The organism is Algimonas porphyrae (assembly GCF_041429795.1).
In the GTDB taxonomy this organism is placed as follows: domain Bacteria; phylum Pseudomonadota; class Alphaproteobacteria; order Caulobacterales; family Maricaulaceae; genus Litorimonas; species Litorimonas porphyrae.
Genome location: NZ_CP163424.1, coordinates 2,249,346 through 2,306,090, shown reverse-complemented (window position 1 = coordinate 2,306,090; position 56,745 = coordinate 2,249,346). Strand labels below are relative to the sequence as shown.

At 59.9% G+C, this 56,745-nt stretch carries 56 protein-coding genes and 2 tRNA genes (2 of these 58 running past the window's edge); 30 read left to right on the top strand and 28 right to left on the bottom strand.

From position 1 onward, the window contains the following. The 5 genes in view from AB6B39_RS11240 to purC are tightly spaced (at most 10 nt apart) and all read right to left on the bottom strand, a layout consistent with a single transcriptional unit that may run on beyond the window. On the bottom strand, positions 1–82 hold the beginning of the coding sequence (locus AB6B39_RS11240) for a BolA family protein (protein WP_284370333.1). It extends 149 nt beyond the left edge of the window; 82 of the gene's 231 nt are visible here — the first part of the coding sequence; its start codon is at positions 80–82; the stop codon falls past the left edge of the window. A gap of 10 nt (positions 83–92) precedes the next feature. Next, positions 93–2,336, bottom strand: a complete 2,244-nt coding sequence (gene purL, locus AB6B39_RS11235) for a phosphoribosylformylglycinamidine synthase subunit PurL (RefSeq protein ID WP_284370335.1) — start codon at positions 2,334–2,336, stop codon at positions 93–95. Next, positions 2,336–2,998: a phosphoribosylformylglycinamidine synthase subunit PurQ gene (gene purQ / locus AB6B39_RS11230; protein WP_371398580.1), complete on the bottom strand. Its 663-nt coding sequence runs from the start codon at positions 2,996–2,998 to the stop codon at positions 2,336–2,338. Before purQ ends, purL begins: the two co-directional genes overlap by 1 nt. Position 2,999: 1 nt before the next feature. Then, entirely contained in the window at positions 3,000–3,242 is a 243-nt protein-coding gene (gene purS / locus AB6B39_RS11225; protein ID WP_284370339.1) for a phosphoribosylformylglycinamidine synthase subunit PurS, read from the bottom strand. Positions 3,243–3,252: 10 nt separating this feature from the next. Continuing rightward, positions 3,253–4,029: a phosphoribosylaminoimidazolesuccinocarboxamide synthase gene (gene purC, locus AB6B39_RS11220; protein WP_371398765.1), complete on the bottom strand. Its 777-nt coding sequence runs from the start codon at positions 4,027–4,029 to the stop codon at positions 3,253–3,255. A 200-nt stretch (positions 4,030–4,229) separates the two neighbouring features. Here purC and AB6B39_RS11215 point away from each other — a divergent pair, with 200 nt between their 5' ends. From AB6B39_RS11215 to AB6B39_RS11180, 8 genes are all read left to right on the top strand, one after another. Then, entirely contained in the window at positions 4,230–4,556 is a 327-nt protein-coding gene (locus tag AB6B39_RS11215; protein ID WP_348520157.1) for a DUF1476 domain-containing protein, read from the top strand. A gap of 63 nt (positions 4,557–4,619) precedes the next feature. After that, entirely contained in the window at positions 4,620–5,123 is a 504-nt protein-coding gene (coaD, locus tag AB6B39_RS11210) for a pantetheine-phosphate adenylyltransferase (protein ID WP_284370345.1), read from the top strand. After that, a complete protein-coding gene (locus tag AB6B39_RS11205; protein ID WP_284370347.1) occupies positions 5,120–6,016 on the top strand; it encodes a peptidylprolyl isomerase in 897 nt (298 codons plus the stop codon). The genes coaD and AB6B39_RS11205 overlap by 4 nt, the downstream gene beginning before the upstream one ends. Positions 6,017–6,065: 49 nt before the next feature. Further along, on the top strand, positions 6,066–6,530 hold the full coding sequence (locus tag AB6B39_RS11200; protein WP_284370349.1) for a peptidylprolyl isomerase: 465 nt from the start codon (positions 6,066–6,068) through the stop codon (positions 6,528–6,530). A gap of 11 nt (positions 6,531–6,541) precedes the next feature. Next, on the top strand, positions 6,542–7,591 hold the full coding sequence (gene queA, locus AB6B39_RS11195) for a tRNA preQ1(34) S-adenosylmethionine ribosyltransferase-isomerase QueA (RefSeq protein WP_284370963.1): 1,050 nt from the start codon (positions 6,542–6,544) through the stop codon (positions 7,589–7,591). Continuing rightward, positions 7,591–8,703: a tRNA guanosine(34) transglycosylase Tgt gene (gene tgt / locus AB6B39_RS11190; protein WP_284370351.1), complete on the top strand. Its 1,113-nt coding sequence runs from the start codon at positions 7,591–7,593 to the stop codon at positions 8,701–8,703. Before queA ends, tgt begins: the two co-directional genes overlap by 1 nt. Positions 8,704–8,810: 107 nt before the next feature. After that, positions 8,811–8,886: transfer RNA gene (locus AB6B39_RS11185), tRNA-Lys, on the top strand. Positions 8,887–9,130: 244 nt separating this feature from the next. Continuing rightward, positions 9,131–10,522, top strand: a complete 1,392-nt coding sequence (locus tag AB6B39_RS11180; RefSeq protein WP_284370353.1) for an OmpA family protein — start codon at positions 9,131–9,133, stop codon at positions 10,520–10,522. Between the two features lie 394 nt (positions 10,523–10,916). Here the strand turns inward: AB6B39_RS11180 and phhA are convergent, their stop codons facing one another. Continuing rightward, complete coding sequence (gene phhA, locus AB6B39_RS11175; RefSeq protein ID WP_284370356.1) at positions 10,917–11,816, bottom strand: phenylalanine 4-monooxygenase; 900 nt, start codon at positions 11,814–11,816, stop codon at positions 10,917–10,919. Positions 11,817–12,082: 266 nt separating this feature from the next. Between phhA and AB6B39_RS11170 the strand changes: the two genes are divergently transcribed. From AB6B39_RS11170 to AB6B39_RS11160, 3 genes are all read left to right on the top strand, one after another. Further along, positions 12,083–13,027 carry a M48 family metallopeptidase gene (locus AB6B39_RS11170; protein ID WP_284370358.1) on the top strand — a complete coding sequence of 315 codons (945 nt, stop codon included), beginning with the start codon at positions 12,083–12,085 and terminating at the stop codon, positions 13,025–13,027. Positions 13,028–13,116: 89 nt separating this feature from the next. Further along, positions 13,117–13,193, top strand: a tRNA-His gene (locus AB6B39_RS11165). 130 nt (positions 13,194–13,323) lie between these two features. Continuing rightward, the gene (locus AB6B39_RS11160; RefSeq protein WP_284370360.1) at positions 13,324–14,430 is read left to right on the top strand and encodes a DUF2336 domain-containing protein; all 1,107 of its coding nucleotides are present in this window, start codon (positions 13,324–13,326) and stop codon (positions 14,428–14,430) included. Between the two features lie 33 nt (positions 14,431–14,463). On the opposite strand, the gene AB6B39_RS11155 is transcribed toward AB6B39_RS11160, so the two are convergent. Next, positions 14,464–15,228, bottom strand: a complete 765-nt coding sequence (locus AB6B39_RS11155) for an NAD kinase (RefSeq protein WP_284370362.1) — start codon at positions 15,226–15,228, stop codon at positions 14,464–14,466. A gap of 105 nt (positions 15,229–15,333) precedes the next feature. Between AB6B39_RS11155 and AB6B39_RS11150 the strand changes: the two genes are divergently transcribed. Beyond that, the gene (locus AB6B39_RS11150; RefSeq protein ID WP_284370364.1) at positions 15,334–16,125 is read left to right on the top strand and encodes a hypothetical protein; all 792 of its coding nucleotides are present in this window, start codon (positions 15,334–15,336) and stop codon (positions 16,123–16,125) included. A gap of 4 nt (positions 16,126–16,129) precedes the next feature. Here AB6B39_RS11150 and AB6B39_RS11145 read toward each other — a convergent pair whose 3' ends face one another. Beyond that, a complete protein-coding gene (locus AB6B39_RS11145) occupies positions 16,130–16,555 on the bottom strand; it encodes a c-type cytochrome (RefSeq protein ID WP_371398579.1) in 426 nt (141 codons plus the stop codon). Between the two features lie 182 nt (positions 16,556–16,737). Between AB6B39_RS11145 and AB6B39_RS11140 the strand changes: the two genes are divergently transcribed. The 8 genes from AB6B39_RS11140 to ahr all read left to right on the top strand — a co-directional run bounded on the left by AB6B39_RS11140 (position 16,738) and on the right by ahr (position 24,806). Beyond that, positions 16,738–18,465 carry an acyl-CoA dehydrogenase gene (locus AB6B39_RS11140; protein ID WP_284370368.1) on the top strand — a complete coding sequence of 576 codons (1,728 nt, stop codon included), beginning with the start codon at positions 16,738–16,740 and terminating at the stop codon, positions 18,463–18,465. Next, positions 18,465–19,316, top strand: coding sequence for a 3-methyl-2-oxobutanoate hydroxymethyltransferase (gene panB, locus AB6B39_RS11135; protein ID WP_284370370.1), 852 nt, complete (start codon positions 18,465–18,467; stop codon positions 19,314–19,316). The genes AB6B39_RS11140 and panB overlap by 1 nt, the downstream gene beginning before the upstream one ends. A 136-nt stretch (positions 19,317–19,452) precedes the next feature. Continuing rightward, on the top strand, positions 19,453–20,157 hold the full coding sequence (locus tag AB6B39_RS11130) for a tetratricopeptide repeat protein (protein ID WP_284370372.1): 705 nt from the start codon (positions 19,453–19,455) through the stop codon (positions 20,155–20,157). After that, positions 20,141–21,586, top strand: coding sequence for a PQQ-binding-like beta-propeller repeat protein (locus AB6B39_RS11125; protein ID WP_284370374.1), 1,446 nt, complete (start codon positions 20,141–20,143; stop codon positions 21,584–21,586). Before AB6B39_RS11130 ends, AB6B39_RS11125 begins: the two co-directional genes overlap by 17 nt. Next, positions 21,583–23,034 (top strand): ribosome biogenesis GTPase Der, encoded by a 1,452-nt coding sequence (gene der / locus AB6B39_RS11120; protein WP_284370376.1) that lies wholly within the window; start codon positions 21,583–21,585, stop codon positions 23,032–23,034. Before AB6B39_RS11125 ends, der begins: the two co-directional genes overlap by 4 nt. Before the next feature lie 88 nt (positions 23,035–23,122). Next, positions 23,123–23,551 (top strand): hypothetical protein, encoded by a 429-nt coding sequence (locus tag AB6B39_RS11115; protein WP_284370378.1) that lies wholly within the window; start codon positions 23,123–23,125, stop codon positions 23,549–23,551. Then, positions 23,551–23,775, top strand: coding sequence for a helix-turn-helix transcriptional regulator (locus AB6B39_RS11110; protein ID WP_284370380.1), 225 nt, complete (start codon positions 23,551–23,553; stop codon positions 23,773–23,775). Before AB6B39_RS11115 ends, AB6B39_RS11110 begins: the two co-directional genes overlap by 1 nt. Positions 23,776–23,798: 23 nt before the next feature. Then, the gene (ahr, locus tag AB6B39_RS11105) at positions 23,799–24,806 is read left to right on the top strand and encodes an NADPH-dependent aldehyde reductase Ahr (RefSeq protein ID WP_371398578.1); all 1,008 of its coding nucleotides are present in this window, start codon (positions 23,799–23,801) and stop codon (positions 24,804–24,806) included. On the opposite strand, the gene AB6B39_RS11100 is transcribed toward ahr, so the two are convergent. The 5 genes from AB6B39_RS11100 to AB6B39_RS11080 form a co-directional block, all read right to left on the bottom strand. Next, complete coding sequence (locus tag AB6B39_RS11100) at positions 24,803–25,534, bottom strand: SDR family NAD(P)-dependent oxidoreductase (RefSeq protein ID WP_284370384.1); 732 nt, start codon at positions 25,532–25,534, stop codon at positions 24,803–24,805. The two genes, ahr and AB6B39_RS11100, sit on opposite strands and share 4 nt — an antisense overlap. 9 nt (positions 25,535–25,543) lie before the next feature. Next, positions 25,544–27,022: an amidophosphoribosyltransferase gene (purF, locus tag AB6B39_RS11095; RefSeq protein WP_371398577.1), complete on the bottom strand. Its 1,479-nt coding sequence runs from the start codon at positions 27,020–27,022 to the stop codon at positions 25,544–25,546. 105 nt (positions 27,023–27,127) lie between these two features. Then, entirely contained in the window at positions 27,128–27,733 is a 606-nt protein-coding gene (locus tag AB6B39_RS11090; RefSeq protein ID WP_371398576.1) for a CvpA family protein, read from the bottom strand. 12 nt (positions 27,734–27,745) lie between these two features. After that, on the bottom strand, positions 27,746–29,152 hold the full coding sequence (gene radA / locus AB6B39_RS11085; RefSeq protein ID WP_284370390.1) for a DNA repair protein RadA: 1,407 nt from the start codon (positions 29,150–29,152) through the stop codon (positions 27,746–27,748). Positions 29,153–29,831: 679 nt separating this feature from the next. Continuing rightward, on the bottom strand, positions 29,832–31,688 hold the full coding sequence (locus AB6B39_RS11080) for an ABC transporter transmembrane domain-containing protein (RefSeq protein ID WP_284370392.1): 1,857 nt from the start codon (positions 31,686–31,688) through the stop codon (positions 29,832–29,834). On the opposite strand from AB6B39_RS11080, the gene recQ reads away from it, so the two are divergent. Further along, complete coding sequence (gene recQ / locus AB6B39_RS11075) at positions 31,687–33,573, top strand: DNA helicase RecQ (protein ID WP_284370394.1); 1,887 nt, start codon at positions 31,687–31,689, stop codon at positions 33,571–33,573. The genes AB6B39_RS11080 and recQ overlap by 2 nt on opposite strands. Positions 33,574–33,589: 16 nt before the next feature. Here the strand turns inward: recQ and AB6B39_RS11070 are convergent, their stop codons facing one another. Further along, positions 33,590–34,009 (bottom strand): hypothetical protein, encoded by a 420-nt coding sequence (locus AB6B39_RS11070; RefSeq protein ID WP_284370396.1) that lies wholly within the window; start codon positions 34,007–34,009, stop codon positions 33,590–33,592. Between the two features lie 70 nt (positions 34,010–34,079). Between AB6B39_RS11070 and queC the strand changes: the two genes are divergently transcribed. Together queC and queE are read left to right on the top strand one after the other, a co-directional pair. After that, a complete protein-coding gene (gene queC, locus AB6B39_RS11065) occupies positions 34,080–34,784 on the top strand; it encodes a 7-cyano-7-deazaguanine synthase QueC (RefSeq protein ID WP_284370398.1) in 705 nt (234 codons plus the stop codon). Next, complete coding sequence (gene queE, locus AB6B39_RS11060) at positions 34,781–35,410, top strand: 7-carboxy-7-deazaguanine synthase (RefSeq protein WP_284370400.1); 630 nt, start codon at positions 34,781–34,783, stop codon at positions 35,408–35,410. Before queC ends, queE begins: the two co-directional genes overlap by 4 nt. 42 nt (positions 35,411–35,452) lie before the next feature. Here the strand turns inward: queE and AB6B39_RS11055 are convergent, their stop codons facing one another. From AB6B39_RS11055 to AB6B39_RS11030, 6 genes are all read right to left on the bottom strand, one after another. Then, positions 35,453–36,070 carry a hypothetical protein gene (locus AB6B39_RS11055; RefSeq protein ID WP_284370402.1) on the bottom strand — a complete coding sequence of 206 codons (618 nt, stop codon included), beginning with the start codon at positions 36,068–36,070 and terminating at the stop codon, positions 35,453–35,455. 71 nt (positions 36,071–36,141) lie between these two features. Then, positions 36,142–36,546 (bottom strand): hypothetical protein, encoded by a 405-nt coding sequence (locus AB6B39_RS11050; protein ID WP_284370404.1) that lies wholly within the window; start codon positions 36,544–36,546, stop codon positions 36,142–36,144. A 57-nt stretch (positions 36,547–36,603) separates the two neighbouring features. Then, positions 36,604–38,700 carry a hypothetical protein gene (locus AB6B39_RS11045; RefSeq protein ID WP_371398575.1) on the bottom strand — a complete coding sequence of 699 codons (2,097 nt, stop codon included), beginning with the start codon at positions 38,698–38,700 and terminating at the stop codon, positions 36,604–36,606. Position 38,701: 1 nt separating this feature from the next. Then, complete coding sequence (locus tag AB6B39_RS11040) at positions 38,702–41,428, bottom strand: DUF4159 domain-containing protein (RefSeq protein ID WP_284370405.1); 2,727 nt, start codon at positions 41,426–41,428, stop codon at positions 38,702–38,704. After that, complete coding sequence (locus tag AB6B39_RS11035; RefSeq protein WP_284370407.1) at positions 41,428–42,306, bottom strand: DUF58 domain-containing protein; 879 nt, start codon at positions 42,304–42,306, stop codon at positions 41,428–41,430. The genes AB6B39_RS11040 and AB6B39_RS11035 overlap by 1 nt, the downstream gene beginning before the upstream one ends. Positions 42,307–42,315: 9 nt before the next feature. After that, a complete protein-coding gene (locus AB6B39_RS11030; protein WP_284370409.1) occupies positions 42,316–43,320 on the bottom strand; it encodes an AAA family ATPase in 1,005 nt (334 codons plus the stop codon). Between the two features lie 180 nt (positions 43,321–43,500). Here AB6B39_RS11030 and AB6B39_RS11025 point away from each other — a divergent pair, with 180 nt between their 5' ends. From AB6B39_RS11025 to AB6B39_RS11005, 5 genes are read left to right on the top strand one after another with little or no spacing between them, the layout of a single operon-like run. Further along, on the top strand, positions 43,501–44,037 hold the full coding sequence (locus AB6B39_RS11025) for a DUF1285 domain-containing protein (protein ID WP_371398764.1): 537 nt from the start codon (positions 43,501–43,503) through the stop codon (positions 44,035–44,037). Beyond that, positions 44,038–44,646: an NUDIX hydrolase gene (locus tag AB6B39_RS11020; protein ID WP_284370413.1), complete on the top strand. Its 609-nt coding sequence runs from the start codon at positions 44,038–44,040 to the stop codon at positions 44,644–44,646. It begins immediately after the preceding gene. A gap of 48 nt (positions 44,647–44,694) precedes the next feature. Then, positions 44,695–45,924, top strand: coding sequence for a CCA tRNA nucleotidyltransferase (locus AB6B39_RS11015; RefSeq protein WP_284370415.1), 1,230 nt, complete (start codon positions 44,695–44,697; stop codon positions 45,922–45,924). 16 nt (positions 45,925–45,940) lie between these two features. Continuing rightward, positions 45,941–46,585 carry a glutathione S-transferase gene (locus AB6B39_RS11010; protein ID WP_284370417.1) on the top strand — a complete coding sequence of 215 codons (645 nt, stop codon included), beginning with the start codon at positions 45,941–45,943 and terminating at the stop codon, positions 46,583–46,585. Continuing rightward, positions 46,578–47,129: an adenine phosphoribosyltransferase gene (locus tag AB6B39_RS11005; RefSeq protein WP_284370419.1), complete on the top strand. Its 552-nt coding sequence runs from the start codon at positions 46,578–46,580 to the stop codon at positions 47,127–47,129. Before AB6B39_RS11010 ends, AB6B39_RS11005 begins: the two co-directional genes overlap by 8 nt. A 50-nt stretch (positions 47,130–47,179) precedes the next feature. Here AB6B39_RS11005 and ychF read toward each other — a convergent pair whose 3' ends face one another. The 8 genes from ychF to lgt form a co-directional block, all read right to left on the bottom strand. After that, positions 47,180–48,277 carry a redox-regulated ATPase YchF gene (ychF, locus tag AB6B39_RS11000; protein WP_284370421.1) on the bottom strand — a complete coding sequence of 366 codons (1,098 nt, stop codon included), beginning with the start codon at positions 48,275–48,277 and terminating at the stop codon, positions 47,180–47,182. 134 nt (positions 48,278–48,411) lie between these two features. After that, positions 48,412–48,996, bottom strand: a complete 585-nt coding sequence (gene pth / locus AB6B39_RS10995) for an aminoacyl-tRNA hydrolase (protein ID WP_284370423.1) — start codon at positions 48,994–48,996, stop codon at positions 48,412–48,414. A gap of 38 nt (positions 48,997–49,034) precedes the next feature. Then, positions 49,035–49,694, bottom strand: coding sequence for a 50S ribosomal protein L25/general stress protein Ctc (locus AB6B39_RS10990; RefSeq protein WP_284370425.1), 660 nt, complete (start codon positions 49,692–49,694; stop codon positions 49,035–49,037). Positions 49,695–49,845: 151 nt separating this feature from the next. After that, entirely contained in the window at positions 49,846–51,984 is a 2,139-nt protein-coding gene (locus tag AB6B39_RS10985) for an alpha/beta fold hydrolase (protein ID WP_284370427.1), read from the bottom strand. A gap of 95 nt (positions 51,985–52,079) precedes the next feature. Continuing rightward, a complete protein-coding gene (locus AB6B39_RS10980; protein WP_284370429.1) occupies positions 52,080–53,021 on the bottom strand; it encodes a ribose-phosphate pyrophosphokinase in 942 nt (313 codons plus the stop codon). Positions 53,022–53,090: 69 nt separating this feature from the next. Further along, positions 53,091–53,807: a peptidoglycan editing factor PgeF gene (gene pgeF, locus AB6B39_RS10975; protein WP_371398574.1), complete on the bottom strand. Its 717-nt coding sequence runs from the start codon at positions 53,805–53,807 to the stop codon at positions 53,091–53,093. A gap of 32 nt (positions 53,808–53,839) precedes the next feature. Next, a complete protein-coding gene (locus tag AB6B39_RS10970) occupies positions 53,840–54,943 on the bottom strand; it encodes a class I SAM-dependent methyltransferase (RefSeq protein WP_284370433.1) in 1,104 nt (367 codons plus the stop codon). Then, positions 54,936–55,910: a prolipoprotein diacylglyceryl transferase gene (gene lgt / locus AB6B39_RS10965; protein ID WP_284370436.1), complete on the bottom strand. Its 975-nt coding sequence runs from the start codon at positions 55,908–55,910 to the stop codon at positions 54,936–54,938. Before lgt ends, AB6B39_RS10970 begins: the two co-directional genes overlap by 8 nt. A 37-nt stretch (positions 55,911–55,947) precedes the next feature. Here lgt and AB6B39_RS10960 point away from each other — a divergent pair, with 37 nt between their 5' ends. Together AB6B39_RS10960 and AB6B39_RS10955 are read left to right on the top strand one after the other, a co-directional pair. Then, positions 55,948–56,271 (top strand): accessory factor UbiK family protein, encoded by a 324-nt coding sequence (locus AB6B39_RS10960; protein WP_284370438.1) that lies wholly within the window; start codon positions 55,948–55,950, stop codon positions 56,269–56,271. A gap of 18 nt (positions 56,272–56,289) precedes the next feature. After that, positions 56,290–56,745, top strand: the 5' portion of a protein-coding gene (locus AB6B39_RS10955) for a DUF6491 family protein (protein WP_284370440.1). The gene runs 27 nt beyond the window's last position; the window shows 456 of its 483 coding nt (coding positions 1–456); it begins with the start codon at positions 56,290–56,292; the stop codon falls past the right edge of the window.

Genomic DNA, 56,745 nt, shown 5'->3' with positions numbered 1-56,745 from the left:
CCGCCAGATCGATCAGCTCGATTTGTGCATCGGGCAGAGCCTTGCGAAGCAGCGTCAGGATTGCGTCATGTTCCATCGCCATCGGCGTCTTCCTAAACGGTTTCGGTTGCGCCGCTCATCAGCGCGGGCATCCAGTCCGCCCAGTGCTGACGCAGCCCGTCGAGACTGACGTCGAAGCCTTCCTGAGCCGTGATCCGGTCGCCGCCGACCGTACCGACCACCATCGCGGTGAGGCCGAGGTCCTTCGCCGTCGAGAGGATCGGATTGACCGAGTTTTCGTCTGTCGCGATCAGGTATCGGCCCTGATCCTCACCATAATACCAGGCATGGGAGGCCAGATCGGACGGGTTGGTCAGCTGCACGCCGTGACCACTGGCAAAGGCCATTTCGCAGGCCGCAGCGGCGAGGCCGCCATCGGACAGATCATGCACAGCCGTGACCCGGCGGTTTCGGATCAGGCGGCGAATATAGTCGCCATTGCGCTTTTCCATGGCCAGATCGACGGGCGGCGGCGCACCGTCTTCGCGTTGTTCCATCGCCCTCAGATAGATCGAGCAGCCAAGCCAGCCTTCAGTCGCGCCAATCAGCATCAGCGTCTCGCCCGGACGCATACCCTTCAGTGTTTTGACATGGGCCAGATCGGAAATCAGGCCTACACCGCCCACCGCCGGTGTGGGCGGAATGGCGACGCCGTTCGTCTCATTATAAAGGCTGACATTGCCGGACACGACAGGATAGTCGAAAGCGCGGCAGGCTTCGTTCATGCCGTCAATACAGCCGACAAACTGACCCATAATGTCGGGCCGTTCCGGGTTGCCGAAATTCAGACAATCGGTGATCGCAATGGGGTCGGCGCCGACGCAGGTCAGGTTGCGCCATGTCTCGGCGACGACCTGGCGACCGCCTTCGACGGGGTCGGCATAGCAATAGCGCGGCGTGCAATCCGTGGTGATGGCGACCGCCTTGTTGGTCGGGCCGTCGGAGCCATGAATGCGAATGATCGCCGCATCACCGCCGGACTGGCTGCTATCGACTGTGTCGGCCATGACGTGGCGGTCATATTGCTCCCATATCCAGCGTTTTGACGTCATGTCGGGATCCGTCATGACCTTCAGCAGGGCTTCGTTCTGATCCTGCGGGGCCGCGACATCGTGCGCCTGCAGAATGTCGCGTTTTTCCGTGGGCGTGTGCGGGCGATCATAATTCGGCGCATCGTCGGCCAGCGGGGCGATCGGAATGTCGCAAACGACCTCCTTGCCGTGGTTGAGCACGAGCCGACCCGTATCAGTCGTCCGACCAATTTCGGCCACGTCGAGACCCCATTTTTCGAACACGTCGAAGGCGAGCTGTTCCTTGCCGGGCTGGATAACCATCAGCATCCGTTCCTGGGACTCCGACAACATCATTTCGTAGGCTGTCATGCCTTCTTCTCGCTGCGGGACATCGTCCAGATCGAGCTCGATGCCAACGCCGCCTTTGTCGGCCATCTCGATGGAAGAGGAGGTCAGGCCCGCCGCACCCATATCCTGAATGGCGATGATAGCGTCGGTCGCCATCAGCTCGAGACAGGCTTCTATCAGCAGCTTCTCTGTGAACGGATCGCCGACCTGAACTGTGGGGCGTTTTTCTTCGCTGTCATCGTCGAATTCGGCGGAGGCCATGGTGGCGCCGTGAATGCCATCGCGGCCCGTCTTGGAGCCGACATAGAAGATCGGATTGCCGACGCCTCTGGCCGCCGAATAGAAGACATTATCCGTCCGGGCGAGGCCGACGCACATGGCGTTGACGAGGATGTTGCCATTATAGCCCGGATGGAAATTTGTCTCGCCGCCAACTGTCGGCACGCCGACGCAATTGCCGTAACCGCCAATCCCTGCGACCACGCCCGAGACGAGGCTTTTCGTTTTCGGGTGATCCGGAGCGCCGAAGCGCAGCGCATTCATCAAAGCGATGGGCCGCGCGCCCATGGTGAAGACGTCGCGCATGATCCCGCCCACGCCCGTCGCCGCGCCCTGATAAGGCTCGATATAGGAAGGGTGGTTGTGGCTCTCCATCTTGAAGATGATGGCGTCGCCGTCATCGATGTCGATTACGCCCGCATTCTCGCCCGGCCCCTGAATGACGCGGTCGCTCGTCGTCAGAAACTTCCCAAGATGGCGGCGCGACGATTTGTAGGAACAATGCTCGGACCACATGACCGAAAAGATACCCAATTCGGTCAGGTTCGGCTCTCGCTCGAGACGGTCGAGAATGACCTCATACTCGCTCTCCGACAAGCCGTGTTCCTTGACGATGTCAGCGGTAATCGTATGCGGTCCGGTAAAAAGGTCGGCCATTACAGCGATCCGAGAATGGATTGGAAGAAGAGCTTGCCATCCGTGCCGCCATGCAGTGAGTTGATGGCGCGTTCGGGGTGTGGCATCATGCCGAGCACATTGCCGGCCTTGTTGACGACCCCGGCAATATCGTTGCGTGAGCCGTTCGGGTTGTCGCTATAGCGAAAGACGACTTGCCCATTATCCTCGATACGCTTGAGTGTTTCGTCATCGGCGAAATAATTGCCGTCATGATGGGCCACGGGAATGTCGATTTCGTTCTTGGCATCGTAAAGCCGCGTGAACCGCGTCTCGGCATTGGCCAGACGCAGGCGACTGACCCGGCAGACGAATTTCTGGTTCATATTGCGCATCAGCGCGCCGGGCAGCATCCCGGCTTCGGTCAGGATCTGAAAGCCGTTACAGATGCCCGCGACGGCCAGACCGCCATCGGCCTTACGTTTGAGATCGCGCATGATCGGTGAATTGGCGGCGATCGCGCCGGAGCGGAGATAGTCGCCATAGGAGAAGCCGCCAGGAACGACGACGAAGCGCACATCGTCCGGTATGGATGTGTCCTTGTGCCAGATCATGCGAGGCGCCTTGCCGGTGGCCGCTTTCAGCGCCATCGCGGCATCGCGGTCGCAATTCGACGCGGGAAAGACAATGACAGCCGTCGTCATGCTAGTCGTCCAGCTCGATGCGGTAGCTCTCGATCACCGTATTGGCGAGCAGCGTCTCGCACATCTCCTTGACGCGCGCCTCGGCGGCTTCGCGGTCGTCGCCGCTCAGGGTCAGTTCGATGACCTTACCCTGCTTGGCGTCCTGAACTTCGTCGAATCCGAGATCGTTGAGTGAATGGGCAATGGTCCGTCCCTGGGGGTCGAGAACGCCGGGTTTGAGGCCGACATAGACGCGAGCGATCATGAGTAAGTCTCTAGTCGTTGGAAGAGATGACGGAAATATTGGCAGACGTCGGATTGGGTTTGAGAATACCCAGCCGGGTCGCCACTTCGGTATAGGCCTCGGTCACATCGCCAAGGTCACGGCGGAAGCGGTCCTTGTCGAGTTTCTTGTCGGTTTCACGGTCCCAGAGGCGACAGCTATCCGGACTGATCTCATCGGCCAGAACGATCATGTGCCCGCCCAGGCCGTCAGGATGCTCGAGCCGACCGAATTCCAGCTTGAAGTCGATCAGCTTGATCCCGATCCCGGCGAACAGCCCCTGCAGATAATCGTTGATGCGAAGGGTCATGGCGATGATCTCGTCCAGTTCCCCCTGGGACGCCCAGCCAAACGCATAGATATGTTCTTCCGCGATCAGGGGGTCGCCAAGATCGTCGCGCTTGAGGCAGAATTCGACGACCGAGCGGGGGAGCTTCTCCCCCTCTTCAATGCCGAGACGTTTTGACATGGTGCCCGCAGCGACATTCCGGCAGATCACTTCCAGCGGAACGATCTCGACCTTCTTGATCAGCTGCTCGCGCATGTTGAGGCGACGAATAAAGTGAGTCGGTATGCCGATCTCCATCAGGCGCATCATGATGAATTCGGAAATACGGTTGTTCAGCACACCCTTGCCGTCGAGCGTAGCCTTTTTCTGAGCGTTGAAGGCTGTTGCGTCGTCCTTGAAGTACTGGACCAGCGTGCCGGGTTCCGGACCCTCATACAGGATCTTGGCCTTGCCTTCGTAAATCTGCTTGCGGCAACTCATCGGGCGCTCAGCTCCCATGCAGTGAGTGCGCCCCATAGACGAGGCAGCGCCCGGCGGCAATGTCGGGTGACGCTGCGAGCAGGGATAAGTCGCACCCTTTTACCGCGAATGCGTCTTGCCGCCCGTGACCGGGCTTTGTAAGGGCCGAAAAACAGTCTGATCGACAGGCCGCTATCAGGCGGTATCGCAATATGGAGACCATTATGTCCAGTTTCGACGAACGCAAGAACGCGTCAGAAACGCGTTTTGTGATGGACGCAGCGAAGGAATTCAAGGCCGAAGCCCGGCGCAACAAGGCGCTGGGTCACTGGGCGGCTGAGCTGCTTGGCAAGACTGAGGACGAGGCCAAATCCTACGCAATCGAAGTGATCGCTGCCGACATGGAGGAAGCCGGTGATGAGGATGTCTTCCGCAAACTGCGCGGCGATCTGGATGCGGCCGGTGTCGACATTAGCGACCAGGCGATCCGTGACCGCATGGCGGAGGCCCTGAAAACGGCTCGCGAAGAAGTCTATGGCGAAGACTAGGACGGGGACTGGGCGGAACGGATTTTTCTAGTGTGGACCGCCTCCGTCGCCTAGAGCGCTGTGATGACCAGTCATAAACAGCACAGAATTGCGCTCTATCCCGGCACGTTCGATCCGATGACGCTGGGGCATCTGGATATTCTCAAGCGGGCCTCGCGTCTTTGCGACAGGCTGATCGTGGGCGTTGCAATCAATCGCGACAAGAACCCGCTCTTCTCGCTCGATGAACGGGTCGAGATGGTTGAGCATGTCGTCAAACCGCTGCGCGAGCGAATCGAAGTCGAGGTCAAACCCTTTGACGGCCTGCTGATACACTTTGTTGAAGCCTGCGGGGCCTCCGTGATAGTGCGTGGCCTGCGAGCCGTCTCCGATTTCGAATATGAGTTTCAGATGGCCGGGATGAACGATCGTTTGAACCCGGACATTGAAACCGTTTTCCTCATGGCGGACCCGCAATATCAGACCATCGCATCGCGCCTCGTCAAGGAGATTGCGCGACTGGGTGGTGACATCGACCCGTTCGTGACGCCAGAAGTCGCTTTGAGATTGAAGGATAGATTTACATGATGATCGTTCCACGCACTGCCGCACTGCGCCTTGCAATCGTCTCAGTTCTGGCTGTTGCCACTCCAGCCTGTTCGGCGGAAACACAGGAAAGCTATGCCGACGCGGCTGTGGCCGTCAGTGACGCCTATCCGGAAACGGCCTGGCGGACAGTCGACCCGGATAATCTGATGCTGATCGATACGGCTTACGGCGTGATCGGCGTCGAGCTCTTTCCCGAGATCGCGCCCGCCCATGTGGCTCAGATCAAGCAGCTGACGCGGGATGGTTTCTACGACAATGTTCTGTTTCACCGCGTGATCGACGATTTCATGAACCAGACGGGTGACGGCCAGAACGGAGACGGCACGGGCGATAGCGAACTGCCGGACCTGCCGGGTGAGTTCCTGTTTCGCCGCAGCGAAGCGATGGATGTCACTCTGGTCTCCACGCGAGGACCTGAGGACAGCCAGATCGCGACCGGATTTTACAAGTCACTTCCCATCGCGACTCAGCCGATCAGTCAGGCCATTCTGACGGCTGATGGCAAAGTCGGCGCATTCGGGCTGCATTGCCCTGGCGTGACATCGATGGCGCGAACCAATGATCCGAACAGCGCGAACAGCCAGTTCTTCCTGTTGCGCGGCAAGGCCGAACATCTCGACATGCAATACTCGATCTGGGGTAGCACGGTCATGGGCCGCGACCATCTGACGGATATCAAGATTGGCGTTGTCGGTGAGGATGGCTTTATTCCCGATCAGATGAATACGGTGCGAATTGCCGCTGACCTGCCCGAGGACGAACGTCCGACCGTGCAGGTACTGGACACCGGTTCGGATGCCTTCACGACCTGGCTTTCGGGTCAATCCTATGAGGATATCTGCGATATCGCGGTTCCGACACGGACGCTCTGACGGGCGCCCGATCCTTCCTTTCACATCTTCACCTTGAAAGACATTTTACATGGCTGAAAAACTCATTCTCTCGCTCGACACCCAGACGGGTGAAACAGGCGATGTGACGATCCTCTTGCGTCCGGACCTGGCTCCCAAACATGTCGCGCAGATCACGCAGCTTGCGAAAGACGGCTTTTACGATGATCTGACCTTCCATCGCGTCATTGACGGGTTCATGGCGCAAGGCGGCTGTCCCGATGGGACCGGAATGGGCGGCTATTCCAAGAATATTCCAGCTGAATTCAACAAGCATCCGCATCTTCGCGGTGTCTGTTCCATGGCCCGCAGCAGCCAGCCCAACAGCGCGTCCAGCCAGTTTTTCATCTGTCTCGACGACAGCCAGTTCCTCGATGGTCAATACACGGTCTGGGGCGAAGTCGAAGATGGCATGGATCTGGTCGATGCTCTGCCCAAGGGCGAGCCGCCGCGCTATCCTGGAAAGATCGTCAAGGCGACCGTCGTCGAAGACTGATATTGCGTCTTGTGGACGTTTCGGACTTTGATTTCGACCTGCCGGAGAGCGCGATTGCGCTAAGACCCGCCGAGCCGCGCGACTCCGCGCGGCTTCTTTGCGTGGGGCAAGACCTGGAACGGGGTCTGTCCGATCATCATGTTCACGATCTGCCGGATTTGCTGGATCCGGGCGACCTTCTTGTCATCAACGATACCAAGGTCATTCCGGCCGCCTTGAAAGCCACCCGACCGGCGCGCCCTCAAGGCGGAGGCGGCGATGTGGCGCTGACCGTCAACCTGCATAAGCGGACGGGTCCGGATGGCTGGCGGGCCTTCATCCGGCCGGCCAAGCGTTTGCGTCAGGGCGATACGGTGATCTTCGCCAACGATTTCGCGGCGACGGTGATGGATATTCACCGGGGCGGCGATGTGGCGCTGCAGTTCGACCGGAGGGATGCGGCGCTCGACCAAGCCGTGGCGTTGCACGGAGGGATGCCTCTACCACCCTATATTGCGCGTCAGCGCCCCGCCGATGATCGCGACGAAACCGATTATCAAACGGTTTATGCCGACGAACCGGGCAGTGTCGCTGCGCCGACGGCGGGACTGCATTTCACGCCAGAGCTGTTCGACCGTCTGAATGCGCGCGGTGTGACCATCGCCCGGTTGACGCTGCATGTCGGGGCGGGAACATTTCTGCCCGTCAAGTCGGACCGGACCGAGGACCACATTATGCATAGCGAATGGTACGAGGTCACCGATGCGGTCGATCAGGCCATTCGTGCAGCCAAGCAGGGCGGCGGTCGCGTGATTGCGGTCGGCACCACGGCCTTGCGCGCTCTGGAAGCGTCGGGTGGACAGGCCCAATCCGGCGAGACGGATATTTTCATCACGCCCGGCTACCGGTTTAAGGTAGTCGATGGTCTGATGACGAATTTTCACCTGCCAAAGTCAACCCTGTTTATGTTGGTCAGTGCGCTGGCCGGGGTCGACATGATGCACGCGGCCTATCGCCACGCGATCCAGACGGGATATCGTTTTTACTCCTATGGCGACAGTTCGCTGCTCTGGCGTCGCTGATGGCAGTTTTCCCCTTCGATATTCACGCGACTGATGGCGCGGCACGGACAGGGACCCTGCAGACAGCCCGCGGCGACATTCAGACGCCGGCCTTCATGCCTGTCGGAACCGCTGCCACGGTCAAGGGCGTCTATATGGAGCAGGTGCGCCAGACTGGTGCGGATGTCATTCTGGGGAACACCTATCATCTGATGCTGCGACCCGGTGCCGAACGTCTCGCCCGGCTCGGCGGGCTGCACCACTTCTGCGGCTGGGGCGGCCCAATGCTGACCGATTCTGGAGGGTTTCAGGTGTGGTCGCTTTCCAAACTTCGCAAAATGAGCGAGCAGGGCGTCGAGTTCCGCTCGCATATTGACGGGTCCAGACACATGCTCAGCCCGGAGCGCTCAATGGAAATCCAAGCAGACCTGCTCGGTGCCGACATCTGCATGCAATTCGACGAGTGCACGGCCTACCCCTCAACTCACGAACAGGCACGGACCTCGATGGAGCTGTCCTTGCGCTGGGGCGAGCGGTCGCTGGAGCGGTTTGGCGATCGCCCCGATCAAACTCTATTCGCAATTGTGCAGGGATCCACCTTTGAAGATCTGCGCATCGAATCCGCCGCGCGGTCCGTCAGCCTGGGCGGCTATGGCGGCTACGCCATTGGCGGCCTGGCCGTAGGTGAGGGGCATGAGGCAATGTGCCGGGTTCTGGACTTTACCTGTCCGGCGTTGCCCACGGACCGGCCACGCTACCTGATGGGGGTCGGCAAACCGATCGATATCGTCGAGGCGGTCTATCGCGGTGTGGATATGTTCGATTGCGTCATTCCGACCCGTTCGGGACGTCACGGGCAGGTCTGGGCCGATACGGGACCCTATAATATCAGGAAGGCCGAATTTGCCGAAGATGACACGCCGCTGGATGCAACGGTCAATTGTCCGGCGTCGCAGACCTACAGCAAAGCCTATGTTCACCACCTTATCCGGTCGCAGGAAATGCTCGGCCAGATGATCCTGTCTTGGCACAATATCGCCTATTTTCAGGATCTGATGGCACGCATGCGCCGCGCTATTCACGCTTCAGAGTTGGACGCGTTCGTCACCGAGTTTCGTCGCGGGCTGACCTGAAAAAGCCGCAGCAAAACGGGTTGACGGAGATATTGACCGCGCCTAGTTAGCGCTCGCTTTCGCCGGATCGTGTAATCTGTCCCGCGATCGCTTTGCCTGTTTGGTCAGCGCCCATAGCTCAGTTGGTAGAGCGCCTCACTTTTAATGAGGATGTCCACGGTTCGAGTCCGTGTGGGCGTACCATTCATGTTCCTTGGGGTTTTGGGCTCTCTGGGATTTTTAGACCGGAAAGCGCCGCAATCTCGCCGCAACCTGATGCAGATTTGCAACGTTTCCGAGAAAAACCTTCCAATTTTTCGCCTAAATAAAAAACTTACATTGGCAATCGGGAACTGTTTCGTGTAGCAACAGTTCTAGGAGTCGCGCTCTTCCTGGGCGTGCATACCTGAAACACACTAATGGCTTCGACCATTCACGGAGGATTATCATGAAGCATCGGCTTCTATTTGCAGCCGCCACGACTGCGCTTCTTGCAGCGCCGTCCCTTGCAATGGCACAGGACAGTGGCGTCTATATCAAAGGTCAAGTTGGCTACGGTGTCGTGACAGACGCTGATCTGGTCGCCGGTCCGACTGCACCGAACTCCCTCGTTGGTGGTGTTGCCGGACAAGGCAATCTCGCAATCGCTCTGGGTCTGGGTTACGACTTCGGTGAAAACTGGCGCGTCGAACTGGAAGGTGAAACGCTTTACAACGATCTCGGTTCGATCAACGGTCAGCCATCCAGCTTCGCCAAGCTGCGTGCTGACACGCTGCGCCTGAACCTGATGTATGATTTCAGCAACTTCGGTCGCTGGGAGCCTTATGTTGGTGCCGGGGTTGGCCTGACGCGCGGTAAGCTGACGGCTGGTGCAACGGATTTCGTAAACGACACGGGTAATATCCTGATCCGGTCGCTGGCTTGCGTGGGTAATTCACCACCGCCTGCCACGATCAGCGGATTGGGTACTCCGATAACGACGGCACGTGGTTGCCAGGTTTCCGATCGTGACACGAACTTCTCATGGAACCTGATGGCGGGTCTAGGGTACGATATTACGGACAATCTGTCCTGGGATACGAACTACACCTACACTGACATTGGTGATTTTAACTATGACGGTGTCTACAACACCGCCAACCCGGTTGATGGCCCTCTGTTTGGCGGGCTTGAAACGCAACTCGAAGGTGCTGCAACGCATGTTCTGAAAACGGGCTTCCGCTACCGTTTCGGCAAGAGCACGCCAGCACCAATCATCGTGACGCCTCCACCTGCACCAGAGACCTTCACGTGTTGGGACGGTGTGACGGAAGTGACCGATCTGGCTCTTTGCCCAGCTCAGACTTACACCTGCTGGGATGGTGTCACAGAAGTGACAGACCTGGATCTCTGCCCACCACAAATGTTCCGTTGTGATGACGGCGTGACAATGGTGAGCGATCTGGCAGCCTGCCCGATTATCGTGGCTGACGTCTGTGAAGAGGCGTTCCGTCAGGAAATCATCTATTACGAATTCGACCGCGGTCAGTCCGCCGAGACTCGTAACACGATCAACCGCATTTTGGACATCGGCCAGTTCTGCCAGATCGACAATATCCGCGTCGTCGGTCACACCGACACGTCCGGTCCAGCATCCTACAATATGGGTCTGTCCGAGCGCCGCGCATCTGATGCCCGCGAAGAGCTGGTCCGTCAGGGCGTCAACGGAGCGATCATCATGTCTGAAGGCAAGGGTGAAACCGAGCCGTTTGTTCAGACAGGCGATGGTGTCCGTGAGCAGCTGAACCGCCGCACAGAAGTGCTGCTGCAGCTCTCCAACGCGCCGGTCATGAGCAACTAGACCTTCGCAAGAGATTAATATTTGAAGCCCGGCTTTCGAGCCGGGCTTTTTTATTGGGTCCGTGTCAATGGATCGTCGAGGGAGCTGAGCCCGACAGGATCATTCACATTTGGCGGGGCCAATCGGGCTGAATGTGAGACGGTCTATGAGCGGCGCAGAGGTATAGTTTGCTAAAACCTCAACCCGATCAGGATGGGCCAGAACCGATTTAACCGTTTGATCTGATGCAAGATTTTTTCAGTGCTGACGCAACGAACTGATGTCGCTGTCAGTCTGACTTTAGCGTTTTGTCGGCTTGCCAAGGGCATTGCATCCCAACCTGACGTTTCGACTACTCCTGTCACCATGCTGACATGGCGCGCATGTTTCGATACGCGGCTATTCTTACAAAGCTCTATTCGGTCTCGCCAGCGTCGGCATCATGACGGCTGCGCGCTGCTGCGGCCTGTGCGTAAGCTTGGTCGCCGTGATGGTAAACCTCATCGGCATCGATGATGTCGGTTAGTCCGAAGCGTGTCATATCTGTTCCCAGCCTTTCATAGAGGGCTGTGAAGTCCTGCTGCGTCACGTCGAGCAGCTGATCGAAACTGTCGATCACGAAATAGACCTGCTGGAAATCATCGATTTTGTAATCTGTCCGCATGACCCGCTCCAGGTCGAAACGGATCCGGTTGGGCGAGTCGCTTTCCAGGCAGAAAGGCGTTTCGCCAGCTGAACTGACGATCCCGGCGCCATAAATGCGCAGACCCTCGGCCTGCTGAATCAGGCCAAATTCGACTGTGTACCAATAAAGACGCGCCAGCTCCTTCAGCCGTCCCATGGTTTGCGCCCGTTGTCCGCCCTTGCCGTAAGCCTGCATGTAATCGGCGAAAACCGGCAGGGTCAGCATCGGCACATGACCGAAAATATCATGGAAAATGTCTGGTTCTTCGAGATAGTCGAGCTGACTGCGTTTGCGGATGAAACGTCCGGATGGAAAGCGGCGATTGGCCAAATGATCGAAAAACACATCGTCAGGGACAAGATGCGGCACCATCACGACTTCCCAGCCTGTCAGCGCTTTCAACTTCGGGTTTATATCCGATAGATCGGGGATGCCACCGGATCCCAGATCCAGCAATCCAAGGCCGTGGTGGAATTCATCAACGGCCCGGTTCTTCAGAATCGAGATCTGTCGGGCATAGAGCGTGTCCCAGACGGCGTGTTCTTCCGTCGTATACCGGTCCCAGCGCTGCTCGATCGTGAAATCGCTGGCCGGTGTCTGTTCATCGATGACGGGGTCATGCACGCCCATAAGGTCGCCTCCTGAGAGATCGATAGCCGGGACTGGCCGTATTTGCAGACCGGATTATGCGGTGAATCGATGTCTGGCAATCATGCCATGCCTGTAAATTGCCGACTGCCATAAAATTATGTCTTCAGGAATGGGTTGATCACGTACCGACCGACTTATTGAATTTTTCGATTGGGCCTTGCCCGACAGGTGCCATTCAGGAACCATGTTCCATAAAGATCGTTAGACCATAGCGACAGATTAAATCCGGTTGAGGAGACCCGCCCATGTGCAACGCCCATTCCCAGACCCCGACCGAGACGGCGTCCCACCCGGATCCACAGGCTCTGTATCGCCGCAAATTCCTCCAATATCTTGGCGTCGGGTCTGTCGCAGCCGCTAGTGGCGGCCTGACGAGCTGCGCGACGAATCCGGAAACGGGTCGCAGGCAGTTTGTCGGCCTGGCCCCGAGCGATGCCCAGCTGGCACAAGCGGCGGCGCAGAGTTGGACCGCCGTCAAGCAACAAACTCCGACCTCCAATGACCCACGCTATACATCGCGCCTCAAAAATATCGGCAACCGCATTTCGCGGGGTGCGGGTCGCTCTAACCAGCGTTGGGACTATGCCGTGTTCGACACCGATACGAAGAATGCGTTTGTTCTGCCCGGCAACCGGGTCGGCTTCTATAAGGGTATGATGGATTTCACTGATAATGACGACCAGATCGCCGCTATCATGGGTCACGAAGTGGGACACGTGGCCGGACGTCACGCCGCTGAGCGTTACAGTCAGCAGGTCGCCGGACAGTTAGCCGTCGCGGGCGGCACGATACTCGCAGGTACGCAGCTGGGCAAGAATTGTGACAAGTCTCGCACGCGCGCGGAGTATAATAATTGCGTCAACAGTGCGCGCCGCAATACGGCCTATTTGCAACAGGCGCTCGGCCTCGGCTTCATGCTCGGCGTGGCGCTGCCCTATGGTCGCCGACAGGAGCTGGAGTCCGATCGTCTCGGCGTCCGCTACATGGCGAAATCAGGGTATGATCCATATCAGGCCGTGCGTTTGTGGGAGAAAATGGGCGCAGAAAGCGGTGGTTCCCGCGGCCCGGAATTCCTCTCGACCCATCCGACGCCGGAACGCCGGGCGCGAGAACTGTCCGACTACATTACGGCACAGGAAAAGCTTGGCAGCCGGGGTTACCGGTCGCTCGACATTCCCGAAGACGCATAGGCCCAGCACTCCGACACAAAGCACGCCGAGCCGTATTCGGCGCTTGAAGCGCCTGCGCCCCTGTATTAGAGGGGCGCCCGCATTGGGATGCCGCCTTAGCTCAGTAGGTTAGAGCGCTTGCTTGTGGCGCAAGAGGCCCCTGGTTCGAATCCAGGAGGCGGTACCATTTCCCTTCGATGATAGTTGCCATTGCAATCGGCTTTTCTGGTTGCGTCTGCATGCGCATCATCTCCGCGTCGTAACACCCGATTAACCCTGATCGTTCTACGTGATCCCTGAACATTTCGGAGTTAGCCGTGCCTCTGGGCCCTGTATCGGATACGCTTATCAAGCAGGCTGTGTCGGCAGATACGGTCGAAAGCCGTGCGCTCGCCACACAGGCGATCGGCCGTTTGATCCGTGATGCCGATCTCAGCGATACACAGAGACGCCTGTCCGAAACGCTGTTCGATATTCTATCACAGGATGTCTGCGAAGAAGTGCGGCGCGCGCTCGCCATCACGCTGCGACTGTCGGACAATCTCCCGCGCGAAGTGGCGAACCGCCTGATTGCCGATATCGACACGATCGCGGCGCCGATACTCTCCTCATCGCCCGTCGTAACGGATGAAGACCTGATTGCCGTTCTGCGCTCGCGCGCCGCTAACAAAGTGCGGGCGATTGCAGAACGACGCGGCCTGTCGCGACAGGTTAGTGCCGAATTGATCGACACGAATGATCGCCCAGCGATTGCCGTTCTGGCCGCGAATGACAGCGCCCTGATTTCGCGCAACGATGCGGCGCGACTAGTCGAACTGTCCAGCGTTGACGATCTGATTCTGGAGGCGTCGCTGCGGCGTCATGATATGCCGCAGGATCTGGCCGTGCGCCTGATCGACCTCCAAGCTGTATCGGTCGAAGGCGCGCTGACGCCGCACACACAGCATGCAGCGACGCTGACACAAGATACGGCCAGCCGGGCCAAGGCGGGGTGGGCAACATCCGAATGGTCTGCCCAGGCCATGAATGCCTATGTGACGGCGATGATGTCCAAGCGGACGTTAACGGAAGACGTTCTGGCACGCGCAGCGGGGCAGGGAGACTGGCGTTTCGTTCAGGTTGCATTGGCCCATTTGGCACAGGTCACCCCGGCCAAGGCCGCGATGATGGTTCTGGACACGCAAAGCTATGGTCTCTCGGCGTTGATGCGCCGCGCGCGGATGGGAGAGGCTGCGCAGACATTACTGCTCGCCAGTGCGGATGCCTACAACGCGATGGAGCGCAGCGGATCCCGCGTCACGCGCAGCCGGTTCCAGCGGACCATGGCCGAACGTATCGCCACACATCCAGCAGCTGACAGGTTCGGGGAGCTCTGGCTCGACTGGCTTGACGAAGGTCTGGGGCCGCGGGCCGTTCCGATCTAGGGGTTTCGTGCGATTTCAACAATGCGCCTGACGTCAGGTTGAGAACTGTTCACGTAAAATCTTCTCATCCAGCCCGTGATCGGCGTCGAACAGCAATGTGATCGTGGTTGCCATATCCTGCGCGATAAAGACCTGCTCGACATGCCGGATTTCCTGATTGTCGGCGGACGCCGAGACCGGACGCCGTTCAGGTTCGAGTACGTCGAGACGCACTTGGGCCGTATTCGGTAGCAGCGCTCCGCGCCAGCGTCGCGGACGAAAAGCGCTGATGGGGGTTAGCGCCAGAACGTCGGCCCCGAGCGGAATGACCGGGCCATGCGCCGATAGATTATAGGCTGTCGATCCGGCTGGCGTCGCAACCAGAACACCGTCTGCCATCAAATGTTCCAGCCGGACCAGTCCATCCACGCTGACACGAATATGGGCTGCCTGTTGCGTCTGCCGGAATAGCGATACTTCGTTGAAGGCCAGTTCCGATACCTGACCGCCGGCAGATACGGCATCCATTTTCAGTGGCGAGACCGTCGCCTGTTTGGCGGCGGCAATCCGGTCCGGCAGATCGTCCGTGTCCATGCGGTTCATCAGAAAACCGATCGTGCCCCGGTTCATTCCGAAGACGGGAAGGCCGCGCTTGACCAGCGACATATGGCGGCGGAGCGTTCGCAGCATGAAGCCGTCGCCGCCGATCGGTACGATAACGTCCGCATCGCCGGCATCGACATTGCCATATTGGGCGACGAGGCCCTGCATGACGGACTTCGCACCGGGCTTGTCACTCGCGGTGAAGGCGATTTTCATGCGCTGGTCCTTCGAACTCGACAGCGCCGAGCAGGCGGCGCTTTGCCGCTATAGCATTTGACCGGGTCGAGGCGAGATGAATATGATCAGCCTGTGTGGGGGGTCTTGAAATCTTTTGCCGGTGTCGCCTTGAGTGCCCTGTTCGCCAGTACGGCGCAGGCCTCCGCATGGAACCCTGAAGCCTGGCACGGGGAAATTATCAGCGCGCAGGTTTTTCTTTCTGCTGACAGCGCCAGCAATGAGTTCGATCAGACCTTTCGTCTGGATCAGTATAGCAAGACGGTCACGCAGACATTCGCGAAACTGGGCCTGACGGACAGGCTCGCCCTGATCGGGACCTTCGACTGGCAGGACGCGACAATTGTCGGCCCTGGCGTTAATGTGTCCTTTTCAGATCCCTCAACTGTGTCGTTCGGACTGCAATACCAGCTGCGGCGCAAGGAAGGGCATGCCGTCGCGCTGTCGGCCAGCTATTTCGCTGGCATCGATCTTCCGCCAAAGCTGCTAACGATCGAGAACCGCGAACCGGTGGTGGAGCTGCGAGGTCTATGGGGCGAGAGCCGGACATGGGGCGGGATCAATCTGTTTGCAGAAGCACAGATGGCAGGTCGATTGGATCTCGACGGAGGCTATGCCGGGGCATTCTCCCAGCTGACGGTCGGGGCCGATCCGCTCGACCGGGTCAAGCTGATCGGGAAAGTCCGGTATACGGATGTGGCGGGAGGCGTGTTCGAAAATTTCCCCCTGGCGCGTCAGGAGCGCGTGGAGGTGGAAGGCTCTGTCGTCTATCGCCTGCGCGGGCGCAATTACGTCGAAATCGGCTATGTCAGCTTGGTGACGGGACGAAACACCGTGTCCGAAAGCGGCTTGAAGCTTGGCGTCTGGACGAAATTCTAGGGCGTCAGCCGCCCGTTTCCGCCCGCAGATATTCCAGCAGGGCCGCGCGATCCTCTGCTTTGCGCAAGCCAACGAAACTCATCCGGTTGCCTGCAATATATTTCGACGGGTTTTCGATATAGTCGGACAGTGTTTCGTCCGTCCAGACGATCTCGGAGGCCGTCATGGACTTGGAATAGTTGAAGCCCTCCATGGTTCCGGCGGTTCGCCCGTAAATGTTCCAGAGGTTCGGGCCGACCTTGTGCCGTCCACCATCGTCCAGCGTGTGACAGGCGCGGCAGCGCTTATAGAGAATCGCGCCGCGTTCCATCGGCGTCATCTCCGGCTTGGCCGTTTGCGTGGTCGCGGCCGGTGCGGTTGTCGTCTCAGTCGCAGTGTTGTCCGGTTCTGAGCCACCGCAGCCTGTGATGACAAGTGCGGCTGCAAGCATGAAAAGGCGGTTTGACATCATAATTCCTGAACGCATGATAATTTCTGAACCTGAGACGAGGCGTTTCAATAAGGTCGAAATGCAGCACTTTTTCTTCTGTTAAGCGGGACCAAAGCCGTGGCATAGCCCCCTAGCGTTTCTGCCCGGCAAATTCTGCCGACATTTTGATCGGAGTCACTTCCATGAGCTTTACGCCGCCCGTCAATGCGATTGGCTTTCTTCTGCGCCACGGCGTCGACTTCGAAGCGATCGCCCGGACAGGCGCATTCGAAGAGACACCGCCCGATCTTCTGGACGCGATTTTGGGCGGCGCCTCCGATTTCGCGCGCGATGTCATTGCACCCACCAATTGGGATGGGGACCAGAATCCGGCGACACTGTCAGACGGCAATGTGACTGCTTCACCGGGGTTCAGGGACGCCTATCACCAGTTCGTCGAGGGCGGATGGCAAACCGTCGCCATGCCGAGCGCGATTGGCGGCATGGGCCTTCCGAGCGCTGTCAGCGTTGCCACGAACGAGATGCTCTATGCAGCGAATATGGCACTGGGGCTGTGCCCGATGCTGACCAGCTCGGCGGTGAAAGCCATCGAGGCGCATGCCGATGAGGCGCTGAAAGCGACCTATTTGCCGAAAATGCTGGCCGGAGAATGGACCGGGGCCATGTGCCTGACCGAACCGCAGGCGGGATCCGACCTGGGCCCCGTGCGCACCAAGGCGGAGGATAATGGCGACGGCACCTATGCGATCACCGGACAAAAAATCTATATCACTTGGGGCGATCACGACTGCGCAGATAATATCATCCATCTTGTCCTCGCGCGTCTGCCTGACAGTCCGCCCGGATCGCGCGGTATCTCGCTGTTCCTCTGTCCCAAATATCATGTCGAGGCGGATGGCGCTCTGGGCGAGCGAAATGCGTTTCGACCGATCGGCCTGGAACATAAGATCGGCATTCACGGCAGCCCGACCTGCGTAATGGAGTTCAACGCCGCGACCGGCTATCTGGTCGGCGAAGTCAATCGTGGCCTGGCCTGCATGTTCACCATGATGAACGAAGCGCGGTTATTCGTCGGCGTTCAGGGCGTCGCCATTGGGGAACGGGCCTATCAAGCCGCCCTCGATTATGCGCAAGAGCGCGTGCAAGGCATCCCACCCGGGCAGGACGCCGGCGCGCCCATCCTCGATCATCCCGATGTGCGCCGCATGCTGATCGACATGAAAGCCAAACTGATGGGAGCGCGCACCATCTGTCTGGCCACAGCCGAAGCGTCTGACCTGGGCCATCATGACCGGGAAGGGCTGCTGACGCCGATCGCCAAGTCCTATGGCTCCGACACAGGCGTTGAGGTCACAAGCATCGCCGTGCAGGTGCATGGCGGTATGGGTTATGTCGAAGAAACCGGGGCCGCGCAGCATTATCGCGATTCCCGCATTGCACCGATCTATGAGGGCACGAACGGGATTCAGGCTATCGACCTGATCGGACGCAAATTGAGGCGCGATGGCGGCGAGGCGATGCGCGCGCTAATCGCGGATCTCCGTGCCGGTATTACTGAGGTGAAGTCTGCCTCCGGCAGCGACCTCTCGGTCTGCGCAGCTGCGATGGATAAGGGTCTGGAGACAATGTCCGTGGCAACGGATATCGTTCTGAATGCCAGCGAACTGGATGCGCTCGGTGTGGCCTCGGACTATCTGTCACTCTGTGCGCATGTCATCAGCGGTTGCTATCTGGCGCTGACCGTCGCGAAAGGACTCGCCAGCGGCGACGATCAGGCTCCAGCTATGGCCAGCCTGGCACGCTATCATGCCCTGTCGATCATGCCGATGGCGGACGGTATGCTGGAATCGATCCGCGCGGGCGCCGATCCAGTGTTCGACTTTCCCCGCGCCCGACTGGCGGACCTGTAATGTCGGCACAGCCACAGAATACGCGCCCTCATTCGCGGCCTGTCAAACGGACGCGTCGGATTACGGCTCCGCAGATCACGGCGCGCAAGGGCGGCGATCCAGTCGTCTGTCTGACGGCCTATGACGCGCCGACGGCTGAAATCATCGATCCGCATTGCGACCTGATTCTGGTCGGCGATTCGGTTGGTATGGTTGTGCACGGCTTGCCGAGTACGGTTGGTGTGACGCTCGACATGATGATCCTGCATGGTCAGGCCGTAATGCGCGGCTCGAAAACGGCGCTCGTTGTCGTCGACCTGCCGTTCGGTTCCTATGAAGGAACGCCGGAGACGGCTTTTGCTTCTGCATCGCGCGTGATGATGGAAACGGGTTGCCAGGCCGTGAAGATCGAATCAGGCTCCTACGCCGCAGACACGATCGCCTATCTGGTCGAGCGCGGCATCCCGGTAATGAGCCATGTCGGCCTGCGCCCGCAGAGCATGCATGTGCTGGGCGGGTTCAAGGCGCGGGGACGACGTCAGGCTGTTGCTGACGAGATCGTTCGCAACGCCGAGCAGGCCTCCAAGGCCGGGTCTTTTGCAGTTGTTGTGGAAGGCGTATCAGCCAAGATCGCCGACCGGGTGACCCAGGCCGTCGACATTCCGACTATTGGTATCGGCGCGTCGCCACGGTGTGACGGACAAATTCTTGTCACGCCCGACATGCTGGGCCTGTTCGACCGGGTGCCGAAATTCGTTCACAAGTTCGGCGATATGCGTGCCCAAATCGATACCGCTGTGCGCCAATATGCGGACGATGTGGCGGACCGGTCCTTCCCACGGGATGAGAACCTTTATATTTTCAAGGATTGATCGCCAGCAGGGCGCGACAGTCTGAATGAAACGTCATGCCGTTATCGGTTGCAGCCCGGCAGGCGCGTAGCTAGAGCGAACGACGAAAACGCCGCACCCGGATCGGGCGAAGACGCGGCCTAAAATCGGGACGATCATGGTCGATTTCATTTCCGAGGTCGAAGAGGAACTTCGCAAGGACGATTACAACAAGTTCCTGCGGAAATACGGGCCGTTGATCATCGGCCTGCTCATCGGTGTCGTACTTCTGGTCGCGTGGATGGAATGGCGCGATTACAGCAATGAGCGCTCTGCCCGTGCGGCTGGGTTCTCCTATCTTGCGGCTGACGATTTGCTGCAGGAAGGGAATACTCAACAGGCCAGTCAAGCCTTTCTAAAACTCGCCGATGTCGCGCCTGACGGTTATGCCGGTCTGTCGCTGATGCGCGCCGCGATCATCGCCGCCGAAAGCGGCAATGAGGCGGAGGCAATCCGTCTTTACGATGCAGCCGCAGCCCGTTTCGACGAAGATCGTCACGTACAACTGGCGTCGCTGAAAGCGGCCTATGTGGTTGCCAATCGCGGCGACTGGTCCGATGTCGATCAGCGGGCCGGACAGCTGGCCGCGCAAGGCGCGCCTTATGAATTTCTGGCGCGGGAACTGATCGCGACCGCTGCCCTCAATCAGGGCGATCTGGAACGCGCGCGCGCCGAGTTTTCCTATCTCGATACGATCCCGGGCGTGCCGGACACGGTGGCCCGCCGTGCCGAGCAGGCGCTTATTCTCATGAACACGGCCAGTCAGTCCGGTGAAGAACCGACATTACCGGCCCCGGAAGACACTAATGATGAAACGCCCTGATTTGACCTTCAGACACACTGGCTTGGCCCTGCTGGCAGCGGTTTTTCTGTCCGGCTGTTCGACGCTGAGTGCGATCAACCCGTTCGGCGGCGTTGGTCCGGATCAGGGAAATGTGGCTGGCGATGATCGCCGGATTTCCATTCTGGAATTGAACGATACGCTGCTTCCTGCGCCGGACGGTCTGGCGCAGCCTGTCGTCCTGCCGCCGCCCTATGTGAATACGGACTGGCCGCAAGTGGGCGGCAATACCGCCCATGTCGTGCAGCATACCGGCGCATCCGGACCGCTGGAGCGTGTGTGGAAACGGGACATCGGCGAAGGGTCGGGCCGCAAGGGCTTTGTCGCCGCACCGCCCGTCATTGCCAATGGTGTCATTTACGTGATGGATTCCCGCAACCGGGTCCGTGCCTATAACGAACAATCCGGCGATCGCCTGTGGCAGATGGAGATCGAGGTGACGGAAGGCGAACGTACCCGGACGCGCGGCCTGTCGATTATCGACCGTGTGCGGGACCCGCGCTCCTTCTTCGAAGGCGACGGGACGGACAAGAATGGTGTTGGCGGCGGTCTCGCCTATGATGAAGGCACGCTCTATGTGACGTCGGGTCTCGGGGTGCTGCTCGCACTCGACCCGGCGTCCGGCGCGCAGAAATGGCGCCGTGCGATCCGCGTTCCGATCCATTCCGCGCCGACCGTGGCAGAAGGCCGGATTTATGCCGTGACCGACGATAATGAGATCATGGCGTTCGACGCATCTGATAATGGAGCGACGCTCTGGACATATCAGGGTATTGTCGAAACGGCGCGGATGCTGACCGTTCCTGCTCCAGCGGTCGACAATGATGTGGTGATCGCGCCTTTCTCATCAGGTGAAATCGTTGCGCTGCGGACCCAGAATGGCGGCGTGTTGTGGCAGGACGCATTGGCGTCATCGGCCCGACTGACGCCTCTGGCAGCCCTTAACGATATCGCTTTCGGTCCGGTCGTGGCCGACGGCTATGTGATCGCGACCGCGCAGTCGGGCGTGATGACAGCTTTTGATTTCCGCACCGGGCAACGGGTCTGGACCCAGCCAGCCGGATCGATCGGCATGCCCTGGGTCGCCGGCGATGTCGTGTTCACCATGACCACTGACGGCAAGGTCGCGGCCCTGTCGAAGATCGACGGGACGGTCAAATGGACACAGCAACTCGAAACATTCCGCAAGCCGGAAAAGCGCAAGGACCGGATCGTCTGGTCAGGACCTGTTCTGGCTGGCGAGCGGTTGGTCGTCGTCTCATCGCGCGGTCGTGCCCTGATCATCAATCCTTATGACGGGTCGATCATTGGGGAGCGCAAGATCGGCGAAGCCGTCATGGTGCCGCCGATCATTGCCAATGAGACGGTCTATTTCCTTGATAATAAAGCCAATCTGATTGCCTTGCGGTGAGCGAACAGTCTGAAGAGCCGGATGTCGATGCAGGCGAACCAAGCGCGCCACTGAAAATCAGGGCCCCGCGCATCGCCGTCGTGGGCCGTCCCAATGTTGGGAAGTCGACCCTGTTCAATCGTCTGGCTGGTAAGAAGCTGGCCATTGTCGACGATACACCCGGCGTGACGCGCGACGTACGTGAAGCGAAATCGAAGCTGCGCGGCCACGACATGACCCTGCTGGATACAGCTGGGTTCGAGAATGCGCGCGGCGACAAGCTGGAAGCGCGCATGCGGGCCGGCACGGAAGGGGCGGTGATGGACGCCGACATCGTGCTGTTCGTCTATGATGCGCGCGCCGGGATTACGGCGCTGGACCGGATTTTCGCCGAATTTGTCCGCAAGAGCGGTAAACCGACCGTTCTGGTGGCCAATAAGGTGGAAAGCTCCGCCGCCGATGTCGGTATTACAGAAGGCTATTCGCTGGGCATGGGTGACCCGATCGAGGTCTCAGCCGAGCACAATATCGGGATCGTCGATCTGGACGATGCGATCGAATTGGCATTGCGCGGCGTCGATCTGACTGAACCGGCAGAAATCCAGACTGTCGAAGCGCCTGTGCGCATCGCAATTGTTGGACGTCCAAATGCGGGCAAATCGACGCTAATCAATACGCTGATCGGCAAGGAGCGCCTGCTGACAGGGCCCGAAGCCGGGGTGACTCGCGACAGTATCACGATCGACCATATCTGGCAGGGTCGGCGCGTTCAGTTTCACGATACGGCAGGTCTGCGCAAGAAGGCTAAGGTTCAGGAAACGCTGGAGAAGATGAGCGTGTCGGACACGATCCGCGCCCTGAGGTTCGCACAGGTCGTCGTGCTGCTGATGGATGCGACAAGTCCTTTCGATAAGCAGGATTTGCAACTTGCCAGCCTGGTCGAACGCGAAGGCCGCGCAATGGTTATCGGTGTGACAAAGTGGGATCTGGTCGAGGAAAAATCCGAGACTTCCAAAGCACTGCGCGAAATGGCGGGACGCCTCCTGCCGCAATTTGGCGGCGTTCCGGTCGTCATGTTTTCCGGCCTGACGGGCAAGAGCGTGGACCGGCTGCTGCCCGCGATCGAACGCATCCACAATGACTGGTCGGCGAAAATCAAGACGTCGGAGCTCAATGACTGGCTGACGGAGAAAGTGGCCAAGCACCCACCGCCCGCGGTCGCTGGCCGTCGTGTAAAGCCGAAATATATCAGTCAGACTAAGACCCGCCCGCCGACTTTCGTGCTGAAATGCTCGCGCGCCGATAAACTACCGGAAAGCTATAAACGCTATCTGATCAATGGCTTGCGGGAGGATTTCTCCCTGCCTGGAATTCCCATTCGCATGATCGTCAAGTCGGATGACAATCCCTATCACGAAAAGAACCGCACGGGACGCCAGCGCCGAACCCCCAACAACGCCCGAGACTGACCACTGCGAATTACAGCTCGAATGTAAGGCATATTTGACATTCCCTCACGTTTGCCTATGTAAGGTATATCTTACATGGAGTCGAGGTATGGGACATATGTCTTTCAATGAAAAATCTGCATGGGCGATGATTCTGGCGCTGGGATTGGCGTCGGTCGTTTATCTGGGGCCCGTCCTGTCGGCTTGGTTCCGAGCGGGTGTGATCATTCCGCCGGCGCCCTTTGTGATTGCGTTCACTGTCGTGGTCATCATTCTATCGATTATCACGCATATTATCGTCGCCTTGAGCAATCCCTCGGAAGCCACTGAGACGCGGGATGAGCGTGACCGGGCCGTCATTCACTTTGCCGGCCATTGGAGCGGAATCGTCTTCGCTGTTGGCGTGATAACCTGTCTGCTCAACTATCTTGTCTTCCCGAATGGCGATTTGATGTTTCACGGCATTTTCATTTCGCTCATCATTGCCAGTCTGATCGAATATGGGTTGCGCCTTTTCAGCTATCGCCGGGTACTCTGATGGGCGGTAAGAAAAGCCGGATCACCAATCGGGTTCGGGATAGCCGCAAGGCGGCTGGCCTGTCGCAGGCTGCGTTAGGGGATCATGTCGGCGCCACGCGACAGACGATCATCGCCATTGAAGGTCAGCGCTATTCGCCTTCGCTAGAACTGGCATTCCGGATATCGCATGCTTTGGGAGAGTCGATCGAAGAGCTGTTTCAATTTAGCGGCGAATGGGACTAAGCCCTGAACCCAAATGGGAGACTATGATGACTGAATTCAAAGCCTATGCGGCGATCGAAGCTGGCGGCACACTCGAGCCCTTCACCTATGATCCAGGTCCGATTGCGGCGGATGAAGTTGAGATCAAGATCTTGGCGTCCGGTCTCTGCCATTCCGATATTTCGATGATCAATAATGACTGGCGCGCGAGTCAGTATCCACTTGTGCCGGGGCATGAGGTGATCGGCGAGGTCGTCGCCGTCGGGGACGATGTCAGCCATCTCAGCGTCGGTCAGAATGTCGGTGTGGGGTGGACGTCGCATAGCTGCCTGCATTGCTCACCGTGCCTGTCCGGACGACAGCAGCGCTGCCAGACGGGAACCACGACGATTGGCGGCCATGGCGGTTTTGCAGATCGCATCCGCGTGCAGCATGTCTGGGCCGTCCCGCTGCCGGACGGGATAGACCTGCAATCGGCCGGGCCGCTTTTCTGCGGCGGGATCACCGTGTTCGCGCCCTTTCTCGATTTCGATCTGAAGCCGACAGACCGTGTCGGTATTATCGGCATTGGTGGGCTGGGGCATCTGGCCGTGCAGTTTGCCAATGCGTGGGGCTGCGAGGTTACGGCCTTCACGTCGTCGATGGACAAGGAGGCGGAATTGACAGAGTTGGGTGCCCACCGGATCGTCAACAGCCGTGACGATGCCGCGATCAAGGCCGAGGCTGGCTATTTCGACTTCATCCTGACAACCGTGAATGTCAGCTTGAACTGGCCGCTCTATCTGTCGGCGCTGCGCCCGAACGGGAAGCTGATCACGGTTGGCGTCGTGCCGGAACCAATGGGCATCCCGGCCTTTCCCCTGATTGGCGGGCAGCGAGTCGTGTCCGGGTCTGACACCGGACCGCCCGATATGGTTGCGAAGATGCTGGAATTCTGCGTCCGCCACGACATCAAGCCGATGATCGAGACCTTCCCGATGGCGGAGTGCAATACCGCCATCAAGCGACTAAAATCCGGCGAGGCGCGCTACCGGATCGTGCTGGAAAACTAGCCCTTGAAGTAGGGCGTTTCGCGGAAAGTCACGAGCGTATCGTGATCCCGAAAAGTCGGGCTGAGCATGTCGACAATCAGTGGGGCCAGATCCTGGGGTGAGGGCAGTGTGTCGGGATTTTCGCCAGGCATCGCCTTGGCGCGCATCTGCGTACGGGTCGCGCCGGGATTGAGTAGGTTGACCTTGATATCGGTAATGCTCTCGATTTCGTCGGCCCAGCAGCGCACGAACGCCTCCATCCCGGCTTTGGACGCTGCGTAGGCACCCCAATGGGCACGCGGGCTACGGGCGACCGAACTGGTGACGAAGACGGCGCGGCCCGCAGCACTTTCGCGCAGCAGCGGATCCATCGACCGGATCAACCGGTAGGGTGCGGTCAGATTCACATCCATCACCTGCATCCAGTCCTTCGGCGTCGTGTGGTTGGTCAGGGTGATACCGCCAAGAATGGCTGCATTGCAGAGCAGACCGTCCAAGCGGCCATAGCGGTCATTCAAGAGCGCACCGAGCCGGTCAATCTGATCGAAATCGGTCAGGTCCATCGGGACCAGCGAGCAGGTGCCGCCCGCCGCCGTAATCGCATCATCCAGATCTTCAAGGCCGCCTTGCGTGCGGGCGACAGCGACGATGTGGCTGCCAGCAGCGGCGAGCGCCTTGGCCGCGGAATAGCCGATACCGCGAGACGCCCCAGTGACCAGGGTGATGCGGCCTTCAAGAGGGTTTGTCATGGTAATTGCCTAGGCGACTTCCACAAGGAAGGAGAGTTGCTTTGCCCCGCCGGCGCGTTCGCGGTCACGGTCGATGAGCGGGGTCGGATAACAGCCGGTGAAGCAATGATCGGTATACTGAGGGGCTTCATCGACGCGATATTCCTCGCCCATCGCCCAGTAGAGCCCTTCAATGGAGAGGAAGCCGAGGCTATCCACTTCGAGCATGTGGGTCATTTCCTCGAGGCTGTAATTGGCGGCGATCAGCTTATCCTTGGACGGCATGTCGATGCCGTAATGATCGGGATATTTGATCGGTGGCGAGGCGGATCGGAAATGAACTTCCTTGGCCCCGGCGGCCTTGATCATGCGGACGATCTTGGTCGAGGTCGTGCCTCGGACGATGGAATTGTCGACCAGAAGAACGCGCTTGCCTTCGATCATGGCGCGGTTGGCGGAATGTTTCAGTCGCACACCCATATCGCGCATGCCCTGTGTCGGTTGGATGAAGGTCCGACCGACATAATGGTTGCGGATGATACCGAGTTCAAATGGGGTTCCGGTTTCCTGCGCGAAGCCCAGCGCGGCGGGAACGCCACTATCGGGGACGGGAATGACGACATCGATCTCGGCGGGCGTTTCCTGTGCCAGCCTCTGTCCCATCCGCTTGCGAACCTCATAGACGCTCTTGCCGCCCACAATGGAATCGGGCCGTGCGAAATAAACGAATTCGAAAATGCAGGGACGTTTTTCGGCATTGGGGAAAGCCGTAAAACTGCGAATGCCGTCTTCATTGATGACGACGACTTCGCCCGGTGCCACCTCGCGGATGAATTCCGCGCCAACCATGTCGAAGGCACAGGTCTCGGACGCCAGTACATAGCTGTCACCGATCCGGCCGATCAGCAAAGGGCGTATGCCGAAACGATCACGCGCGCCTACCAGCGCATCACGGGTCATGCCGACAAAGGCAAAACCGCCATCGATCTGCCGGATGGCGGAGACGAACCGATCCGTGAAGGTCTTGCCCTTCGACCGCGCCACCAGATGAATGACGACTTCTGTGTCGGACGTGCTCTGGAACAGGGCGCCTTTTTCGACCAGCGCGTCCTTGACCGTATAGGCGTTGGTGATGTGCCCATTATGGGCCAGGGCAAAGCCGCCCATGTGCAGTTCCGAATAAAGCGGCTGCACATTGCGCAGCACGGTCTGGCCGGCTGTCGAATAACGCACATGTCCGATGGCGATATTACCGGGCAGGCGGTCCGCCGGATCGTCGCCAGTAAAATTGTCACCGACAAGGCCGAGATGGCGTTCCGTATGAAACATCTCGCCGTCGCAGACCGCAATCCCGCAGGCTTCCTGACCGCGATGCTGCAGCGCGTGCATGCCAAGCGCAGTCAGGCTGGCCGCCCGATCGACTCCGAACACGCCGAAGACGCCGCATTCCTCACGAATGCGGTCATCTTCCATATCGATGTCGATCGTGGGGTTGGCGGGTTGATCCATTACCTGATCTCCTCGGCGAGGCCTTCAAAATCCCCGTCCCTGATGCGATCGGCATATGAGCGCATATCCGCGAAAGGCAAGGCCCGGATCGCATCTCCGATGCGGTCAAGCAGGGGATAGAAGGTCGAATTCGACGAAGAGTCCCGGCAGGGTTTCCGGTTCGGATTGTAGCTGGTCGCGCATGGATTTAGGCATACGTGCGATCACGTCGGGCGGAAAACTGTCCGGATTGGCCGCTATATAGTCGTTGAAATCCTGTGCGTCCTGCGATGCCCGGTAATCGGCAGACCAGAACATCACGAATAGCGCGGCGATCAGCAGGCCGCGGGCAATGCCGAAAGCCGCGCCCAGAAGCCGGTCGATCAGGCCTGGCTTCTCCCCGCCAATGGTCTTACCAATCTTCGCCAGGATGACGGCAGCGATGAAATAGGACAGGAACCCTGTCCCGAGGATCAAGATGCCGTCAGCCAGCTCGGTCGGTGAAATGACATCCCGAATGGCGAAGCGGAACTGGCCCCATACGAACAGTGTCGCCACAGCCGCGAAAAGCAGCGCTGCGATAGAGATGATTTCGCGCATGAAGCCCCGTGCAAACGCATAGAGCGCGGAAATCAGCAGCACGACCAGAACGACTGTGTCGAAGCCGTTAAAGTCGTAGGGACCGATTGAAATCGCGAACAGGTGAGGCGCTGTCGAAAGCTGGGCGAACATGGGCGTCCTGCATTAGGCGGCCCAGCTCTCAGGCGTGTCCGGGCCTCTTTCTGCTGCGGCTTCTACACGCCGGACCAGATCGCGCAAAGAGGCGATTGCGATCAAGGGCAGGGCGGTATTGTCATTGCGGTCGTCGCGTTTGGGCGAGGCCGCCGCGATCGCGCGCGTGAAGCCCAGCTTCGCGGCTTCCTTTAACCGCGCATCGGCGCGGCTGACGGGACGGACATCGCCCGACAGGCTGATTTCGCCAAAGACGACCAAATCGGACGGTAGCGACACGTCGAAGGCGGAACTGGCAATGGCCGCCGCGACGGCCAAGTCGGCTGCAGGTTCATTGATACGAAAGCCCCCCGCCACATTGAGATAGACATCCTTGCCGGCAAAACTGATGCCGCAGCGCGCTTCCAAAACGGCTAGCACCATGGCCAGTCGTCCGCTATCCCAGCCGACCACGGCACGACGCGGCGTGCCAAAGGCGGCGGGCGCGACCAGCGCCTGAATTTCCGTGAGCACGGGGCGGGAGCCTTCCAGTCCGGCGAAAACGGCGGACCCTTCGGAGGCATCGCCGCGCCCATCCAGGAATAGGGCCGAGGGGTTGAGCACTTCGGCCAGACCCGAATCGCACATCTCGAACACGCCGATTTCGTCCGTGGGTCCAAAACGGTTCTTATGCGCGCGCAAAATCCGGAACTGATGGGCGCGCTCGCCTTCGAAATAGAGCACGGCATCAACCATATGTTCGACGACGCGCGGCCCAGCAATCTGGCCGTCCTTCGTGACGTGACCGACCAGAATCACGGTCGCGCCGGACTTCTTGGCAAAGCGCACCAGTTCCTGCGCACAGGCCCGCACCTGCGCGACCGTGCCCGGGGCAGCCCCGAGCTGATCCGTCCAGAGTGTCTGAATGGAATCGATAATCACCACGTCCGGCTTGTTGGTCATCAGACCATCTATGATCGGCCCAAGCGAGGTTTCGCTTGCCAGATGAACGGCTTGTTCGGCCACACCCAGGCGCTTGGCACGGCGCTGAACCTGACCGACTGATTCTTCGCCGGAAATATAGGCGACCCTGCGGCCCTGTTTGGCGAGTGCCCCAACCGTCTGCAGCAGCAGGGTCGACTTGCCGATTCCCGGGTCTCCGCCGACGAGTAGGGCCGACCCTGGCACCAGCCCGCCACCCGTGACGCGGTCCAGTTCGCCAATGCCCGTAATCAGGCGCGGCACGTCACGCACATCGCCGCCCAGATCGACAAATTCGATTCCGCGTCCCTTGCGCCTTTTGTGGGCGGGGGCAGCATTCTGCGACTTGGCTTCTTCGACCAGCGTATTCCATTCTCCGCAGGCATCGCAGCGACCAGCCCACTTGCCGTGAACCGTGCCGCAAGACTGGCAGACGAAGATGGATGAGGGTTTCGGCATGGGACATGTCATGCCCGATTTATCGGTGGGACGCAATAAAAGTTCTTTGTTTGTTCTTACAGCTCTGGGCGTTCTCTTCTCTCATACGGTCAATGACTGTCGGGGGAGGTGGTCATCGTTCTTCGCTCATACGCACATGTGTTACCGGAGAGAGGGTTCAGCTCAGGCTTCGACTGAACCTACACTGTCGATGGAACATGAGGCGGGAGCTTACTGCCGTAACCGGAAGCAATAAGAAGTACCGTTCCGCCTCCAAGGAATAGCCCACCCGATGAAAGATGGTGGCACGGCGGCGGCCTGACGGGCCGGCCCTGCCGGACAGGTCTTGTGGACGGCCTCTTCCAAGGTGACAGTTCGCACTAGACTCGAGTGAACCCTGTCCGCGGACCCCGGCCTTGCTGGCGCTTGCCCGTCAATCCCCGTTCGACCGGTCCAGCCGGTCGCGCACGGTCCGAATGGTCACAGTCTGCACATCACAGATTATGCCATCAGAGGACCGGCCTCTTGCAAGGACTTTCGCCCCAGCAGTTGATCATGCGTCACTTCAATCCACCCAGCACACCCATGCCGTCCTCACGACCCGGATCAGGGAATGATGCGTCCCCTTCATTCGTGAGACGTGAGGCTAGGGATTTAGCACAGGCTAGGAAGGCGGGATCGATTGTGTGGAGTGTGGGGCTTACCCACTCGTGAATTGCAGTTCCGCCAGCCGCGCATAAAGGCCGCCCTGGCTCACCAGTTCGTCATGCGTGCCGGTCTCCACGATCCGACCCTGATCCAGCACGATGATGCGATCGGCTTTCAGCACGGTTGCGAGGCGGTGCGCGATGACGAGGGTGGTGCGGCCTTGCCGCAGCGTTTCGAAAGCCTGCTGCACGGCACGCTCGGATTCGGAATCCAGCGCCGACGTCGCTTCGTCGAGCAGCAGGATCGGGGCGTCGCGCAGGATGGCACGGGCAATGGCGATGCGCTGGCGCTGACCGCCGGATAAGGTCGCCCCGCGCTCACCGATATCCGTGTCATAGCGGTCGGGCAGGGCCATGATGAAGTCATGGGCGAAGGCGGCCTTGGCTGCCGCCATGACATCGTCACGGCTGGCCCCGCCGCGGCCATAGGCGATATTGTCATAGGCCGAGCCGGAGAAGAGCGGCGCACCCTGCTGCACAACGGCAATCCGGTCACGCAATCGCTCGGGTTTCAGGCGCTTGATATCGGCGCCACCCAGCCGGATCGCACCGCGACTGACATCGTAAAAGCGCAGGATCAGCTGGAAGATCGTCGTCTTGCCCGCCCCGCTCGGTCCGACCAGTGCGATCGTTTCACCCGGCGCGACGGCGAAATCGATATCATGCAATGCCGGCGCGTCGAGCCGCGTTGGATAAGCAAAATCAACGGCTTCGAAGGACAGGCTTACGTCATTTCCGGGCAGGTCTTCGCCAATAATGGTCGGGTTTTCATCGAGGATATCGACCAGCCGTTCCGAGGCGCCGGCGGCGCGCAACAGATTGGTCCAGGTCTCGGTCAGGCTCGATAAGCTCGACACACTCATGATCGCATAGACCGTGAAGGCGCCGATATCACCGCCGCTCATCGTCCCAGCCATGACCTGCCGCGCACCGTACCAGAGGATTCCGGCGATCCCGGCCATGCCGATGGCGAACAACACCGCCGTCAGCCAGCTCTGCACGCGGATACGGCGAGCCTGAACGGCATAGGTCCGCTCGATCGCGCCGCCGAACTGGTCACGTTCCAGTGCTTCCCGCGTATAAGCTTGGACCGTCTGGATCGAGGAGATGGCTTCGCTCGCACGGCCCGAGGCTTCAGCCAGGCGGTCCTGACCGTCGCGCGACAGGCGGCGAATGATCGGGGTGACGCCGATGACGATGCCGACGATCACGCCGCCGACGGCCATGACGAGCAGGGCCAGCTGCCAGCTGACGATGAACATCAGCAGGATCGAGCCGACAATGGTCGCAATCGATCGCAGAGCGAAGGAAATCGACCCGGTCACCACCGTTTCGACCAGCGTCGTATCGGTCGTCAGGCGGGACAGGACTTCGCCCGTGCGCACGCGTTCGAAATAGACGGGGCTGAGTACAGTTAGCCGGTCGAACACGGCCCGGCGCAGATCCGCTACCACGCGCTGCCCCAAAGTCGTGATGAAATAGAAACGCAGCGCACCGAAGGTCGCGAACAAAAACGCAAAAGCGATGACAATCAGGAAATAACCATCGAGCGATCCGCTCTCGGCCAATGGCATGGCGGCGCAATAGGCTGGCGTTTCATCACCGCCAAAGCCGCAATCAACAATCAGCTTCAGAATGCCGCCCAGCGACAGTGTTCCGATTGATGACAGGATCAGCGTAATCAGAAAGCCGATCAGCCTTCCGGGGTAGCGCTTCACGAAGGGCCAGAGCGCTACGAGTGGGCGCAGCGACCGCGAGCGTTCGCGCTTGGTCTTTTCCTGATCGATCTGTGCGGCGAAAGCGGCGCCAGTCGAACGGGCAAAATCCTTGGAGTCGGGAGAACGAGCCATGAGCGGGCGCGGCTATGACACAGGCGAACCCATGTGGAAAGCTGTGCATGCGCCTCTTGTCGGAAACATCGAACCATCACAGGACGTTCGCATGCCGCAGCGCTTCACCGACAAATATGACGCTCTGAAGACCGTCTTCGGTCATGCCGACTTTCGCCTGGGGCAAGCGGATGTGATCGACGACATTCTGGCGGGCAGCAACGTACTGGCAGTCATGCCGACGGGCGCGGGGAAGTCGCTTTGCTATCAGGTACCGGCGCTGCTGCTGGACGGTCCCACCATCGTTATCAGCCCGCTCGTCGCGCTGATGGACAATCAGGTCGCTGCCTTGCGCGCCAATGGTGTGGCCGTATCCTGCATTCACTCAGGCCAGGACCGGTCGCGTAACATCGAGGAATGGAGGCGCGTTGCAAGCGGGGAGTCCCACCTGCTGTACCTGTCGCCGGAAAGGCTGATGACCGAACGGATGTTGGCGGCGATGGCCAAGCTTCGACCGCCGCTATTCGTGGTCGATGAAGCGCATTGCGTGTCGAAATGGGGGCCTGCGTTCCGTCCGGAATATGCGGATCTGTCGCGCCTGAAATCGCTTTTCCCGGACTCGCGTATCGCGGCCTTCACGGCCACCGCTGATGCCGGGACGCGCGCCGATATCGCGCAGCAACTGTTCAACGCGAAAGGGTCGGTGATTGTGCAGGGCTTTGATCGTCCCAACCTGTCCCTGACCGTAATCCCGAAGGTAAACAGAAGTTCCCAACTACTTGAATTCATGAAAGATAGAGCCGGAGAAAGCGGTATTGTCTATGCGCTGTCGCGCAAGAGTGCGGAAGAGTATGCGGCGCTGCTTAGCCGCGAAGGCTTCACGGCTTTGCCCTATCATGCCGGGATGAGCGCGGAGGCGCGGTTCGATAATCAGGAACGCTTCATCGCCGAAGACGGCGTCGTGATGGTCGCGACAATCGCCTTCGGGATGGGGATCGACAAGCCGGATATTCGCTTTGTCTATCACGTCAATCTGCCAAGTTCGCCGGAGGCCTATTATCAGGAGATCGGACGCGCCGGGCGGGATGGGCAGCCGGCCGACACAGTCCTGCTTTACGGGCTCGACGACATCCGGATGCGGCGACAATTCATCACGCAGGAAGATACGGACCGGGAGCATCAGCTGCGTGAGCATAAGCGGCTCGACGCGCTGTTGGGCTATTGCGAGGCCTCGACCTGCCGGCGTCAGGTCCTGATGGCCTACTTCGGTGAAATGACGTCGCCCTGCGGGGCGTGCGACATTTGCGACAATCCGCCTGAGCGGATCGACGCCACAGATGCGGCGATCGCACTGATGCATGCCGTCGAACAGACGGGCGAGCGCTTCGGGGCCAACCATGTCATTGCCGTCGTTCGCGGGGCCGACACGGACAAGATTCGCCAGTTCGGGCATGATCGCCTGCCCAGCCACGGAACGGGCGAGCGCTGGGGTGATGGATTTTTCAAGTCGCTGGTCCGGCAGGCGATCGCAACGGGCTACCTGAATGTCGATATGCAGCGCTATGGGCGGCTGACATTGACGCCGCAAAGCCTGAGCTTGATGAATGGCGACGGGGCCTTTCTGATAACGGAGCCCAAGGCCGCGAAGACGACAAAACGCAAGCGCAAGGCCGCGCCGGAGCTGCTGGATGATGCGGATCAGGAATTGCTGGCCAAGCTCAAGGGTCTTCGGCGCGATATGGCGCGCGACATGGGCAAGCCCGCCTATATCATCTTCTCGGACGCGACCTTGATCGATATGGCGCAGAAACGCCCGCTGGACCGCGATCAGATGCTATCCGTCTCAGGCGTCGGCGAAACCAAATTCGAACGCTTCGGCGCAGCTTTTCTGGCAGCGATCAATTAGGCCTTGTGGCGATCAACTAGGCTGACGCGGCGCAGGGTTGGGCGAGGGGGACCTGTACGGACCGCTCGACGCGGATATCCGGACGATAGTTGGGATCGAACCGGAGCGAGACGATCTGAGGTCCCCGTGTCTGGTGAACGATGCGCGGGTGTGTGGTGCCAGGGGCCAGGCAAGTGACAGCCTGCGACGTGATGACCTGAACCTGTCCCACCGCATCGGTCACACTGATCATGACCGGGCTGTCGCTCCGGATTGCGAGCATAGTTTCGCCCGGAACGCCTGTTTCGACCCACGTGACGGCGGGTTGGCTGAAGCCGGGAAGGCTCATGTTGGTTGCGACGAATGCGGCCGCTGGAAGGCTCAGCACTTCCATCCCGATCCACAGACCGATGATCCAGCGCGCTTTTCTGCTCTTGAGTGTTTTGAACAGACGCATTGCCCGTCACACATGCATGTTGCGGGCCAGAAGGGTTGAGACCGGGCGTCGGCAGGCTTAAGTGCCGCTCATGGTAACGACCCCTCATATGGCCGGCGTGCTGTTTTCGGGCGGTCAGGATAGCGCGACCGTGCTGGCCTGGGCGCTGGAACGGTTCGATCATGTCGAAACGATCGGCTTTTCCTATGGCCAGCGTCACGGCGTCGAGATGGAAGTCCGGACGGCTTTCCTGCAATCCCTGCAAACGCAGTTTCCGCACTGGGGCGACAGGCTCGGCGAGGATCATGTCGTCGATCTGGCCGGCTTCGGGGCGATCAGCGAGACGGCCCTGACGCGAGACCGTGCGATCGACACGCTGGCGTCCGGTCTGCCCAACACATTCGTACCGGGACGCAATCTTGTCTTCCTGACCTACGCCGCCGCCATTGGCTGGCGTCGCGGCTTTTCCGATCTGGTGGCCGGCATGTGCGAGGCTGATTTTTCGGGTTATCCGGATTGTCGCAAGGCCACGCTGGACGCGCAGATGGACGCGATCTCGTTGGGGCTGGACAAGCCCTTTACCTTGCATTCGCCCCTGATGACGCGCTCCAAGGCGCAGGCCTGGACGCTGGCCGAAGAGTTGGGCGGCAGAAGCTTTGTCGAACTGGTCCGGACGGGCAGTCATACCTGCTATGTCGGAGAACGCGGCGAGGAAAAGTCCTGGGGCTATGGCTGCGGCGTGTGTCCGGCTTGCGAACTGCGCGCCAAGGGCTGGGCGGAATACGCCGCATCATGAGCTACGCCGTCAAGGAACTCTATCTCACCGTTCAGGGTGAGGGCGGCCAGGCAGGCCGCGTCGCCGTCTTTCTGCGTTTTGCAGGCTGCAATCTCTGGAGCGGGCGGGAAGAAGACCGGGCGAGCGCCGTCTGTTCGTTCTGTGATACGGACTTTGTCGGAACGGATGGTCCCGGTGGTGGGCGGTTCGATGCGGATGGCCTGGCCGATGCGGTCCTGGCCGTCTGGCCTGACGGGCATCAATCGCGCTGGGTCGTCTGCACGGGTGGCGAGCCGCTTCTGCAGCTTGATGAAACCCTGATTAAAGCGTTGAAACGAAACGGTTTCAAGATTGCAGTCGAGACGAATGGCACAATTGTCGCGCCGGATGGGATCGACTGGATCTGTGTCAGTCCGAAAGCGGATGCGTCGCTGAAACAGATTTCAGGGCAGGAGCTGAAGCTGGTCTATCCGCAGGCCGAAAACCGGCCCGAGCAGTTTGCTGGACTGGATTTCGAGCATTTCTTCCTGCAACCGCTCGACGACCCCCTTCGTCAGGATCATACAGACGCAGCATTCAACTATTGCTTGGCTCACCCGCAATGGCGGCTGAGCGTGCAGTCTCACAAATATATCGGTGTGCCCTGAGGCTGATATGGGGGCGGTCTGAGGCCGGCTCTCGATCGTCTATCAGGACAGTTCTTTGGCCGTATGACGTGAGAAGCGCGAAATGGCGCGCTTGGCGTCGGTCCACGTCGCCGTGCCTCGAATGAAAGGCGCGTTCTGCAGGCTCGATTCGAACCAGCGATAAGTCATCGTTCCAAGCTCGGACCCGGTATCATCGATCAGAGCTGCACTCAGCTCAGCACCGCCGACACCGAAACTGTCAAAGCTGAGCGAAGGCTCGCGCGACATCTGTTCGAAGGTCGGGCGGTTATTCTTGACGTCTTCCAGAACGACACGAAGGATTACTGGCGCATCATCGGACAAGGCGACGCCGCGCTTGGTCAGATCGTCCGTCAACTCTTCTTCAACCTCTTCCAGCAGCCGCTGCAACGCCTTGTCGCCGTAAAAGCCGTTGCTCGCAAAGCCGGAGCGCAGGCTGGAGGCACCGGCCCCACGCCTACGGATGTCATCAGGGAGATTGTCGGCACGGTGAGCGAGGTCATCGGACAGGACGACTTCAATCTTGACGGCTGTCGTGACCGGGGCCGTGATAGTGCTGTCGAACCCGCGCGTCTTCGCTAATGCGCTGAGCGGGGCGAGCATGAGAGCCGTCGTGGCGAGAATGAGGGTAGTGCGACGCATAGTGAAAGCTCCTATTTTGTTAGACTATATCAAAATAGAGGCGATCCTTCAAATCACAGTTTGGACAGGACCTAGCTGAACGCGTCGACTGTGACCGAAATGATGTTCCGCGCATGGCGCAGCTTCGACAGTTCCTTATCCAGTTCTGCGGCCTGAATCTGGCGCGATACTTTGACGACCTTGCCGCTGAGATCGACAGCTTTCGTGGTGATCGTCAGCACTTTGACCGTCGTATCGAGCGCGGCATCGGTAATTTTGACCGGGACTGCGCCGACATAATAGACGCCCTTGCCAGTCGCATAGGCGGACTTTCCAGCGAATTTCGTCGTGCCGACAGCCACTTTTCCGACGCCCTTGGTCGTATGGTAGGCGGCCTTGAAGGGCAGGGCGGCGACCGATCCCGTTGTTTTCGCGACCGTCATGCACCCTGTCAGCACTATGGCTCCGGCGACAATTGCCAGCAGATTTCGCATCATCTTCCCCTGTGTTGCGAAACAGATCTACAGGGCGGGCCTGAACCAGAGCTTAATCCCTCAGCGCGCCTCGCGCATCCAGCCCCAGGCCAGGGCGGCGAAGAAGGCGAGGAAAAAGACGAGCGGCGGGGCGAGAGGCCGCCGGTTCGAACGTGTCACTGTATAGGCATCATTGTCCCGCACGCCGATCCAGCTTCCTCCCTGCATCGCGCCTGAAGTCTGAACCCTTATATCGGGCAGGTTTCCGGCGTCGAGTTCGATCGGTCGGGTCGCACCGCCCGTCTGCTCCGATAACGGGGCGAGGCGGTCCATGGTCGGCAGCAGTTCGGAAAATTCGACCGGGTTGAGCATGCCGACCGCAGCGATGGTCGTCAGATCGCCGTGATTGAGGCGGTAGGCGCCGAGTCCGTCGACGGGTGTCGTGCCAGTATAGTAGCCAGGCGCGGTTTCGGTCATGGCAATGCTTTGCGAGCGCCCGTCGGGAAGCGTGATCTGCGCCGTCTCCGGGGCCCGGTCCAGTGTCCGCCGCTCGACCAGCAACTGTCCATTTTCGGCGCGCGCGCTCAGCGTTTCTGCATCCAGATCCGGTTCGCCGAGCAGCCAGTGCGCGGTCCGGCGGAACATCTCGCGATAAGGCCCGCCGCCATCATGACCCTTGGCCCAGAGCCAGGCCTGATCGCTCATGATCATGGCAACGCGGCCATCGGCGACCCGGTCGATGACAAATAGCGGCGTGCCGTCCGGGCCTTCCATCAGCACATTGCCAGACAGCGGATCGTTACCGATCGCCCGGTACCACTGACCCCAGCTCTGGTCCTGACGTCCAGCGAAAGAGCGCGTGATCGGATGCAGACGCCCTTTATCGTTCAATTCGGGGCGGAACGGATCGGTCAGCGTTTCGCCGGTGGGTCGCGTCGGCAAGACGCTGACAAGCGGTGTCAGGAACAGGCTGTCTGCGGACGGGAAGGCGGGTCCTGTCGCCAGCAACAGGGCGCCGCCATCTTCGACATAGCGGGCGATATTGGAGAAAAAGCGCGGCGGGATGGTCGGCTGCGCCAGACCGGAGCGTGTCGGTATGCTGCGACGGCGATACTGATCGAAAATGATCAGGTCGAAATCACCTAGACGTTCTTCGAACAGCTGCCGGCGGGGGAACTGGATCAGCGACAATTCGCGGTCTGCTGCATTGGTGTTCTTGACCCGCGGCTGCGTCAGAATGGTGAACTGAACCAGATCGATAGCTGGGTCGGACTTAAGAAGATTGCGCCAGGCCCGTCCGCCATTATGCGGCTCACCCGTGATCAACAGGACCCGCATCCGGTCACGAATTCCTGATATTTCAGCGATATAGAGGTTGTTGTTCAGGGTCAGCTCCCCGCCATCGGCAGGCACGACGACCATCTCAACCGTGTTGCGTCCGCGCCGTTCGATTTCGAGCGGGATCGAGAGGGTCTGGCCGATTGTGATCGGGAAGCGCGCCTTGGTTTCGCCGTTCAGCTTGACCTCGATGGATGCGCGTTCGCCTTCAAAGCCCGGATCGTCGACACGAAGCTCGAACTCCGCCATCTCGCCGACAACGCCGAATTTCGGCGCAGTCACGGCGGAGATACGGCGGTCCCGCGCCTGCGGATCGCCAATGATGAGGGCGTGAAACGGAATGCCATCGGGTAGCGTATCCGCCGTTGCCTCGGTCACATCATGCGTCTGCCCGTCTGTCAGGGCGATGACGCCGCCGAGCCGCCCAGTAGGGACGGAGGCCAGCGCATCACTCATGGCGCGGGCCAGGCGTGTCCCGTCCGGGTCCGGCGGAACGCCAACCGTGACGATATCGATCGGGCCTTGCGCGCTCAACGCGTCGCGCAGGGCGACTTCGGCGGCATCCGCGACTCCGGCCCGTGTGCCTACCTGCATCGACTCCGACTGATCCTTCAGGATCAGGACAGTGTCTGGCAGGGGGCGACGGTCTTCGCTGACCAGCTGCGGACCGGACAGCGCGAGACCCAGAAACAGCGCGGCCAGCAGGCGCTGAAATCCTGACCCCAGACGCGAATAGTCCGAAAACAGCGCTGCCATCATGGCGAGGCCGATCAGGACAGCAACCCAAAGCCAGGGCAGCAGCGGATCGAACGCGATGGATGAGAGCCAGTTTTCCAGCATGTCAGCGCGGCTCCCGCGCTTGATCGAGCAGGTCCTGAATGCTGTCGAGACTGTCCGTGCCGGAGCCATCACCGGCATTGGCATCGCCCAGACGCCGGATCAGTTCGGCAGCGTGGACCTGGTCGGCCTTATAATTGCCGGACAGGGCATACATGGCGATGTTGACCCCGAAGCGAACCGCCATTTCGCGCTGGCGCGGAATATCATTGGCCAGATCGACCAGCGTGCCCGTCTCGGCATCGATCGCCCATCCTGCGGCCCAGTCGTTCGACCCGATGATGACGGAGCTGACGCCGTCGCGTCCGCCCTGCGTTGCGCCCCCGGCCTCGACATAGACGGGCCCATTGGCCCAGCGCCCGGGAAAGACCTGCAACAGATAGAATGATTTGGTCAGCACATGATCGCTCGGGACGGGTTCGAGACGCCCGATCGTCAAGCCGTCCGTGACGCGCGCCAGCCCCGGATGCGGGGCCCCGGCGCGGAATGAGCGTTCGGCTTCGTCAGCCGTGTCGAGAACCAGTGTCCCGCCTGCCGCAATATAATCGTTCAGGGCGAGACGTTCCGTCTCGGTAGGGGCGGGCGTATCGTTGCGGATGGGCCAGTACAGGAACGGGTACATTTCCAGCCCTTCGCTGCTGGCGCTGACCGCATGCACGCCGACCGGTTCGATCGTGGTCCGCGCCGTCAACTGCGTGCTGAGCGATTCCATGGCGACCTGGCTCATCTCGTCGATGCGGGCGTCCCCCGTTTCTATATAGGCGAGGTGCAGGCCCAAGGCGGCTTCGGCAATGCGGTCATTGGCCGTGGCCGTCTGCGGCGACCCCGTTATCAGGACCATGGCCAGAGCGACCGCCGCGACAGGTGTCAGCCGTCGCAAACGCCCGGACAGGACGGCGGACAGAAGGACATCGAGTGCCAACATCAGGATCGCCAGTCCCAGCAGCCAGCCAGCCAGTGAGCGCGGGTCCTGCCCATCCATGCTGGCCACGCTCAATCCCTGCGTCGGGACGGGTCTCAGGCTCTTGGGGTCCGTCAGGGTTGGGACGGCGCGCTGGCGGGTTCCAGAGCGATAATAGCCTGGAAGCGCACCGCGCAGATCGCTGCCGGATGGATCATCCCAAACGCGGTCCAGCAGGATAATGGGTTGAGGTGGTGCGGGCCGCAATTCCCCGAAAGGGCCGAGCAGCCGGTCCAGCGTCCAATCCCCGCCCTCGCTCGTGACGACGGGACGGCGAGATTTGGCGAGGGGCAGAATACGCTTCAGCATATCTACATAAAGCCCTGAAATTGCAAGGTTTGACCATTCCGGTCCTGCCGTGACGTGAAACAGAATGATCCGGCCTTCGCCGCGGACCGTCGAGGTCACGACAGGTGCGCCGTCCTGAAGCCGCGCCCATGTTCGGGCGTCCGTTTCAGCGCCGGGTCGCGCCATGACCTGCCGCGAAACGGTGACCTCGTCAGGAATGGACAGACCGACAAAGGGGGATTCAGCTGAGAATGGGGCCAGGCTCTGCGGTGTTTCCCACGCTAGAGCGCCGCCGATAGATCGGCCGCCGCTGCGCAGTTCAACCGGAACCAGGGTATCCTGTGCGCCTGCCCCGGCCAGTTGCGGCCCGGCAAAGCGGATCAGAACGCCGCCCGTTTCGACATAATCAGTGATTGCTTGTGCATCCGAGCTCATGCTGTCGGGCATGACGAGGACGGACGGATTAAGCGACAGGACATCATCGACATTGCCGATGAACAGATCGGCGAACGGTTGCAGCGCCTGTTCGGCATAGAATTCCTCGGACAGGAGCGGGCTCGACGTGCCCGACGGCGGCGCCAGAACACCGACGAGCGGTCGCCCGAAACTGTCATCCAGCAATTTGGTCGAGGCCCCGGCCCGCATCCCTGCAATGCGCAGGCGAGTGACGCGCGAGCGGAGCTGTGGTGGCAGGGAGATCGACCCTGTCGCCAGACTATCCGTCGGCCCGAACTGTATTGGGGTGACTGCCAGAACATCGCCGCGCGCGGATAGCGCCTCGATCTGGACGGCACGCGCACCGTGAGCGCTAAACCAGTCCGTCTCGAATCCATCGGCGGTTTCACGGACATCGCCCGGGACGATGACAGTGGCGCTCGGCTCCGGTCTGACGATCGTGGCATTGCGCGCCCGCAGATCGTCGAGCATAGCCACGTCATCACCGAAACTCACGCCGGACGACAGAAAGATTGTCGCTCTGTCTGCGGGCAGGTCCGACAGGTCCGGAACGGCTTGCACGAGCTTCGGCGTGGCTGACCTGAGCTGCTGCAGGGCTTCCGAGGCGGGAATGGGGTCGAATGCTGGATCGTCGCCTAGAACCAGAATGACATCGCGATTGGCTCGCTGGGCTTCACGCAGACGGCGACGGGCTTCATCGGTGATGGCGTCCCACACAGGGGCTGCGGCAGGTCCGTCGTCTATGATCAGGCTGAGCGCGCTGGACGTGTCGGCCTCGTCGCGCTGAAACAGCGGCAGGCTGAGGGCGAAAACGGCGAGCGCGGCCATGAACAGGCGGTAAATCAGAAGCCATAGCGGGGTCGCATTGGGGGTTTCCTCCTCCGTCTCGACCCCTTTGAGAATGGCCAGAGGCGGGAACAGGCGGCGCTTGGGTGCCGGCGGGCTGATCTTCAGGATCCACCAGACCAGCGGCAAGGCCAGCAGGCCCAGCAGCGTCAGCGGTGCCAGAAGGGTCAGCGAGCCCATCAGCTCGATCTCTCAAACGCCTGATAGAGCGCGGTCAGGGTCGGACCCGGTGGTTGATCGGTGCGGTGCCGGATCAAGGTGAACCCCAGCTGCCGGGCAGTGACTGTCAGCCGTTCGCTGTGCGCCTCGAACTTCCGACGGTAATCCTCACGTGCTCGTTCTGCCCGCCCCAGCAGATAAGGGGACATCCAGCCGCCGGGTGTTGCAAATTCGATACGACCCTTGAACGGAAAGCTCTCCTCCGCCGGGTCGATAATATGCAGAATGATGCCGGATGCGGGCCGTGCGGCCAAGGCGGCCAGCCGTTGCGGCCAGCCGTCCGGGTCTGTCAGAAAGTCACTCGCCAGAAGCAATTTGGCATGGGCCGGGAGCTTGCCGTTTAGGCGATCCTGCGCGCCTTCGGACAGCGCCAGTCGCTGAGCCAGACGTTCATAACCGACCCGGCCCGAGCGGGGCCGTTCGCTCTCGCCCAATATGGCGATCCGTTCCCCGGCGCGAGTCAGCAGGCTGGCAATGGCGAGGGTGAGCACGCTGGCCCGGTCCTTCTTGGTCGGCAGGGATTTTGACGAGCGCCAGTCCATGCCCGGTCCGCCGTCCCGCCAGATATAGAGCGAGTTGGCCGCTTCCCATTCCGTGTCACGGACGAAGACGGCGTCACTGCGAGCCGAGCGGCGCCAATCGATGCGGTTGGCGGAGTCGGAGGGGTCGTAGGGCCGGTATTGCCAAAATGTCTCGCCCTGTCCGGCGCGGCGACGCCCATGCACTCCGGCAGCGACCAGAGCCGCCACGCGATCCGCTTCGGCCAGCAGTGCCGGATAACCGGCAGCCAGCGCGTCCGCATCCTGTCTGAGTGTCTGAGCGGTGGTCTGGACCGGCATGCAGGGCTCCTAGCGGATGTGCGCCTTGAGCTGGTCGATCGTGGCATCGATGGTTGCGCCTTCAGCACGGGCCGCGAAGCTCAGCGCCATGCGGTGACGCAGAACGGGTCCGGCAAGTGCAATGACATCATCGACCGATGGAGCCACCCGGCCCTCGATCAGTGCCTTGGCCCGGGTTGCGAGCATCAGCGCTTGTCCGGCCCGCGGGCCGGGGCCCCAGGCGACAGTCTTGCGAATGGAGTCGATCTCGGACTGATCCGGGCGGGCATTGCGAACCAGCGACAGAATGGCGTTCAGCACGCTGTCGCCGACGGGCAGCTTGCGAACCAGCGTCTGCATGTCCACCAGGGACTTGGCCGTCATCGCCTTTTTCGCCGTCGGCAAAGTCGCGCCAGTCGTCGATATCAGAATGTCACGCTCGGTCGCCAGTTCCGGAAAGCCGACATCGATCTGAAACAGAAAGCGATCAAGCTGCGCTTCGGGCAGGGGGTAGGTTCCTTCCTGTTCGATCGGGTTCTGTGTCGCGAGAACATGAAAAGGTTTTGGAAGCGCGTGGGGTTTACCCGCGATCGTGACCGATCTCTCCTGCATGGCCTGCAATAGAGCCGACTGGGTGCGCGGGCTGGCACGGTTGATCTCGTCAGCCATGAGCAACTGGGTGAACACCGGGCCCTTGATGAAGCGGAAGACGCGTTTGCCGTCTTCGTCCTGATCCAGCACTTCGGACCCGAGAATATCGGCCGGCATCAGGTCGGGTGTAAACTGGATCCGCGCATCTTTCAGTCCCAGCACTGTGCCCAGCGTTTCGACCAGCAGCGTCTTGGCGAGGCCCGGCACGCCGACCAGCAAAGCATGTCCGCCGGAGAGAATGGCAGCGAGCGAAAGATTGACGACATGGTCCTGGCCATAGACGACTTCGCCAATATGGCTGCGGGCCTTGGCCAGCATCTCCACAGCGACCTCTGCGGCTTTTTCCGTGGCGGGATCAACTTTCGTGTCGAGCATTTGGCCCATAAGATGCGTCCAATATTGAGTCTGTGCGTAGAGTAACCACATAGGGACTAGCGAGGCGGGTGCCGCCGGGAAAGGGTCATGACCATCGAAAACACGTTAAATGGCGGTAAGCCCGGATCACATGCCAGTGATAATCCTGATAATGCTGATCCAAGTGCAGGGTTTTCTCTTCAGGATCTGATGGACGCACTGGCCGATACGTCTGATGGTGAGCGGCCTGTCGAGCAGTGGAACCCCGACTATTGCGGCGAGATGGATCTGGTCATCAAGGCGGACGGGTCATGGTGGCATGAAGGATCGCGCATCACCCGCAAGGGTCTGATCGCACTGTTTGCCTCGGTCTTGCGGAAAGATGCGGATGGGCGCACCTATCTTGTCACCCCGGTCGAGAAGTTGGGCGTTCAGGTCGAACGTGCCCCTTTCATGGCAATTCGGGTCGATGCCAAGGGCGAGGGGACCGAGCAACGCCTGTTCTTCCTGACCAATCTGGACGAAACGGTCGAAGCCGGACCAGACCATCCGATCCGGGTCGAGACTGATCCGGACACGATGGAACCTGACCCTTACGTTCTGGTGCGCGGACGGCTGGAAGCCGCGATCAACCGGTCGGTCTTTTACGAGCTGGTCAATCTGGCGGTCGAACATGACGGCGCGCTGGGCGTCTGGGCTGGCGGGCACTTCTTTCCGCTGGGCCCGGAAGGGGCGCATTCAGTCTAGATGGACGCGGACGAGCAAAGACTGCGGCGCGCATTCCTACCTGTCATCATTGCGGACGGATCGGACGCGATCACCCGCGAGACGCAGCGAGTTGCGGCTGTACTGCTGCCCTTCGTCAAGCGTCCGTCCGGCTGGCATCTGATCTATACGCAGCGGCCCGAAACCATGCCCAACCATGCGGGGCAGATCAGTTTCCCGGGCGGGAAAGCGGAAGTCGGCGAGACCGTTCTGGAAGCCGCGCTGAGGGAAACGGAGGAGGAAATCGGGCTAGGCGCCGAGGCGATCGAGATTATCGGGCGCCTGCCATCATTCGATGCCGCCGGACATTTTCGCGTGACGCCCTTTGCCGGAATCGTCGACCCGGATGCGGTTATGACCATCGATGCGCACGAGGTTGCGGAGGTTTTCGAAGTGCCGCTTCATTTCCTGATGGACCCGTCCAACCATATTGCCAAACAGGTTACCTTTGAGGAGCGATCGATCACGGTCTATTACATGCCTTATGCGGGCGATGACGGGGTTGTGCGCAATATCTGGGGTATGACGGCAGGTATGACCCGTCGGGTTTGGAAGCGCGCTTTCCATGATGCCGATGCCGATGTCACATAAACCGGCTCGGGGCTTGCCGCCTTCACAGGCGACACTATGAGCGGGGCCATGTCACAGCCAACTCGATCATTGTCCTTCCTGCGTGACCTGGGTGCCAACGCGGTCATGGCGGCGCTGCCTGAAGGCTCGACGCGCTATGTCGGCGGCTGCGTTCGCAACGCCCTCTGGGGCGTCGCAGTGTCCGACATCGACATGGCGACGCAGATGGAGCCAAACGCCGTCGCCGAGGCGCTGAAATCGGCCCGGATCAAAACCGTCCCGACCGGGATCGCGCATGGTACGCTGACGGCTGTCGTTGGTGGAAAACCTTATGAAATCACAACATTACGCCGCGATGTGGAGACGGATGGTCGCCGCGCCGTGATTGCCTATACGCAGGATTGGGCCGAGGATGCGCAACGCCGCGACTTCACCGTCAATGCGCTCTACGCCTCGGCTGACGGGGAGATATTCGACCCGACCGGACAGGGACTCGACGATATTGCCGCGCGGCGCTTCCGGTTCGTCGGTGAAGCGCAGGACCGCGTCCAGGAAGACTATCTGCGCATCTTGCGCCTGTTCCGTTTCATGGCCTGGTACGGACAGGATGCCAAAATTGCAAAGGCGGCCCTGACGGCGTGTCGGGACAATCGCGGCGGCCTGAAAACCCTGTCGGCCGAGCGGGTCTGGTCCGAACTGAAGAAACTGCTTTCGGCACCCAATCCCGTGCGGTCCGTGCGGATCATGCTGCAGCAGGAGCTGCTCGACACAGTCCTGCCCGAAGCCAGCAATGTCGACGGTCTGGACCGCCTCGTCGCCCTGGAAGCGCGCGAACAGATTGCACCTGATCCTCTCTTGCGGCTGATGGCGATGATGGGGCGGGAACCGCTACCCGCGACCTTGCTTGCCAAGCGAATGAAAATGTCGAACCGTGAATCCGGGCGACTCAAGGCGTGGGCGTCGGATTCGGAAAGCCTGTCTTGCGATATGGCTGAACGGGCCCGGATGCAGGCTATTTACCGCGCCGGTCAGCAAGTCATACTGGACCGGGCGAGATTGCGGGCGGCAGGGGCGCGCGATCCGATCGAATCCTCGCACTGGATGACGCTGGCTGATCTGGCGCTGGGCTGGACCCCGCCGACATTCCCTATACGCGGGGCCGACCTGATGAAGGCGGGGGTTCCGAAGGGGCCGGAACTGGGAAAAGCGCTGAGCGCGCTTGAGGCGCTGTGGATCCGCTCCGGTTTTTCGACGGAGAAGCCCCAACTCCTCGCAGCGCTCAAACTTCTTGGATACTGATTGGTGAGATATTGACATGTCGCTGCGGCTTTTCATCGGAAACTATAATTACTCCAGCTGGTCGCTGCGGCCCTGGCTGATCCTGCGCAAGATGGAGGTGCCGTTCACGACCGAAATGGTCGATCTGGACGTGCCGGGCTTTAAGCAACGTCTGCTCGAGATCAGTCCGGCAGGCACCGTGCCCGTGCTGGATGTCAATGGCGAGCGAATTCCCGACAGTCTCGCCATTGCGGAATTCTGCGCCAAGATGGTGCCAAATCTCTGGCCCAAGGACGAAGCGGACAAGTCGGAAGCGCGCCGGGTCACGCAGATGATGCATGAAGGGTTCGAAGCGCTACGCCGGGAAGCGCCGATGAATCTGAAACGCCGCACGGATGGGCCAATGCCCAAATCCTGTCTGAAAGATGCCGCCTTCATCGTCGACATGTGGGATGACCTACTCTCGCGCCATGACGGGCCCTATCTGTTCAATGACTGGTCGATCGCAGATGCCTTCTACACGCCCGTTGCAACCCGTTTCGAAAGCTATGGCTTGCCGCGCACGCGCCGGTCTGACACCTATATTTCAGAACTGATGAGCGACGAACATTTCCAGGAATGGGAAGCGCTTGCGTTTGCGGAAGACCATGTCCTGCCCGAAACGGATGCTGTGAATGCCTGATCAAAGACTCGAGATGATCGATCTGAAATCCATCATCCGGACGGTTCCAGATTTTCCCAAGCCGGGCATTCAGTACCGCGACATCACGACCCTTCTTGCCGATCCGGCGGCGTTGAAAGCCGCCGTTGAACAACTGGCCGCCCCTTACCGCGATACGGGTGTGACGGCGGTGGCGGGCATCGATGCCCGCGGCTTCATCTTCGGCACGGCTGTCGCGATCGAACTTGGCGTCGGTTTCATCCCGGTCCGCAAAGCAGGCAAGCTGCCCTTCGACACGCTGGAGCAGGATTACGCTCTCGAATACGGCACAGACACACTGCAGATCCATGCCGACGCTGCCAGCGAAGACGATACGGTCCTGCTCGTGGACGATCTGATCGCGACAGGTGGAACGGCTGAGGCGGCGATTTCGCTGCTTAAGCGGACCGGCTGCAATCTCGTCGGTGCCGCATTCCTCGTGGACTTGCCGGATCTAGGCGGGGCCGACCGAGTTCGCTCGCAAGATGTCCCGGTGAAAACACTCGTGGCATTTGAGGGGGAGTAAACCCTTAACTACGCTCATCCCGATTTTTTCGGTGTGAGCGGGGTGTGCCATCAAACGTTGAATTTGAACAGCATCACGTCGCCGTCCTTGACGATGTATTCCTTGCCTTCCTGGCGGACCTTTCCCGCTTCTTTCGCGCCCTGTTCGCCGCCATGCGCAATGTAGTCGTCATAGGCGGTCGTTTCGGCGCGGATGAAGCCTTTTTCGAAATCGCCATGAATGACCCCGGCGCAGCGCGGGGCTGTCCAGCCATCGCGGAAGGTCCATGCCCTGGCCTCCTTAGGGCCTGCCGTGAAATAGGTCTGTAGTCCTAGCAGATTATAACCGGCGCGGATCAGGCGGTTCAAACCGGGCTCTTCCAGTCCGATCGCGTCGAGATATTCCGCCTGTTCCTCGTCTTCGAGCACGGCCATTTCGGATTCGATCTGAGCGGAGATGATCACAGCCTGGCTGCCTTCGGCTTCGGCGTGGGCGACGACTTTGTCGGAATAGGCGTTACCCGTCGCAGCGCTGTCTTCATCGACATTGGCGACATACAAGACGGGTTTGGTCGTCAGCAGTTGCAGCATCCGCCAGGCTTTCCGGTCGTCATCGTCGATCTCGACCGTCCGGGCGGGTTGACCCTGTTCAAGAACGGCGATGGCCGTTTCGATCAGGCGCATGGTCTGCTCGGCATCCTTGTCACGCTGCTTCAGCTTTTTCTCCAGGCCCGGCTTGCGCTTTTCGAGGCTTTCAAGGTCGGCCAGCATCAGCTCTGTTTCGATGGTCTCGTAATCGGCCATCGGGTCGATCCGACCTTCGACATGGGTGATGTCCTCATCCTCAAAACAGCGCAGCACATAGATGATGGCGTCGGTCTCGCGGATATTGGCGAGGAACTGATTGCCCATGCCTTCTCCCTTGGATGCACCCTTTACGAGACCTGCAATATCGACGAAATTCATCCGCGCCGGAATGATCGAGGCCGAGCCGGCGATCTTCGCGATCTTGAACAGGCGCGGTTCCGGCACGGCGACATCGCCGACATTCGGCTCGATCGTGCAGAACGGGTAATTGGCGGCCTGCGCATTCGCTGTTTTTGTCAAAGCATTGAAAAGCGTGGACTTACCGACATTGGGAAGCCCGACGATGCCGCATTTGAAACCCATAGGACAAAACCTTTTGAACTCCCCTCTCTCTTGAGAGAGAGGGTCCGGCGAAGCCGGGGGTGAGGGTGTGCCGACGTGGGATGGGGAGTACCCTCATCCGGCTCGGCCACCTTCTCCCTCAAGGGAGAAGGGAATTATTTGACAATATATTCCGCGACGCGTGTCTGAAACAGTTCCGGATCGTCCTTGGCGAGATGGTTGGCATAGCGGGCGATCCCGTTGCAGAGATCGTCGCGCATATCGATTTCATCCTTGGCGAAGCCGGACAGGACATAGCCCGACACACGGTCCTTGTGACCCGGATGGCCAATGCCGAGGCGGATACGCTGAAAGTCAGGTCCACCGCACATCTGGTTGATCGATTTCAACCCGTTGTGCCCAGCCAGACCGCCACCCATTTTCACGCGGACCTTGCCGGGGGCGAGATCGAGCTCGTCATGAAAGACGCTCACACGGTCGAGCGGGATCTTGTAGAAGGCCATGGCCTTCTGCACCGCAACGCCCGATTTGTTCATGAATGTGGTCGGTTTGAGGATCAGAATTTTCTGACCCTCAATCGTACCTGTCCGCACCAGGCCGGAAAACTTGGCTTGAGCGGCACTGAAACCATGGTCGTCGGCAATTGCGTCGACGACCATGAATCCGATATTGTGACGATCGAGCGCGTGTTTCGCACCCGGATTGCCAAGGCCGACCCAGAGCTGCCCAATCGTGGACATGTCTTCAGGCTCTCTGCGAGAAAAGAGCCAGCGAAGCACTAGGCTTCGCCGTCACCATCCGTATCGATCTGAGGGTTCTGCTCGATGGCTGGAACCTCGTCAGCATCGACATCTTCCTCGGCATCTTCTTCGACTGCGGCGCGCGATGCGACGACAGTTGCAATCGTGAAGTCCCGATCCGTGATGGTCGGCTTCGCACCTTTGGGCATGTCGATGTCGGAAATGTTCAGCGTGTCGCCGATTTCCATCTTGGACACATCGGCCTCGAAGTGATCCGGAATATCACCGGCAGGGCAGGTGACTTCGATGCTGTAGCGCACGACGTTCAGCGTTCCGCCTTCTTTCAGGCCCGGAGAGTTTTCTTCGCCGACGAAGTTCACAGTGACTTCCACGTCGATCAGCGTCTTGTTCGTCACGCGGTAGAAATCGACATGCTGCGGGAAATCCGTGACAGGGTGAAATTGGACGTCCTTGGTGAAGACTTTCTGCTTTTTGCCCTCATGCGACAATTCGATCATGGAGCCGAGGAAGTCCCCGGTATTCATGGCTTTCAGCACTTCATTCATCTTCACGGCTACGGCCACGGCGTCTTCGTCGCCGCCATAGATCACACCTGGTACCATACCATTGCGTCGCGCTTCGCGCGCCGCGCCTGTGCCCGTGTCATCACGGACAGTCACATCAAGAACAACACTCATCGGAATACTCCTACTTACTGTGTTCGGGTTAAAGTAAAAGCCGCCCTGATCCTCTGAAATGGGATGGACGGCTCGTTCGCGCGCGCCTTTAGGGTACTGTCCGAAAGGATGCAAGCGGTGGCGTCAGGCGTATGGGGCAGACGCTTTGAGGCTACCAGGGTGCTAAATCCCATCTTATCAGCAATATGGCCGACAGAATGGCCGCGAGACCTGTCAGCGGGAGGCCAATCAGCGTGCGCCACCGGAGCGGACGCTGGGACTTAGTTGTCAACGCAACAGCGATCGTGACAAAGCCAAGCAAACCGCCGAGCATTGCGAAGATAGATCCAAGCTTGGCTGGCGGTGCAAAGCCAGCAAGCAAGCTGATCTCGGATATCTCCATAGCTGCTGCGGCGCCCGCGCCAATCAGGCTAACGCCTAGCAAGGACGAAAACGCGCTCGAAAAGCCAAGGACCCGTGTCCGGGCGGGGCCAGGGTTAGGCAAATATGTGCTGGTTCCGGCAAAGCGACGGGCGATAACGCCGAAAGCAATCGCGATCAGGGCGGCCAGCAGTGTGAATATCAGTGTCCCGGCATAAATGGCTGGCGCAATCAGAGACTTCTCGTCCTCAATTGCCATACCGGCGAGCTTCAATGTGGCGCGGGACTGCAGATAAGTGACGAATTTAGGCGGTTCCGGACCCTTTTCAAGGCAACTGGCGTCGAGCGCGGAAAGGTCTTGAACTGGATTGTCAAAGAAATCAGTCATGACCTGAGTCCCGCATTCGGACATGGACCGTGTCGGTCCATGTCCGGCGTAAGGCACAATGATGAGGCGACCATTGGTGAAACCGGGGGCGATGCGTTCGGCGAGGGGAGGCGGCGTGATTGGATCCCACTCGCCATTGACAATCAGCGTCGGTATAGATGTTTGAATGAGCTGGTAGTCAGACCGGTCTCGGGGGGCGAGACCCGCATCGATACAGGCATTGGCGGCGGCAAGGCTACCCTCGACTGTAAACACGCCGCCCGCGAAGCGCGGATTTTCGGCTAAATCCTCGGCGGCTATATCGGCTTGCGCCGCTGTGTAACCATCAAGGCAGCGAATGGCTGCGCCCATGGCTTCGGAATAGTCGGGCAAGCCATCCTGTCCGGCTCCGGCAAGCCCTTTCATGACCTCCGGGTCCTGGGTTTCGAGTATGTCGATCAGGGCTGTCATGACGGCTGGGATGGCCGGATGTTCGTCCTGCTCATACATCATCTGGAACGGCGCGAACGCGACGATTGCGGCAGGAAGAACCATGCTGCCGGACGGGAATACTTCCTCGTCCATCGCCGGGATCGCTAATGGCGTGTCCATCAGCCTGTCGAAAACGGCCGACATGCGTGTTTCCAGATCGTTGCAGGTTCGCGCTTGTTGACGTTCGCATTCCTCGAATATCAGACCGAAATCGCGGTCGATCCAGCGGTGCAGCCGCATCAGATCACCGAGATCATTCGGTACAATGGCATCAAGGACGAGGGCGCGAATGCCTTCCGGGTCAACATTGACCAGCATTTGACCCAGGTGGCTTCCATAGCTGATACCCCAGACATTCCATGTCTCAAGTCCGAGGGCGCGACGCAGAGCGCGGACATCCCGGGCATTCTCGACCGTATTATAACCGCGCAGGTCGATGCCGCGCGCTGTCGCGGCTTCGAAACAATCCAGCATGCGCTGGGCATCTTCACGTTCGCTTTCTTCCGTCGTGGTCGACAGAACCAGCTCTCGCCGGGTCTGGCTGTAAAATGGGCAGAGCTCCTCTGACGCGCCAATGCCGCGCTGATTGAGGATGTAGAGATCGCGCGTCTCTGTCATCTCATGGTCGAGGAAGCGCTCGACATAAACGGAAATACCAACGCCGGGACCGCCTGTCAGATATGCGACCGGGTCTTCACGCACGACGATCTCGTCTTCATTATCGGCCGACCCATCTTCATCATCCGCATCTTCCAGACGCCCTTCGGCGAGAATCTGAGCAAAGGCGATCCGGATCATGCGGCTGTCCGGGACTTCACGGTTTTCGGGAACAGTGATGAAGCCGCACTTCACGCGACCCGGTTCGTAATCCACCCTATCTTTGAAGGGACAAACGACGCTGGTTACGTCGCTCATCGGGTCGTTAAGCGTGAACGGCGTAATCTGTGTGATGTCAGCGTCAACCGTGACCAAGGTTTCGATGCGGTCCGCATCCTGTGCCAGTGCAACTGTCGGCAGGCCAAACGCGAGGGCCAGGACGCTCTTGGCGATCAATCGGTTGAAAAAGCCCATCTTATCATCTTTCTCATATTCGGCACAGGGTTCCGACTTCGCATATGCCGTTTCAGGCTTGCGGGTATCAAACGCGTGCCTGAACAGAGCCGACGTTACCCGAACAGCTTTGATACGCTCTCATCATTGGCGATGCGCCGGATCGCTTCGCCGAGCAGGCGTGCTGATGACAACTCGCGGATCTTCTTGCAGTCCTTCACCGCCTGCGGCTGGCCGATCGTGTCGAGAATCACGACCTCTTTCAGCACGGACCCCGTGATCCGCTCCACCGCCGGGCCGGACAGCACACCGTGGGTGATATAGGCCGAAACGGACTTGGCCCCCTGATCCATCAGGGCGGAGGCGGCGTTGACGATGGTGCCGCCGCTATCAATGATGTCGTCATAAAGGATGCAGTCGCGGCCTTCAATCTCGCCGATAATGTTCATCACTTCGGATTCACCTGCCTTGGGACGGCGCTTGTCGACAATGGCGATATCGGCATCGAATTTCTTGGCAATGGACCGCGTCCGGACGACGCCGCCAGTATCCGGTGACACGAACAGCAATCCGTCCCGTTCCTTGACGCTATACTGGTCCTTGATGTCGTCGACGAAGACAGGCTGTCCGAACAGATTGTCGGTCGGAATGTCGAAAAAGCCCTGGATCTGCCCGGCATGCAGGTCGACCGTCAGAACGCGGTCGGCTCCGGCCTTGCTAATCAGATTGGCGACCAGCTTGGCGGAAATCGGGGTGCGACCGCCCGTCTTGCGGTCCTGACGGGCGTATCCGAAATAGGGGACGACCGCGGTGATACGCTGCGCGGACGCGCGCACCAGCGCGTCGATCAGGATCAGCAGCTCCATCAGGTGGTCATTGGCCGGGGCGGACGTAGGCTGAATCAGGAAAATGTCCTCGCCGCGGACATTTTCGTTGATCCGCGCGAAAATCTCCTGATCGCGAAAGCGTTCAATATCGATATCCGTCAGGGGGACATCCAGAACATCGGCAATGCCGCCGGCCAGCGACATGTTAGCAGTACCGCTAATCAGTTTCATGGTGTGATCCCTCGCGCGTGATCCCTCGACGCTGCGTGGCCTCTAGCGCTCCGAAGGCGCGCGCGCAATTCAGTCTGGAAGCATTATTGCGGATATGTTGCGGCCATAGCCATCAATGCCTTGATGCGTATTCCGCCGGTAGGAGAAATAACGGCTCGCGTCGGCATAGGTGCACTGGCCCGTCCAGGCTGCGCTTGCGACCCCGCAATCATGCAGGCGGGACAGAATGAACCCCGGCAAATCGAAATGGGGGCGGCCTGACGGACCGTCCTCGAAGAAGCGGTCATACAGTTCGCTGACCGCATGGAATGTGTCGCGAAAGTCTGCGCCGACTTCGTAATGGCCTGGCCCGATACAGGGGCCCAGCACGGCGTTGATCGAAGTGGGAGACGCACCGACTTCGCACATGGCGGCAACAGTGCTTTCAACGATGCCGGACAGCGCCCCGCGCCAGCCCGCATGACAGGCCGCGATCACGCCCGCGTCCAAGTCACAGAACAGCACGGGACCGCAATCTGCTGAAAGGGCGGAGAGAGCCAGTCCTGGCGTCCGTGTCACGACCCCGTCCGCTTCGGGGCGTTCCGCCGGGGCGGTGTCGATGATGATGACGTCGGGCGAATGGACCTGTCGCAGGCTGACGAGGTGATCCGCGCCGAGCGCTTTGCGGACATTATCGCGGTTCTGCTGCACGGCGGACGGCGCATCGTCGGACCCCAAGCCGCAATTCAAGCTGTTATAGACGCCTGTTGAGACACCGCCTTTGCGGCCGAAAAATCCATGTGGCATTGGCAAGGATGGATGCGTGACAACAGGCGGGCTCATGTGAAACCCAGCGGGTCTGGCAGTCCGGGGGCGCTCAGGCAGACCGCCTTGAACAGGGATCCCATCTCCTCATCATCGGTCAGCCGATGCAGCTGGCGCAGCAATTTCGGGCGGGCGTCTTCATGGCCGCGCAGCAGGGCGACAGCGCGCAGCTCGATACCCAGCCGGGATAGCAATGCGCGCTGGGTGACGGGGCCATGGGCTTGAAGGTCTGCTGCGTCCGCCAAAGCCTTCAATCCCGAAAAGTCGACGCGCGCGGTCAAATCCGTATCGCCGGGCGCACTGAAAACGCCGACCTTTTCATGTCGTTTCAGAGCCTGCAACGTATCGCCATACTCGGTCGTTTCCGGGCCGTAATCGATAAATAGCGCCCGACCCGGCGTTTCAGTGAACCGCGCGGCCAAATGATCCACAATCTGCGCGGACGCCGGACAGATTTCAAGGAGATCGCCATCGACAGCGGTGGGATGGGTGCCGGGAAAGCTGTTCGTGACGCTCTCAGGGGCGCTCTGTCCGTCCGTTTCGAACCGCAACTGGCCATCCTGAACGCCAATGCGTCGTTCGCTCCAGTTCTGCTGTGTATAGACAAATTGCCGGATTGGCAGGCAGTCTAGAAATTCATTGCCGATAATGAGGCAGGGCGCGTCGTCGACGGCTTCGAGCCGATCCGTCCAGCTGACGGTCACGCCGCGATCGGCGAGACTTCGTGCCTGCACCGCCTGCAAGGCAGCGGATGCTTCGACAAGCGTGACCTGTACGGCCTTGCGGCAGGCGGGCTCCAGCGCGACAGCCTTGAGCATGTCGGACATCATCACGCCGCGTCCGGGTCCCAGTTCGACAAGGTTGAACCGTTTTGGACGGCCCAGATCCTGCCAGCTCTGCACTATCCAGAGACCGAGACATTCACCGAACATCTGACTGATCTCCGGCGCCGTGATGAAGTCGCCATCACTGCCAAGCGGATCGCGCGTTGGATAATAGCCATCGACAGGGTCGAGCAGGCACAGCGTCATATATTCAGCGACGTTGATCGGGCCTGTATCCGCGATCTGGGCCTTGATACGGGCAGACAGAGGCGTCGCCCCTTGCCGATCAGCCATTGTCCGCCGTGGCCTCTTCGCTCGCCGGTTCCGATTTGGCGACATAGTGCGGCGACACCGCCTGACGACGGCTCGCCCAGAGGATCACGATCAGCCCCACAATGACCATGGGCAGACTATAAGCCATGCCACGCGTCAGCATGCCAAATTGCGGGATGGGATCGGGTGTGCGGACGAATTCGACCATGAAGCGAAAAACACCGTAACCGGCAACGCCGGCGCCCGTAATCAGCCCGGGTTTGGAAAGCGCGCCGCGTTTGGTCATGAACCGCAGGATCAGCCACAGGATCAGACCTTCCAGGAAGGCTTCATAAAGCTGGCTGGGATGACGTGGCAGGCTATCGGGCGCATTCGGAAAGATCACACCCCACGGCATATCCGTCGGATGGCCATAAAGCTCCTGATTGACGAAATTGGTTACGCGGACCAGCCCCAGCCCGATCGGCGCGCCGACCCAGGCCAGGTCGGCAAACCGCATATAGGATGTGTTCTTGCGCCAGGCCGCATAGCCCACTGCCGCACAGACGCCGAGGAATCCGCCATGAAAACTCATGCCACCGCCGCGAATACCCAGAATGATCTGCAGCGGGTCGGTCCACAGCATATCCGTATCGTAGAAAAGCACATAGCCGAGCCGTCCGCCGGCCAGTATGCCAATGAAGGCATAGAACATCAGGTCGCCGAGATCGTCGCGCGTCGGAACGATCTGCGGTCCGCGTGTCGGGCCTGAAGGAACCCAGTAGCGGGTCGTTTCTGCTACGCGCGCCGCATAAAGATAGGCGAGAACCAAGCCGACAACATAGGCGATGCCATACCATTCGATACTGATCGGGCCGATGCTGAAGGCCGTGCTATCCAGCCAGCTCGGAAAGATGATCGCATTGATGAGGGTCGCCTGCCATACCATGCGCCGCCTGTAGCCCAGCCGCCAGACGGTTGAAAGCCGCAACTGGCAAGGTGCTGTCATCCTTCCTAAATAGGGAGGGACGAACAAGGAGACCCCCATGCAATCGCGTAACAAGCCCCTCGCCGATATTTCCAATCTGGTCGCCAATGCCGTCGGTGCCGCAAAAGGCGTCGGCGACGAAATCAAGGCAATGAGTCGCTCTCAGGCCGAGAAATTCATCGCCGATATGGATCTGGTCACACGGGACGAATTCGATGTGCTGAAACTGCGTCTGGACGCCGCCTTGGCGGAAATCGAGACGCTCAAGGCCACTCAGCCAGCCCCGCGCCGCAAGCCGGCGACGCAAGCCAAGGCGACCGCGGGAACCAAGGCAAATACAGCCCGCAAGACGACAAAAGCGACGAAATCTGATAAGGGGTAGCTCCATCAGGAGGTATCTATGCAAAACTCATTCGCGCTTATCGCTCTCTCCGGTCTAATGCTCACGTGGCTTGCAGCCTGTGCCACGACCGACCGCCCGACGCGGTCCGAGACACTCGCCCAACTCAGGGATGATCCGCGCACGGGCGAGGAGGTGGACCGCATATGCTTCACGCGGGGTATCGACAGCTTCAAGGAAGAGAGCCGTTACTCCGTTGTACTGCGCCGCGGCGTGAGTGACGAATATCTGGTCGTAACGCGGTCCTGTCCGGATCTGGAACGCGCGCAAAGTCTGGCCGTGAATGGATCAGGGAGCTGTCTGCGACGGCAGGATTCGATTCGTGTCTTTACCAGCGCTTTCGGCCCTTCGGCAGGCGATACGCCCGGTTTCAACCGATGTCTCATCGACCGCATCTATCGCTGGGATGGGGATGCCATGGACGAAAAAACAATGGACGAAGACGCGACGGACGAT

Bases quoted from the DNA above. Each gene is read 5' to 3' on its own strand.
- purL (WP_284370335.1), bottom strand. From the start codon at position 2,336: ATGGCCGACCTTTTTACCGGACCGCATACGATTACCGCTGACATCGTC.
- purQ (WP_371398580.1), bottom strand. From the start codon at position 2,998: ATGACGACGGCTGTCATTGTCTTTCCCGCGTCGAATTGCGACCGCGAT.
- purS (WP_284370339.1), bottom strand. From the start codon at position 3,242: ATGATCGCTCGCGTCTATGTCGGCCTCAAACCCGGCGTTCTCGACCCC.
- purC (WP_371398765.1), bottom strand. From the start codon at position 4,029: ATGAGTTGCCGCAAGCAGATTTACGAAGGCAAGGCCAAGATCCTGTAT.
- coaD (WP_284370345.1), top strand. From the start codon at position 4,620: ATGACCAGTCATAAACAGCACAGAATTGCGCTCTATCCCGGCACGTTC.
- AB6B39_RS11205 (WP_284370347.1), top strand. From the start codon at position 5,120: ATGATGATCGTTCCACGCACTGCCGCACTGCGCCTTGCAATCGTCTCA.
- AB6B39_RS11200 (WP_284370349.1), top strand. From the start codon at position 6,066: ATGGCTGAAAAACTCATTCTCTCGCTCGACACCCAGACGGGTGAAACA.
- tgt (WP_284370351.1), top strand. From the start codon at position 7,591: ATGGCAGTTTTCCCCTTCGATATTCACGCGACTGATGGCGCGGCACGG.
- AB6B39_RS11180 (WP_284370353.1), top strand. From the start codon at position 9,131: ATGAAGCATCGGCTTCTATTTGCAGCCGCCACGACTGCGCTTCTTGCA.
- phhA (WP_284370356.1), bottom strand. From the start codon at position 11,816: ATGGGCGTGCATGACCCCGTCATCGATGAACAGACACCGGCCAGCGAT.
- AB6B39_RS11170 (WP_284370358.1), top strand. From the start codon at position 12,083: ATGTGCAACGCCCATTCCCAGACCCCGACCGAGACGGCGTCCCACCCG.
- AB6B39_RS11155 (WP_284370362.1), bottom strand. From the start codon at position 15,228: ATGAAAATCGCCTTCACCGCGAGTGACAAGCCCGGTGCGAAGTCCGTC.
- AB6B39_RS11145 (WP_371398579.1), bottom strand. From the start codon at position 16,555: ATGCTTGCAGCCGCACTTGTCATCACAGGCTGCGGTGGCTCAGAACCG.
- AB6B39_RS11140 (WP_284370368.1), top strand. From the start codon at position 16,738: ATGAGCTTTACGCCGCCCGTCAATGCGATTGGCTTTCTTCTGCGCCAC.
- panB (WP_284370370.1), top strand. From the start codon at position 18,465: ATGTCGGCACAGCCACAGAATACGCGCCCTCATTCGCGGCCTGTCAAA.
- AB6B39_RS11130 (WP_284370372.1), top strand. From the start codon at position 19,453: ATGGTCGATTTCATTTCCGAGGTCGAAGAGGAACTTCGCAAGGACGAT.
- AB6B39_RS11125 (WP_284370374.1), top strand. From the start codon at position 20,141: ATGATGAAACGCCCTGATTTGACCTTCAGACACACTGGCTTGGCCCTG.
- AB6B39_RS11115 (WP_284370378.1), top strand. From the start codon at position 23,123: ATGGGACATATGTCTTTCAATGAAAAATCTGCATGGGCGATGATTCTG.
- AB6B39_RS11110 (WP_284370380.1), top strand. From the start codon at position 23,551: ATGGGCGGTAAGAAAAGCCGGATCACCAATCGGGTTCGGGATAGCCGC.
- ahr (WP_371398578.1), top strand. From the start codon at position 23,799: ATGATGACTGAATTCAAAGCCTATGCGGCGATCGAAGCTGGCGGCACA.
- AB6B39_RS11100 (WP_284370384.1), bottom strand. From the start codon at position 25,534: ATGACAAACCCTCTTGAAGGCCGCATCACCCTGGTCACTGGGGCGTCT.
- purF (WP_371398577.1), bottom strand. From the start codon at position 27,022: ATGGATCAACCCGCCAACCCCACGATCGACATCGATATGGAAGATGAC.
- AB6B39_RS11090 (WP_371398576.1), bottom strand. From the start codon at position 27,733: ATGTTCGCCCAGCTTTCGACAGCGCCTCACCTGTTCGCGATTTCAATC.
- radA (WP_284370390.1), bottom strand. From the start codon at position 29,152: ATGCCGAAACCCTCATCCATCTTCGTCTGCCAGTCTTGCGGCACGGTT.
- recQ (WP_284370394.1), top strand. From the start codon at position 31,687: ATGAGCGGGCGCGGCTATGACACAGGCGAACCCATGTGGAAAGCTGTG.
- AB6B39_RS11080 (WP_284370392.1), bottom strand. From the start codon at position 31,688: ATGGCTCGTTCTCCCGACTCCAAGGATTTTGCCCGTTCGACTGGCGCC.
- AB6B39_RS11070 (WP_284370396.1), bottom strand. From the start codon at position 34,009: ATGCGTCTGTTCAAAACACTCAAGAGCAGAAAAGCGCGCTGGATCATC.
- queC (WP_284370398.1), top strand. From the start codon at position 34,080: ATGGTAACGACCCCTCATATGGCCGGCGTGCTGTTTTCGGGCGGTCAG.
- queE (WP_284370400.1), top strand. From the start codon at position 34,781: ATGAGCTACGCCGTCAAGGAACTCTATCTCACCGTTCAGGGTGAGGGC.
- AB6B39_RS11055 (WP_284370402.1), bottom strand. From the start codon at position 36,070: ATGCGTCGCACTACCCTCATTCTCGCCACGACGGCTCTCATGCTCGCC.
- AB6B39_RS11050 (WP_284370404.1), bottom strand. From the start codon at position 36,546: ATGATGCGAAATCTGCTGGCAATTGTCGCCGGAGCCATAGTGCTGACA.
- AB6B39_RS11045 (WP_371398575.1), bottom strand. From the start codon at position 38,700: ATGCTGGAAAACTGGCTCTCATCCATCGCGTTCGATCCGCTGCTGCCC.
- AB6B39_RS11040 (WP_284370405.1), bottom strand. From the start codon at position 41,428: ATGGGCTCGCTGACCCTTCTGGCACCGCTGACGCTGCTGGGCCTGCTG.
- AB6B39_RS11035 (WP_284370407.1), bottom strand. From the start codon at position 42,306: ATGCCGGTCCAGACCACCGCTCAGACACTCAGACAGGATGCGGACGCG.
- AB6B39_RS11030 (WP_284370409.1), bottom strand. From the start codon at position 43,320: ATGGGCCAAATGCTCGACACGAAAGTTGATCCCGCCACGGAAAAAGCC.
- AB6B39_RS11025 (WP_371398764.1), top strand. From the start codon at position 43,501: ATGGACGCACTGGCCGATACGTCTGATGGTGAGCGGCCTGTCGAGCAG.
- AB6B39_RS11020 (WP_284370413.1), top strand. From the start codon at position 44,038: ATGGACGCGGACGAGCAAAGACTGCGGCGCGCATTCCTACCTGTCATC.
- AB6B39_RS11015 (WP_284370415.1), top strand. From the start codon at position 44,695: ATGTCACAGCCAACTCGATCATTGTCCTTCCTGCGTGACCTGGGTGCC.
- AB6B39_RS11010 (WP_284370417.1), top strand. From the start codon at position 45,941: ATGTCGCTGCGGCTTTTCATCGGAAACTATAATTACTCCAGCTGGTCG.
- AB6B39_RS11005 (WP_284370419.1), top strand. From the start codon at position 46,578: ATGCCTGATCAAAGACTCGAGATGATCGATCTGAAATCCATCATCCGG.
- ychF (WP_284370421.1), bottom strand. From the start codon at position 48,277: ATGGGTTTCAAATGCGGCATCGTCGGGCTTCCCAATGTCGGTAAGTCC.
- pth (WP_284370423.1), bottom strand. From the start codon at position 48,996: ATGTCCACGATTGGGCAGCTCTGGGTCGGCCTTGGCAATCCGGGTGCG.
- AB6B39_RS10990 (WP_284370425.1), bottom strand. From the start codon at position 49,694: ATGAGTGTTGTTCTTGATGTGACTGTCCGTGATGACACGGGCACAGGC.
- AB6B39_RS10985 (WP_284370427.1), bottom strand. From the start codon at position 51,984: ATGGGCTTTTTCAACCGATTGATCGCCAAGAGCGTCCTGGCCCTCGCG.
- AB6B39_RS10980 (WP_284370429.1), bottom strand. From the start codon at position 53,021: ATGAAACTGATTAGCGGTACTGCTAACATGTCGCTGGCCGGCGGCATT.
- pgeF (WP_371398574.1), bottom strand. From the start codon at position 53,807: ATGCCACATGGATTTTTCGGCCGCAAAGGCGGTGTCTCAACAGGCGTC.
- AB6B39_RS10970 (WP_284370433.1), bottom strand. From the start codon at position 54,943: ATGGCTGATCGGCAAGGGGCGACGCCTCTGTCTGCCCGTATCAAGGCC.
- lgt (WP_284370436.1), bottom strand. From the start codon at position 55,910: ATGACAGCACCTTGCCAGTTGCGGCTTTCAACCGTCTGGCGGCTGGGC.
- AB6B39_RS10960 (WP_284370438.1), top strand. From the start codon at position 55,948: ATGCAATCGCGTAACAAGCCCCTCGCCGATATTTCCAATCTGGTCGCC.